Source organism: Modestobacter sp. SYSU DS0511, from assembly GCF_054050755.1.
Map to the genome: position 1 here is coordinate 1 of NZ_JBJGZY010000025.1, position 56,637 is coordinate 56,637.

At 74.3% G+C, this 56,637-nt stretch carries 55 protein-coding genes and 4 tRNA genes; 23 read left to right on the forward strand and 36 right to left on the reverse strand.

All coding sequences use genetic code 11. The features are described 5' to 3' along the window. Window positions 1–75 precede the first annotated feature (75 nt). Window positions 76–1,245 (reverse strand): zinc-dependent alcohol dehydrogenase, encoded by a 1,170-nt coding sequence (locus ACI783_RS13290; protein ID WP_457140877.1) that lies wholly within the window; start codon window positions 1,243–1,245, stop codon window positions 76–78. Then, the gene (locus tag ACI783_RS13295) at window positions 1,242–1,712 is read right to left on the reverse strand and encodes a hypothetical protein (protein ID WP_457140878.1); all 471 of its coding nucleotides are present in this window, start codon (window positions 1,710–1,712) and stop codon (window positions 1,242–1,244) included. The genes ACI783_RS13290 and ACI783_RS13295 overlap by 4 nt, the downstream gene beginning before the upstream one ends. Window positions 1,713–1,810: 98 nt before the next feature. Here ACI783_RS13295 and ACI783_RS13300 point away from each other — a divergent pair, with 98 nt between their 5' ends. Continuing rightward, complete coding sequence (locus ACI783_RS13300) at window positions 1,811–3,631, forward strand: acyl-CoA dehydrogenase (RefSeq protein ID WP_457140879.1); 1,821 nt, start codon at window positions 1,811–1,813, stop codon at window positions 3,629–3,631. 58 nt (window positions 3,632–3,689) lie between these two features. On the opposite strand, the gene ACI783_RS13305 is transcribed toward ACI783_RS13300, so the two are convergent. Beyond that, on the reverse strand, window positions 3,690–3,860 hold the full coding sequence (locus tag ACI783_RS13305; RefSeq protein WP_457140880.1) for a hypothetical protein: 171 nt from the start codon (window positions 3,858–3,860) through the stop codon (window positions 3,690–3,692). 305 nt (window positions 3,861–4,165) lie between these two features. Between ACI783_RS13305 and ACI783_RS13310 the strand changes: the two genes are divergently transcribed. Beyond that, window positions 4,166–5,212 (forward strand): YihY/virulence factor BrkB family protein, encoded by a 1,047-nt coding sequence (locus ACI783_RS13310; protein ID WP_457140881.1) that lies wholly within the window; start codon window positions 4,166–4,168, stop codon window positions 5,210–5,212. Window positions 5,213–5,267: 55 nt separating this feature from the next. Here ACI783_RS13310 and ACI783_RS13315 read toward each other — a convergent pair whose 3' ends face one another. The 3 genes from ACI783_RS13315 to ACI783_RS13325 all read right to left on the reverse strand — a co-directional run bounded on the left by ACI783_RS13315 (window position 5,268) and on the right by ACI783_RS13325 (window position 8,616). Continuing rightward, on the reverse strand, window positions 5,268–6,821 hold the full coding sequence (locus ACI783_RS13315) for a flagellin N-terminal helical domain-containing protein (RefSeq protein ID WP_457140882.1): 1,554 nt from the start codon (window positions 6,819–6,821) through the stop codon (window positions 5,268–5,270). A 273-nt stretch (window positions 6,822–7,094) separates the two neighbouring features. Next, a complete protein-coding gene (locus tag ACI783_RS13320) occupies window positions 7,095–7,835 on the reverse strand; it encodes an enoyl-CoA hydratase-related protein (RefSeq protein WP_457140883.1) in 741 nt (246 codons plus the stop codon). Window positions 7,836–7,908: 73 nt separating this feature from the next. Then, complete coding sequence (locus ACI783_RS13325; protein ID WP_457140884.1) at window positions 7,909–8,616, reverse strand: hemerythrin domain-containing protein; 708 nt, start codon at window positions 8,614–8,616, stop codon at window positions 7,909–7,911. A 226-nt stretch (window positions 8,617–8,842) separates the two neighbouring features. Here ACI783_RS13325 and ACI783_RS13330 point away from each other — a divergent pair, with 226 nt between their 5' ends. Further along, window positions 8,843–12,079: a glycosyl hydrolase 115 family protein gene (locus ACI783_RS13330; RefSeq protein WP_457140885.1), complete on the forward strand. Its 3,237-nt coding sequence runs from the start codon at window positions 8,843–8,845 to the stop codon at window positions 12,077–12,079. 61 nt (window positions 12,080–12,140) lie between these two features. Here the strand turns inward: ACI783_RS13330 and ACI783_RS13335 are convergent, their stop codons facing one another. Together ACI783_RS13335 and ACI783_RS13340 are read right to left on the reverse strand one after the other, a co-directional pair. Beyond that, complete coding sequence (locus tag ACI783_RS13335; protein ID WP_457140886.1) at window positions 12,141–12,977, reverse strand: hypothetical protein; 837 nt, start codon at window positions 12,975–12,977, stop codon at window positions 12,141–12,143. Next, on the reverse strand, window positions 12,974–13,243 hold the full coding sequence (locus tag ACI783_RS13340) for a hypothetical protein (RefSeq protein WP_457140887.1): 270 nt from the start codon (window positions 13,241–13,243) through the stop codon (window positions 12,974–12,976). The genes ACI783_RS13335 and ACI783_RS13340 overlap by 4 nt, the downstream gene beginning before the upstream one ends. A gap of 434 nt (window positions 13,244–13,677) precedes the next feature. Between ACI783_RS13340 and ACI783_RS13345 the strand changes: the two genes are divergently transcribed. Next, window positions 13,678–15,174, forward strand: coding sequence for a hypothetical protein (locus ACI783_RS13345; protein WP_457140888.1), 1,497 nt, complete (start codon window positions 13,678–13,680; stop codon window positions 15,172–15,174). A gap of 88 nt (window positions 15,175–15,262) precedes the next feature. Here ACI783_RS13345 and ACI783_RS13350 read toward each other — a convergent pair. The 4 genes from ACI783_RS13350 to ACI783_RS13365 form a co-directional block, all read right to left on the reverse strand. Further along, window positions 15,263–15,335 (reverse strand) — tRNA-Lys (locus ACI783_RS13350). Between the two features lie 321 nt (window positions 15,336–15,656). Next, a complete protein-coding gene (locus tag ACI783_RS13355; protein ID WP_457140889.1) occupies window positions 15,657–16,544 on the reverse strand; it encodes a Rieske 2Fe-2S domain-containing protein in 888 nt (295 codons plus the stop codon). A 10-nt stretch (window positions 16,545–16,554) separates the two neighbouring features. Beyond that, a complete protein-coding gene (locus ACI783_RS13360) occupies window positions 16,555–16,998 on the reverse strand; it encodes a VanZ family protein (protein ID WP_457140890.1) in 444 nt (147 codons plus the stop codon). After that, window positions 16,995–17,459, reverse strand: coding sequence for a hypothetical protein (locus tag ACI783_RS13365; protein WP_457140891.1), 465 nt, complete (start codon window positions 17,457–17,459; stop codon window positions 16,995–16,997). Before ACI783_RS13365 ends, ACI783_RS13360 begins: the two co-directional genes overlap by 4 nt. A gap of 190 nt (window positions 17,460–17,649) precedes the next feature. Here ACI783_RS13365 and ACI783_RS13370 point away from each other — a divergent pair, with 190 nt between their 5' ends. The 3 genes from ACI783_RS13370 (at window position 17,650) to ACI783_RS13380 (ending at window position 19,265) form a co-directional block, all read left to right on the forward strand. Further along, a complete protein-coding gene (locus ACI783_RS13370; protein ID WP_457140892.1) occupies window positions 17,650–18,180 on the forward strand; it encodes a GtrA family protein in 531 nt (176 codons plus the stop codon). Window positions 18,181–18,252: 72 nt separating this feature from the next. Continuing rightward, on the forward strand, window positions 18,253–18,855 hold the full coding sequence (wrbA, locus tag ACI783_RS13375; protein ID WP_457079721.1) for an NAD(P)H:quinone oxidoreductase: 603 nt from the start codon (window positions 18,253–18,255) through the stop codon (window positions 18,853–18,855). A 71-nt stretch (window positions 18,856–18,926) separates the two neighbouring features. Continuing rightward, the gene (locus ACI783_RS13380) at window positions 18,927–19,265 is read left to right on the forward strand and encodes a hypothetical protein (protein WP_457140893.1); all 339 of its coding nucleotides are present in this window, start codon (window positions 18,927–18,929) and stop codon (window positions 19,263–19,265) included. A gap of 21 nt (window positions 19,266–19,286) precedes the next feature. On the opposite strand, the gene ACI783_RS13385 is transcribed toward ACI783_RS13380, so the two are convergent. Then, a complete protein-coding gene (locus tag ACI783_RS13385; RefSeq protein ID WP_457140894.1) occupies window positions 19,287–19,925 on the reverse strand; it encodes an AMIN-like domain-containing (lipo)protein in 639 nt (212 codons plus the stop codon). A gap of 153 nt (window positions 19,926–20,078) precedes the next feature. Here ACI783_RS13385 and ACI783_RS13390 point away from each other — a divergent pair. From ACI783_RS13390 to ACI783_RS13420, 7 genes are all read left to right on the forward strand, one after another. After that, window positions 20,079–20,151: transfer RNA gene (locus ACI783_RS13390), tRNA-Glu, on the forward strand. A 72-nt stretch (window positions 20,152–20,223) separates the two neighbouring features. Further along, window positions 20,224–20,300, forward strand: a tRNA-Asp gene (locus ACI783_RS13395). A gap of 31 nt (window positions 20,301–20,331) precedes the next feature. Then, a tRNA-Phe gene (locus ACI783_RS13400) sits at window positions 20,332–20,405 on the forward strand. Between the two features lie 146 nt (window positions 20,406–20,551). After that, on the forward strand, window positions 20,552–21,565 hold the full coding sequence (locus ACI783_RS13405) for an aldo/keto reductase family protein (protein ID WP_457140895.1): 1,014 nt from the start codon (window positions 20,552–20,554) through the stop codon (window positions 21,563–21,565). A 36-nt stretch (window positions 21,566–21,601) separates the two neighbouring features. Further along, window positions 21,602–23,122: a mannitol dehydrogenase family protein gene (locus ACI783_RS13410; RefSeq protein ID WP_457140896.1), complete on the forward strand. Its 1,521-nt coding sequence runs from the start codon at window positions 21,602–21,604 to the stop codon at window positions 23,120–23,122. A 176-nt stretch (window positions 23,123–23,298) separates the two neighbouring features. After that, a complete protein-coding gene (locus ACI783_RS13415; RefSeq protein WP_457140897.1) occupies window positions 23,299–24,291 on the forward strand; it encodes a response regulator transcription factor in 993 nt (330 codons plus the stop codon). Between the two features lie 13 nt (window positions 24,292–24,304). Continuing rightward, window positions 24,305–25,828: a sensor histidine kinase gene (locus tag ACI783_RS13420; protein WP_457140898.1), complete on the forward strand. Its 1,524-nt coding sequence runs from the start codon at window positions 24,305–24,307 to the stop codon at window positions 25,826–25,828. Between the two features lie 20 nt (window positions 25,829–25,848). Here the strand turns inward: ACI783_RS13420 and ACI783_RS13425 are convergent, their stop codons facing one another. Next, complete coding sequence (locus ACI783_RS13425) at window positions 25,849–26,880, reverse strand: hypothetical protein (RefSeq protein WP_457140899.1); 1,032 nt, start codon at window positions 26,878–26,880, stop codon at window positions 25,849–25,851. 236 nt (window positions 26,881–27,116) lie between these two features. On the opposite strand from ACI783_RS13425, the gene ACI783_RS13430 reads away from it, so the two are divergent. After that, entirely contained in the window at window positions 27,117–28,544 is a 1,428-nt protein-coding gene (locus ACI783_RS13430) for a hypothetical protein (RefSeq protein WP_457140900.1), read from the forward strand. 2 nt (window positions 28,545–28,546) lie between these two features. Here the strand turns inward: ACI783_RS13430 and pcaC are convergent, their stop codons facing one another. The 5 genes from pcaC to pcaH are packed head-to-tail and all read right to left on the reverse strand — an operon-like array spanning window position 28,547 to window position 32,604. Then, window positions 28,547–28,954 carry a 4-carboxymuconolactone decarboxylase gene (gene pcaC, locus ACI783_RS13435; protein ID WP_457140901.1) on the reverse strand — a complete coding sequence of 136 codons (408 nt, stop codon included), beginning with the start codon at window positions 28,952–28,954 and terminating at the stop codon, window positions 28,547–28,549. Next, window positions 28,951–29,727, reverse strand: a complete 777-nt coding sequence (gene pcaD, locus ACI783_RS13440) for a 3-oxoadipate enol-lactonase (RefSeq protein ID WP_457140902.1) — start codon at window positions 29,725–29,727, stop codon at window positions 28,951–28,953. The genes pcaC and pcaD overlap by 4 nt, the downstream gene beginning before the upstream one ends. Continuing rightward, complete coding sequence (locus tag ACI783_RS13445) at window positions 29,724–31,085, reverse strand: lyase family protein (RefSeq protein WP_457140903.1); 1,362 nt, start codon at window positions 31,083–31,085, stop codon at window positions 29,724–29,726. The genes pcaD and ACI783_RS13445 overlap by 4 nt, the downstream gene beginning before the upstream one ends. Window positions 31,086–31,122: 37 nt before the next feature. Next, window positions 31,123–31,779: a protocatechuate 3,4-dioxygenase subunit alpha gene (gene pcaG / locus ACI783_RS13450; RefSeq protein WP_457140904.1), complete on the reverse strand. Its 657-nt coding sequence runs from the start codon at window positions 31,777–31,779 to the stop codon at window positions 31,123–31,125. Between the two features lie 57 nt (window positions 31,780–31,836). Beyond that, window positions 31,837–32,604, reverse strand: coding sequence for a protocatechuate 3,4-dioxygenase subunit beta (gene pcaH, locus ACI783_RS13455; RefSeq protein WP_457140905.1), 768 nt, complete (start codon window positions 32,602–32,604; stop codon window positions 31,837–31,839). 69 nt (window positions 32,605–32,673) lie between these two features. Here pcaH and ACI783_RS13460 point away from each other — a divergent pair, with 69 nt between their 5' ends. Next, window positions 32,674–33,450 carry an IclR family transcriptional regulator gene (locus tag ACI783_RS13460; protein WP_457140906.1) on the forward strand — a complete coding sequence of 259 codons (777 nt, stop codon included), beginning with the start codon at window positions 32,674–32,676 and terminating at the stop codon, window positions 33,448–33,450. A gap of 50 nt (window positions 33,451–33,500) precedes the next feature. Further along, window positions 33,501–34,670: a 4-hydroxybenzoate 3-monooxygenase gene (locus tag ACI783_RS13465; protein WP_457140907.1), complete on the forward strand. Its 1,170-nt coding sequence runs from the start codon at window positions 33,501–33,503 to the stop codon at window positions 34,668–34,670. A gap of 300 nt (window positions 34,671–34,970) precedes the next feature. On the opposite strand, the gene ACI783_RS13470 is transcribed toward ACI783_RS13465, so the two are convergent. Next, a complete protein-coding gene (locus ACI783_RS13470) occupies window positions 34,971–35,417 on the reverse strand; it encodes a hypothetical protein (protein ID WP_457140908.1) in 447 nt (148 codons plus the stop codon). Between ACI783_RS13470 and ACI783_RS13475 the strand changes: the two genes are divergently transcribed. From ACI783_RS13475 to ACI783_RS13485, 3 genes are all read left to right on the forward strand, one after another. Then, complete coding sequence (locus tag ACI783_RS13475) at window positions 35,406–35,633, forward strand: hypothetical protein (RefSeq protein WP_457140909.1); 228 nt, start codon at window positions 35,406–35,408, stop codon at window positions 35,631–35,633. The genes ACI783_RS13470 and ACI783_RS13475 overlap by 12 nt on opposite strands. A gap of 163 nt (window positions 35,634–35,796) precedes the next feature. Further along, window positions 35,797–36,006: a hypothetical protein gene (locus ACI783_RS13480; RefSeq protein WP_457079751.1), complete on the forward strand. Its 210-nt coding sequence runs from the start codon at window positions 35,797–35,799 to the stop codon at window positions 36,004–36,006. Window positions 36,007–36,101: 95 nt separating this feature from the next. Then, window positions 36,102–36,587: a hypothetical protein gene (locus ACI783_RS13485; RefSeq protein ID WP_457140910.1), complete on the forward strand. Its 486-nt coding sequence runs from the start codon at window positions 36,102–36,104 to the stop codon at window positions 36,585–36,587. Here ACI783_RS13485 and ACI783_RS13490 read toward each other — a convergent pair. The 6 genes from ACI783_RS13490 to ACI783_RS13515 all read right to left on the reverse strand — a co-directional run bounded on the left by ACI783_RS13490 (window position 36,568) and on the right by ACI783_RS13515 (window position 43,656). Further along, complete coding sequence (locus tag ACI783_RS13490) at window positions 36,568–38,241, reverse strand: GMC family oxidoreductase (RefSeq protein WP_457140911.1); 1,674 nt, start codon at window positions 38,239–38,241, stop codon at window positions 36,568–36,570. The genes ACI783_RS13485 and ACI783_RS13490 overlap by 20 nt on opposite strands. 36 nt (window positions 38,242–38,277) lie before the next feature. Next, window positions 38,278–39,147 carry an MBL fold metallo-hydrolase gene (locus tag ACI783_RS13495; protein ID WP_457140912.1) on the reverse strand — a complete coding sequence of 290 codons (870 nt, stop codon included), beginning with the start codon at window positions 39,145–39,147 and terminating at the stop codon, window positions 38,278–38,280. A gap of 23 nt (window positions 39,148–39,170) precedes the next feature. Beyond that, window positions 39,171–40,541: a M23 family metallopeptidase gene (locus tag ACI783_RS13500; RefSeq protein ID WP_457140913.1), complete on the reverse strand. Its 1,371-nt coding sequence runs from the start codon at window positions 40,539–40,541 to the stop codon at window positions 39,171–39,173. Between the two features lie 231 nt (window positions 40,542–40,772). Then, window positions 40,773–41,600, reverse strand: a complete 828-nt coding sequence (locus ACI783_RS13505) for an ATP-binding cassette domain-containing protein (RefSeq protein WP_457140914.1) — start codon at window positions 41,598–41,600, stop codon at window positions 40,773–40,775. Next, window positions 41,597–42,652 (reverse strand): ABC transporter permease, encoded by a 1,056-nt coding sequence (locus ACI783_RS13510; RefSeq protein WP_457140915.1) that lies wholly within the window; start codon window positions 42,650–42,652, stop codon window positions 41,597–41,599. The genes ACI783_RS13505 and ACI783_RS13510 overlap by 4 nt, the downstream gene beginning before the upstream one ends. Before the next feature lie 20 nt (window positions 42,653–42,672). After that, window positions 42,673–43,656, reverse strand: a complete 984-nt coding sequence (locus ACI783_RS13515) for a sugar ABC transporter substrate-binding protein (RefSeq protein WP_457140916.1) — start codon at window positions 43,654–43,656, stop codon at window positions 42,673–42,675. A gap of 267 nt (window positions 43,657–43,923) precedes the next feature. Between ACI783_RS13515 and ACI783_RS13520 the strand changes: the two genes are divergently transcribed. Both ACI783_RS13520 and ACI783_RS13525 read left to right on the forward strand, forming a co-directional pair. Next, complete coding sequence (locus ACI783_RS13520; RefSeq protein ID WP_457140917.1) at window positions 43,924–44,988, forward strand: Glu/Leu/Phe/Val family dehydrogenase; 1,065 nt, start codon at window positions 43,924–43,926, stop codon at window positions 44,986–44,988. Between the two features lie 200 nt (window positions 44,989–45,188). Beyond that, window positions 45,189–45,407: a DUF3073 domain-containing protein gene (locus tag ACI783_RS13525; RefSeq protein WP_457140918.1), complete on the forward strand. Its 219-nt coding sequence runs from the start codon at window positions 45,189–45,191 to the stop codon at window positions 45,405–45,407. 146 nt (window positions 45,408–45,553) lie between these two features. Here ACI783_RS13525 and purM read toward each other — a convergent pair whose 3' ends face one another. From purM to purS, 10 genes are all read right to left on the reverse strand, one after another. Next, window positions 45,554–46,615, reverse strand: coding sequence for a phosphoribosylformylglycinamidine cyclo-ligase (gene purM, locus ACI783_RS13530; protein WP_457140919.1), 1,062 nt, complete (start codon window positions 46,613–46,615; stop codon window positions 45,554–45,556). After that, window positions 46,612–48,171, reverse strand: a complete 1,560-nt coding sequence (gene purF / locus ACI783_RS13535) for an amidophosphoribosyltransferase (protein WP_457140920.1) — start codon at window positions 48,169–48,171, stop codon at window positions 46,612–46,614. Before purF ends, purM begins: the two co-directional genes overlap by 4 nt. A gap of 112 nt (window positions 48,172–48,283) precedes the next feature. Further along, complete coding sequence (locus ACI783_RS13540; protein WP_457140921.1) at window positions 48,284–48,892, reverse strand: MBL fold metallo-hydrolase; 609 nt, start codon at window positions 48,890–48,892, stop codon at window positions 48,284–48,286. After that, complete coding sequence (locus ACI783_RS13545; protein ID WP_457140922.1) at window positions 48,889–49,980, reverse strand: S-(hydroxymethyl)mycothiol dehydrogenase; 1,092 nt, start codon at window positions 49,978–49,980, stop codon at window positions 48,889–48,891. Before ACI783_RS13545 ends, ACI783_RS13540 begins: the two co-directional genes overlap by 4 nt. A gap of 126 nt (window positions 49,981–50,106) precedes the next feature. Beyond that, on the reverse strand, window positions 50,107–50,229 hold the full coding sequence (locus ACI783_RS13550) for an MFS transporter small subunit (RefSeq protein WP_457079779.1): 123 nt from the start codon (window positions 50,227–50,229) through the stop codon (window positions 50,107–50,109). Continuing rightward, window positions 50,226–51,641: an OFA family MFS transporter gene (locus ACI783_RS13555; RefSeq protein WP_457140923.1), complete on the reverse strand. Its 1,416-nt coding sequence runs from the start codon at window positions 51,639–51,641 to the stop codon at window positions 50,226–50,228. Before ACI783_RS13555 ends, ACI783_RS13550 begins: the two co-directional genes overlap by 4 nt. A gap of 229 nt (window positions 51,642–51,870) precedes the next feature. Next, the gene (locus tag ACI783_RS13560) at window positions 51,871–52,260 is read right to left on the reverse strand and encodes a sterol carrier family protein (protein ID WP_457140924.1); all 390 of its coding nucleotides are present in this window, start codon (window positions 52,258–52,260) and stop codon (window positions 51,871–51,873) included. 10 nt (window positions 52,261–52,270) lie between these two features. Continuing rightward, the gene (gene purL / locus ACI783_RS13565) at window positions 52,271–54,637 is read right to left on the reverse strand and encodes a phosphoribosylformylglycinamidine synthase subunit PurL (protein ID WP_457140925.1); all 2,367 of its coding nucleotides are present in this window, start codon (window positions 54,635–54,637) and stop codon (window positions 52,271–52,273) included. Then, on the reverse strand, window positions 54,634–55,308 hold the full coding sequence (gene purQ / locus ACI783_RS13570) for a phosphoribosylformylglycinamidine synthase subunit PurQ (protein ID WP_457140926.1): 675 nt from the start codon (window positions 55,306–55,308) through the stop codon (window positions 54,634–54,636). The genes purL and purQ overlap by 4 nt, the downstream gene beginning before the upstream one ends. A 42-nt stretch (window positions 55,309–55,350) precedes the next feature. Further along, entirely contained in the window at window positions 55,351–55,599 is a 249-nt protein-coding gene (gene purS, locus ACI783_RS13575) for a phosphoribosylformylglycinamidine synthase subunit PurS (RefSeq protein ID WP_457079789.1), read from the reverse strand. A gap of 207 nt (window positions 55,600–55,806) precedes the next feature. Between purS and ACI783_RS13580 the strand changes: the two genes are divergently transcribed. Continuing rightward, complete coding sequence (locus tag ACI783_RS13580; protein WP_457140927.1) at window positions 55,807–56,469, forward strand: flagellar brake protein; 663 nt, start codon at window positions 55,807–55,809, stop codon at window positions 56,467–56,469. Window positions 56,470–56,637: the final 168 nt, after the last annotated feature.

Consider the following 56,637-nt stretch of genomic DNA (forward strand, 5'->3'; position numbering starts at 1 on the left):
GGACACGCCGGTGATCGGCGTGTCCCGCGACGCGTTGCCCATGCTCGACCGGCGGCCGGTCCACCGCCTCGGGGGTCAGGGCTCGAAGACCGCCCGCACGCAGCCGTCGGTCTTGTCCTTGAACATCTGGTAGCCCCGGGGCGCCTCGCTCAGCGGCAGCACGTGGGTGGCCAGGTGCTCGGTGACCAGCTCGTCGCGGGCCATCCGCTCCAGCAGCTCGGAGATGTACCGCTGGGCGTGCACCTGGGCTCCGCGCAGGGTCAGGCCCTTGTTCATCACCGCGCCCATCGGGAACTTGTCCACCATCGCGGCGAAGACGCCGAGGCTGAACACCGACCCGCCCTTGCGGCAGGCCATGATCGCCTCGCGCAACGCGGTGGGCCGGTCGGTCTGCAGCCGCAGCTGCTGCTTGACCTGGTCGTAGACGCCCGGCGCACCGGGGCTGTGCGCCTCCATGCCGACGGCCTCGATGCAGACGTCCGGACCGCGGCCGCCGGTGCGCTCGCGCAGCTCCGCCAGGACGTCGGTGGTGGTGTAGTCGACCGCCTCGGCGCCCACGTTCTCGCGCACCTGGGCCAGCCGCTCGGGCACCCGGTCCAGGACGACGACCTGCTCGGCGCCCAGGAGCATCGCTGCCCGGGCGGCCATCTGGCCCACTCCGCCGGCGCCCCAGACGGCGACGACGTCCCCGGGCTTCGTGCCGGCCAGGTCGGCGCCCATCCAGCCGGTCGAGGCGGCGTCGGAGGCGAACAGCGCCCGGGTGTCGGAGACGCCCTCGGGGACGACGAAGGTGCCGACGTCGGCGTAGGGCACCCGCATGTACTCGGCGTGGCTGCCCGCGTAGCCACCCATCGCGTGGGAGTACCCGAAGCAGCCACCGGGGCTCTGGCCCCACAGCCCCTCGGTGATGCCCGGGTTCGCGTTGCCGTTGTCGCAGAGGGAGTACTGCTCCTGCTTGCAGTACCAGCAGTTGCCGCAGGCGGCGAACGGCGCGACGACGACCCGGTCGCCCACCTTCCGGTTCCGCACGGCGGGCCCGGCCTCGACGACCTCGCCGATGAACTCGTGGCCCAGCACGTCACCGGCGCGCATGAACGGGATGTAGCCGCCCACCAGGTGCAGGTCCGAGCCGCAGGTGACCGACTGGGTGATCTTCAGGATGACGTCGTGGTCGTTGAGCAGCTGCGGCTCGGGGACCTCCTCGACGGAGACCTCGTTCACCCCGGTCCAGGTCGCGGCCTTCACAGCACTCCCTCCTTGCCCGCGTCGCGGGTCATGCCGTCCAGGACGGCGCCCTGCGGCGTCTCCTTGCGGTGGCCGTGCGGCTGCGGTTCGACCCGCAGCACCTCGCCCACCTCGACCAGCTGCTTGGCCTCCCGCAGCGCCGCGCGGAGCTCGCCGATCTCGTCCTGCGTCACCGGGCCGCGGAAGCGGGCGGCCAGCTCGGCACCCCGGTCGCCCGGCGCCGGGGTCACCCGGACCTCCAGCCGGTCGCCGAAGGCCGCCAGCGGCGCCGGCGTCGTCGTCCGCAGCGCGTCGACGTCGGTCAGCACGGTGACCGCCCGCCAGCGCCGGGCCGCCGTCCGCGGGTCGTCGGTGACCGAGGTCTGACCGACCCCGGGCACCCGGAGGTGCTGCAGCTGCTTGAGCGCGCCGCTCCCGGCCCCACTGGCCAGGCCCGTCGCGCGGGTCACGATCTTGGACAGGTCCATGGCCCGGCTCGTACCCGACCGGCCTGCGCCGGACACCCGGCCTAGCCTGGCGGCGCGGGCCCCGGCCCACCCGACACCGCCGTCGCCAGGAGGAGCCCGTGCCCCCGTCGTCGATCCTCAGCGCCCGCGACCTGGAGTTCCTGCTGCACGAGTGGCTGCAGGTCGAGGTGCTGACGAAGCGCCCCCGCTACGCCGAGCACTCGCGGGAGACCTTCGACGCGGTGCTCGAGCTCGCCGCGGAGATCGCCACCGACCACTTCGTGCCGCACAACCGGGCCGCCGACGAGCACGAGCCGCACGTCGTCGACGGCCGGGTGCAGCTGATCCCGGAGGTCGCCGCGGCGTTGCGGGTGTTCGCCGACGCCGGGATGACCGCGGCGGCGCTGCCCGAGGAGCTGGGCGGGCTGCAGCTGCCGGCGGTGGTGAACCAGGCGGTGCACGCGTGGTTCCAGGCGGCGAACATCGGCACCTCGGCCTATCCGTTCCTCACCATGGCCAACGCGAACCTGCTGGTCGCGCACGGCACGCCCGAGCAGGTGCGCACCTTCGTGCCGCCGATGGCCGAGGGCCGCTGGTTCGGCACGATGGCGCTGTCGGAGCCGCAGGCCGGCTCGTCGCTGGCCGACATCACCACCCGCGCGGAGCCGCAGGACGACGGGAGCTACCGGCTGACCGGCACCAAGATGTGGATCTCGGCGGGCGACCACGAGCTCACCGAGAACATCGTCCACCTGGTGCTGGCCAAGGTGCCCGGCGGCCCGCCCGGCGTGAAGGGCATCTCGCTGTTCGTCGTGCCCAAGTTCCTCGTGCGCGAGGACGGCGGCCTCGGTGAGCGCAACGACGTCGTGCTGGCCGGGCTCAACCACAAGATGGGCTACCGCGGGACGACGAACACCCTGCTCAACTTCGGTGAGGGCGGGTACACCCCCGGCGGCCGCCCCGGTGCCGTGGGCTTCCTGGTCGGCGAGCAGCACCGCGGCCTGACCTACATGTTCCACATGATGAACGAGGCGCGGATCGGCGTCGGGATGGGCGCCACCGCGCTCGGCTACACGGGCTACCTGCACGCTCTCGACTACGCGCGCACCCGCACCCAGGGCCGCCCGCTGGCCGGGAAGAGGCGGGCGGGCGACGCCGGGGCTGCCCCGGTGCCGATCATCGAGCACCCCGACGTGCGGCGGATGCTGCTGGCGGCGAAGTCCTACGTGGAGGGCGGGCTGGCGCTGGGCCTGTACTGCGCGCGGCTCGTCGACGAGGAGCGGACGGCGGACACCGAGGAAGCGCGAGCCCGGGCCCACCTCCTGCTGGAGGTGCTCACCCCGATCGCGAAGAGCTGGCCCTCGCAGTGGTGCCTGGCCGCGGACGACCTGGCCGTCCAGGTGCTCGGCGGCGCCGGCTACACCCGGGACTTCCCGGTCGAGCAGTTCTACCGGGACAACCGGCTCAACCCGATCCACGAGGGCACCCACGGCATCCAGGCGCTGGACCTGCTGGGCCGCAAGGTGGTCGCCGACGGCGGCGCGGGCCTGGCTCTGCTGGCCGAGACCATCGCCGCCACCACCCTCCGGGCCCGGGAGACCACCTGGGCCGACCTCGCCGCCACCCTCGATGAACTGGTGCGGCGGATCGGCACGGTCACCGGTGTGCTGTGGGCCGACGGTGACCCGGAGCAGGCGCTCGCCAACGCGACGGTGTACCTGGAGGCGGTCGGGCACGTCGTCGTCGGCTGGCTGTGGCTGGAGCAGGCGCTGGCCGCTGAGGGGCGGGACGAGCAGGGCCGGGACGGCGCCTTCTACGCCGGCAAGCGGCAGGCAGCGCGGTTCTTCCAGCGCTGGGAGCTGCCGAAGGTCGGGCCGCAGCTGGCGTTGCTGGCCTCGCTCGACCGGACGGTGCTGGACACCCCGCCCGACTGGCTCTGAACGCGACGACGGCGGTCTCCCAGCTGGGAGACCGCCGTCGGGCGCGTACGGGGAGGGGCTACAGAGCCGCCGTGGCGCGAACGCCCTCGGGGGCCGCATGCCGGGCCCGCGGAGCGGACGCCGCCCGCTTCTCCGCCTCCCAGCGCGCCGTCGACTGGGTGCCCATCGCGATCACCAGAGCGGTCAGCACCAGGAAACCGACCAGGGTCACCGCCAGCCACAACACCATCTGTCTGCTCCACACTTCCTCTCGGGGACCGCCGGGGGGAGCCAGCGGTTGCCGTTCTGGGCGGATCGGTGCCCGTTCCGTCACCGGCGAACCGTCCACTGGGAGACTTGTTCGGCGATTCGATGTGATGCTCGTCGCTCTCCCCGGTGCGGCGCGGTCGGAGGCGGCCGTGTTCTCCGGGTGTTCACCCCTGGTCCACCCGTCGGGAACAGCCCTCACCGGAATGCGTCCTCCCACAGGCGTGACCGGCGCCCGGAGTGGGAACCGCAGGTCCGACACAGACCAGCGGCACACCGGAGGGCCTGATGGCCGGAGCACGAGCACGGGGCGCCCAGCAGGGCGCCCAGGGGGACACCTCCCCCGACGAACCGAACGCCGCCCGCGACACCGCGCCGGACGACGACAACATCACGCACGAGCGGGCCGACTTCGCGCCCACCGGCGCCGACCCCAAGCCCACCACCGGTGGCACGTTCAAGCGCACGCTGAAGGAGTTCAGCGAGGATGGCCTCACCGACTGGGCCGCCTCGCTCACCTACTACGGCGTGCTGGCGCTGTTCCCGGCGCTCACCGCACTCGCCTCCATCGTCGGGCTGCTCACCGACCCGGAGGAGCTCACCACCGCGCTCACCGAGGTCGTCCCCGACGACGCGGCCGAGACGCTGAACCCGGTGATCCAGCAGGTCGCGGGGAGTTCGACGGCGGCCGGCTTCGGTCTGGTCCTCGGTCTGGCCGGCGCCATCTGGTCGGCGTCGGGCTACGTCGGGGCCTTCACCCGGGCGGCCAACGTGGTCTACGAGACCCGCGAGGGCCGCAAGATCTGGAAGCTGAAGCCGCTGCAGCTGCTAGTCACCCTGATCGGCATCCTGTTCGCCGCGCTGATCCTGGCGATGCTGGTGCTCAGCGGCCCGGTGGTCGACGCGATCGGACAGGCCATCGGGCTGGGCGACACCGTGCTGACCGTCTGGACGTGGGCCAAGTGGCCGGTGATCCTGGTGCTGCTGGCGCTGATGATCGCCGTCCTCTACTACGCGACCCCGAACGCGAAGCTGCGCGGCTTCAAGTTCGTCAGCCCCGGCGCCGGCATCGCCATCCTGGTGGCGGTCGTCGCCTCCGCCGCCTTTGCCTTCTACGTGGCGAACTTCGGCAGCTACAACGCCACTTACGGGGCACTGGCCGGCGTGGTGATCTTCCTGATCTGGTTCTGGCTGATCAACCTGTCGCTGCTGTTCGGCATCGAGTTCGACGCCGAGGTGGAGCGGACCAAGGAGCTGAAGGCCGGCGTGCCGCGCGCGGAGAAGGAGATCCAGCTGGACGCCCGCTCCGAGCCGAAGCGCCAGCAGACCACCTGACCCTGCGCTCGACCGTCGGGCCCGGCCCCACGCGTGGAGCCGGACCCGACGCGTGTCAGCCGCCCAGCAGGGTCAGCACCCGGTCGGCGGTGGCGGTGGCCTGGGCGAGCATCGAGGTGCCGGCCTGGACGAGGATCTGGTGGCGCGCCAGCGCCGTCGCCTCCTGGGCCATGTCGGCGTCCACGATCCGGGACCGCGCCGCGGTGGTGTTCTCCAGCGCCACCGCGAGCCTGTCGATCGTGTGCTCGAGCCGGTTCTGCACCGCGCCGAGGTCGGCCCGTGCCGTGGCGACCAGCGCCAGCGCGTCGTCGATCTGATCGATCGGGTGGGGCGCCGGGGTGAACACCGGGGTCAGCGCGGCCAGCTCGGCCGGGGTCGCCGTGTCGGACGGCGTCGCGCCCCAGAAGGCGGTGCCCCGCCCCCCGGGATGGAACAGGACCTGGAACGCCTGCGGGTCCACGGTGAGCCCGGCCGCCCGCGCGGCCTCGTTCAGCTGCGCCAGCGCCTCGGCCTCGCCGATCTCGCCGTCACCGTCGGTGTCCACGTACACGACCGCCCCCAGCTCGACCGCCTGCCCGTCGGCGGAGACCCGGCCGCGCAGCTCCGGGAGCTCGACCGGGGGGTGGTCCCGGAAGAGCAGCAGTCCGGGGGACGGCGGAAACGAGTACCGGGCCGCCCAGGTCGTGACGCCGTCGGCCGGGGGTGTGCCCGCGACGACGAACTCCACCTCGGCGGCCCCCGCGGCCTCGGCGTCACTGGCCGGCTCCGGTCCGCGGAAGACCAGGTCGGTGCCGTCCAGGGCGAACGGGTCCGGGCGGTGCGTGATGCCCGCGGCCGCCGCCGCGGCGTTGAGCTGGTCGAGCGCCTCGACGGTGCTGACCCCCGGCACCGCGTCGGTGCTGGTGTAGGTGATCGAGGCGAGGTCGAGCTGGGCGGCGCCCAGCCGCACGGTGCCGCGCAGACCGGGGATGCCGCCCGGCGCGGTCGTGGCCCCGGCGATCCGGATCTCGCCCGCCGCCGGATCGACGACACGCCCGCGCGCCGGGATCACGGCGGGCGGCGACGTCTCGACGCTGGCGACGTTGAGCCCCTGCAGCCCGAGCCCGAGCGTGCCCAGCGCACGGTCGACGGTGATGTGGATGGTCTCCCCGACGTCGGCGCCGACCTGGAAGACCCCGTGGTAGCTGCCGTCGAGCAGGGGGGTGCCGGCGAAGGTCGTCGTCCCCGCGATCCGGGTCAGCTCCGCCTTGAGCTGGACGGCCTCCGTCTGGAGGTGGAGCTTGGCCGCCCGGTCCAGGCCACCGCCGTTCGCCGCCTGGACGGCGAGGTCACGCAGCCGCTGCAGGACCGAGGTGGTCGCGGCCAGCGCCCCCTCCGCCGTCTGCACGACGCTGATGGCGTCGCGGGTGTTGCGGAGCGCCTGCCCCATGCCGCCGATCCGCGCGCGCAGCCCCTCCGAGATGGCCAGACCCGCCGCGTCGTCGGCCGCCCGGTTGACCCGCAGCCCCGACGAGAGCCGCTCGATCGACCGCGTCGTGCCCCCGGCGCCGACGGCCAGGTGCCGGTGCGCCGACGCCGCGGGGAGGTTCGTCCGCACGCTGAGCGCCATGCGCCCCCTCCCCCCGGCTGGTGCTCCTGTGACCGCTGTGTCGATCCGCCTCGATCAACGGCAGCCGCGCGGGGGAGTTGACCCGAACAACGGGCGGGCTGGTGAGCCTGTCGTCAGCCGTGCACCCGGGGCCGACTCCGCGGCCCGGTCCGCGCCTCGCTCGTACCTCGCTGCGATGCTCCCGGGCCTGTCGTCAGCCGTGCACCCGGGGCCGACTCCGCGGCCCGGTCCGCTCCTCGCTCGTACCTCGCTGCGATGCTCCCGGTCCTGTCGTCAGCCGTGCACCCGGCGCATCGACCACATCTGGGCCGGCCGCTCGTACTGGCTGGCGGCCTCCCAGCCGAGCTGGGGCGGACCGGTCTCGGTCCGGAAGCTGGTCGCCGCCAGCCGGGCGAGTTCCGGGTCGCGGGCCACCCGGGCGGCGAGCTCGCGGGCCCGGTCCTCGACCGCGTCGTCGTCGTGGGTCTCCCACGCCAGTCCCAGCCGCACCGCGGCCGCGCCGTCGAGCTCCTCGCCGAACAGCGCCATCGCCGCCGCCGCCTCGCGCCCGACCAACCGGGACAGCAGCACGAAGTGCCCGCCGCCGGGGTGCATCCCGCGCTTGAGGAAGCCGCACAGCAGCCGGGCGTCCCGCGCGACGATCCGCAGGTCCGCGGCGAGCAGCAGGTTCATCCCCGCGCCCACCGCCGAGCCCCGGACGGCGGCGATGGTCGGGGCCTGCACCCGGCCGAGCCGCAGGAACGAGTCGTAGATGGCGCCCATGTCGGCGTAGGCCCCCGGTTCGGCCGGGTCCTGGCCCGCGGCGGTGAGCGTCTGCACGTCACCGCCCGCGCAGAAGGACCGGCCCACACCGCGCACCACCACCGCCCCGACCTCGGGGCGCGCGTCGGCCTCGTCGAAAGCGGCGATCAGCTCCCCCGCCATCGCCGGGGTCAGCGCGTTGCGGCGTTGCGGGGCGTTGAGCGTGACGACGGCGACGCCGTCGTCCACCTCGAGCAGGACCTCACCGGACATGCGGCTCCTCTGGCGGGGCCGGCGCCGGTGCCAGCCGTTCGCCCCGATCAGACCACGCCCGCCGGTCGCCGGGTCAGCGGGCGGTGGGCGGCCCGTCGCCGCGGCGGGCCAGCGGCACCCGCTCGACCCAGCCGGCCGCCGCGGCCAGTCCCCGGCTGACCGTCTCGCCGGCGGGGGTGAAGCGCTCCGGGGCGCGCTGCACGCCGGCGTCGACCAGGTCGCGGGTGCGGTCGAGCAGCGACAACGGCAGGCCGGAAACGGCGTTGCCCGGCGGACGGCGGGAGACGGTCGGGTGCGGCCGGGTCGGGGAGACCCGGCGGGCGACCTCCCACTGCAGCCCGAGCCGGCGCAGCGCCTTCGCGTCGAGGGCCTCCTGCAGACGGGGGAACATCACGTCCTCCTCGTCCCGGACGTCCTCGTTGAGCACCTCGACCAGCCGGGCGAGCGTCTCCGCCCGCCGCGGGTCGTCGTGGTCCAGCGTCTCCAGCCGGCTGACCAGCTCGTTGACCTCCTGGTGCTCCTCCTCGACCTGGCGGGTCAGCGCGTCGCCGTCGGGCAGGACCCGCCGGATGACCGGCCAGAGCACGGTCTCCTCGGCGAAGGCGTGGCTGAACACGAGCCGGTCGACCTTCCGCAGCACCTGCTCCTGCTCCCGGCCGGTCGTGCCGTCGAGCTCGGTGAGCAGCCGGCCCAGCTCCGCGTGGTCCTTGCGCTGACGGACGAGGACGCTCGTCGGGCCACCGAGTTCGGCGACGGTCTGATCGGCGATGGAGCGGGTCATGGACGGTCTCCCGTGGGTGCGTGCGGTGCCGTTTCTCGACCGGTCGGACATGCCCGACCGCGGGGCGCACTACACCTGCGGCGGTGCCGGAACTGATCCGGCTCCCAGCATTGCCACAGCTTCGCGACCTCCCTACCGTGACGGCGGACACAGGTTCCGGAACTTCTCGGAACGACGTGTCCGGGCAGCACTGCCCGCCCATCCGTCCCTCACCGTGGAGCCGGACATGAGCTCATCCGCCCTCCGTCTACGCCCGCCCTGCCGGCGCGGCGCCGGTCAGCCCGGGAGGTGGCGGCGCACCCCGCACCGCGCACTCCTGGTCGGCCTGGCGCTCGCCCTGACCGTGCCGGCCGGCGCCACCTCGGCGTCGGCGGCACCTCCCCCCGCCGGCGCACCCGGCCAGTCGGCCACCGTGCCGACGGACCCGGGCGCCTACCTCGCCTACGCCGGTGGCCCCGGCCGCTTCCCCCTCGCCGTCCCCGGCAAGGCCGCCACCCTGGTGGTCGACCCGGGTGAGTTCGAGGGCGTCCGGCGCGCCGTCGGCGACCTGGCCGAGGACATCGCCCAGGTCACCGGGCAGACGCCGGAGGTCGTCACCGGAGCTGTCCCCGCCGAGCGCGAGGTCGTCATCGTCGGGACGATCGGCCACAGCCCACTGGTCGACTCGCTCGTCGCCGCGGGGAAGGTCGACGTCTCCGGCGTCGCCGGGGAGTGGGAGACCTCGCTCCAGCAGGTCGTCGAGGACCCGATGCCCGGCGTCGAGCAGGCCCTGGTCATCGCCGGCAGCGACCAGCGCGGCACGATCTACGGCGCCTACGACGTCTCCCGCGGCATCGGCGTCTCGCCGTGGCAGTTCTGGAACGACGTCGTGCCCCGGCACCGCGAGACGGTGTACGTGCTGCCCGGCCGGCACACCCAGGGCACGCCGGACGTGAAGTACCGCGGCTTCTTCATCAACGACGAGAACCCGCAGCTCGGCCGCTGGGCACCCCGGTTCTTCGGCCCGGGCAAGGCGGAGGGCTTCCCGAACGGCTTCAACGCCGAGTTCTACGGCCAGGTCTTCGAGACCATGCTGCGACTGAAGGCCAACTACCTGTGGCCGGCGGTGTGGGGCCGCGCGTTCGCCGAGGACGACCCGGCCAACCACGAGACCGCCAGCCGCTACGGCGTGGTCATGGGCACCTCGCACGAGGCGCCGATGATGCGCGGCATCGAGGAGTGGAACCGGCACGCCGTCCCGGCCAAGCGCGACGCCGCCGGGAACATCGTCGAGCCGGGCTCGGACCCCTACGGCGGCACCGGCGAGTGGAGCTTCCGCCGCAACCGGGCCGCGATCGAGGCCTACTGGCGTGAGGGCATCCAGCGGATGGTCGACCAGGGCTTCGAGGGCGTCGTCACCATCGGCATGCGCGGCAACGGCGACGTCGCCCTGCCCGACGGCGAGGGCATCGACCTGATGCAGGAGATCATCGCCACCCAGCGGCGGATCATCGAGGAGGTCACCGGCAAGCCGGCGGACCAGACGCCGCAGGTGTGGACCCTCTACAAGGAGGTCCAGCGGTATTGGGACGAGGGGCTGCGCGCTCCCGAGGACGTCACGGTGATCATGACCGACGACAACTGGGGCAACATGCGCAAGCTGCCCCAGCCCTCCGACGCCCGCCCCGGCGGGTTCGGCCTCTACTACCACTTCGACTACGTGGGCGACGGCCGCAACTACAAGTGGGTCGACACCACCCCGCTGCCGAACCTGTGGGAGCAGCTGGAGCAGTCGGCCAGCGCCGGCATCTCCGACCTCTGGGTCACCAACGTCGGTGACCTGAAGGGCAACGAGGTGCCCACGCAGTTCTTCCTCGACTACGCCTGGGACACCCAGCGCTGGGGCCTGGACCAGCTGCACGAGTGGGAGCGGCGGTTCGCCACGGAGAACTTCGGGCCGACGTTCGCCGGGGACATCGCCGAGGTCCTCTATCAGTACGGGGTGCTGCAGTCCCGGCGGAAGCCGGAGCTGCTGAACCGGGCGATCAGCCTCGACGAGACCAAGGACCTGCGGACCGATCCCTCCGCGGTGCTGTACGACGACGAGGGCAACCCGTTCAGCCTCACCGCCTACCGGGAGATGGACCGGGTGACCGCCGACTGGCAGGAGCTCGCCGCGCAGGCCGAGCGACTGTCCAAGCGGGTGCTCCCCGCCCAGCGGGACACCTTCTTCCAGCTGGTCGGCTACCCGGTGCAGGCGACGGCCAACGTCTACGAGCTGCGCAACGCGCAGTTCACCAACCTGCTCTACGCGGAGCAGGGCCGGGCCGCCACCAACCGCCTGGCCGACGAGGCCGAGGCCCACTTCGCCGAGGACCAGGCGATGGCCGACCGCTACAACACCGAGATCGCCGACGGCAAGTGGGAGGGCTTCCAGACCCAGCCGCACATCGGCTACGGCGACGTCGAGCGCTACGGACCCAACGCCGGCTGGCAGCAGCCGGAGGAGAACCACGAGGCGCTGCCGGACGAGATCTACCCGGCGCTGCAGCGCATCGAGGTTCCGGCCGTCGCGGAGATGGGCGTGGCGATCGAGGGGTCGGAGCAGTCCTGGCCGGCGTCCTCGGAGCCGGCGGTGCTGCCGGTGTACAGCCGGTACGCCGGCACCCCGGCGCCCTACGTCGAGGTGTTCAACAAGGGCACCCAGGCCTTCGACTACTCGATCACGCCCGGTGTGCCGTGGGTGCACCTGGACAAGCCGCGCGGCCGGGTCACCGACCAGGTGCGGGCGGAGCTGATCGTGGAGTGGGGCCGGGCACCGCACGGCCGCACCGAGGTGCCGCTGACGATCACCGGTCCGGACGGCGCGCAGGTCGTCGTCACCGCGGTGATCGAGAAGCCCGACGTGCGTGGCGCGCAGGGCTTCGTCGAGGGCGGCGGGTACGTATCGATGAACGCGGAGCACTACAGCCGCGCCGTCGAGACCAACGGCGTCACCTGGACGACGATCCCGGACATCGGCCGGGACAGCGACGGGGTGAAGCCCTACCCGCTCCGCACGCCGCGGCAGACCCCGGGTGGCGACAGCCCGCACCTGGCGTACGAGATGCACCTGACCACCACCGGCCCGGTGGACGTGACGGCGTACCTCTCCCCGCGCAACGACGTGCTGCCGCCCGAGGGGCTGCAGTACGCGATCTCGATCGACGACGCGCCGCCGCAGGTGGTCGACATCATCGCCGAGACCGGTGCGAACGACACCAGCATGAACCGGCAGTGGCAGCGCAACACCTCCGACAACGTCAACCGGACGACGACGCAGCACGTGATCGAGACCCCGGGTCACCACGTGCTCAAGTTCTGGATGGTCGACCCGACGGTGGTGCTGCAGAAGCTGGTGGTGGACACCGGCGGTGAGCTGCCGAGCTACCTTGGCCCGCCGGAGAGCCTGTGGGCCAGCAAGGGGCGCATCGCTCCTCGCTGAGCCAGCAGCGTGACCGGGCAGCCCGGGTCGGCACCTCGCCGGCCCGGGCTGTCCGCCGTCCTCAGGCGGTGACCAGCACGCAGCCCGCGGCGCCGAACGGCTCGACGGCGAAGCCGAGCGACTCCAGGCACCCGGCGACGGCCAGGTTCATCGTGGCCTGGACCGCGGTCGACGCCTCCGCGCCGTGCACCTGGTCCCGGCTCATCCGGTCGTGCTGGTGCCAGCTGACCAGGACCCCCGGACGCCCCGGCTCGGGGGTGAGGCAGACCCCGCCGGCGGCGCCCTCACCCGCGCAGTCGTGCAGCGGCAGGCCGGCCTCGACCAGGGCGGAGGCGATCTCCACCACCAGGGTCACCAGCTCGTCCTCGTCGGCCAGGGGGCTGTCCCACTCCGCGGGCAGCCGGTCGAGCTGGGTGCCCAGCTCGCCCAGCCACGCCTGCTCCCCGGGCAGCGGCCGACGCACCAGCCGGCCGTCCGTGCGCAGCACCCCGTGCACCGCCTGCGCCGACCCGGCGCGCCCGGCGGCCATCGCCGCCCAGTCGGCGTCGATCCGGTCGGGGAACGGCCCGGCCAGGACCGCCTCCCCGGACCGGCCGGCCGACTGCTCCACCAGCCACCATGCCGTCGGCGCGGCCGGGGCGCCGGCCCGTGCACCGGCCGGGTGCGCGCTGACGCGGGCGGTCGCGCTCTCCCGCTGCTGCTCGGCCCCCGACCCCGCCTGCGCCGGGACGGCCCCGACGGCGGCCGGGACGGTCTCGGCCTCCGGCACCCGCCGCTGCCCCTGGACCTGGTTGCGCTCGAACTCGTAGCGGGCCGTGGAGCTGGTGGCCAGCGCGACGACCAGCGCGGCGAGGAGGAGGAAGCCGCCGACGGCGACGACCGGCCAGAGGAGGGTCACCGGGCACCGTCCACCGGGACGCGCACCGGACGGTCGAACCACGCCGCGGCGGTGCCGGGAGCCGCGCCCCAGTCGGCCGCACGCCGCGACCAGTACCGGACCAGCTCACGCAGCCGCACCCCGAACCCGCGGAGGCTCTCCACCGGCGACGGCTCGGGCTCGTCCGCCTCCGCCACGGTGAACAGCTCCAGGAGGGCAGCCAGGTCGGTCTCGACGTCCGCCGGGCGGGGCGACGTCCTGGTGGGCAGGTCGACGAACGTGGTCACGCGGGGGCTCCTCGGTGCTGGACGCCGCGGCTGGGGAAGTGCCGCGGACATGCCGAAAGGTAGGGCTCACGGGGCCTGCTGCGGCGTGCTCGGCGAGGTCTTCGACAGCGCCGTCACCGGATCGTTGTGCAGGGCACCTCACAGGTCGCCGACCGCTCGCCAGGGCCACCTTGTCGACATGCGGCACGCCACCGACCTGGCCTTTCGTCGGTCACCGACCGTTCGCGGGCCGGATGACGCCCAGGCCCGGCGTGGCGTCGGCCCACCGCCGCGAGAGGAGCCGGCGCCGATCGGTCGCACCTCGTGGAACACCAGCGGCCCGTCAGGCGTCCGGCTGGTGAACGTTCCCGCTCGGTCGCCGGTTGAACGCCCTTGTGACCCAGTACGCCACATCTGGCCCACCTGTCACACGCCCGGTCGTGAGACCTTGAGGAATGCCCGAAAGCACCACCGAGCAGCTCGAGCCGGACTTCTTCGACGTCCAGCGGCAGTCGCCGGTCACCGCCGACACCGTCCGGCGCGAGATAGCCGAGCCGGACTCGCCCGTGCTGGTGGACTTCGACCACACGCTCTTCGCCGCCAACAGCACCGAGCTCTTCATCTCGCGCTGCCGGCCGTCCCTGGTCGTCGCCGTCATCGACCTGCTGGTGCGGGGGCGCGTGCCGTGGCGGTTGCTGCCCGGGCGCAGCGGCTACCGCATCCGGGATTACGTCTGCGTCGTCCTGATCGTCGTCCTGACTCCCTGGAACCTGCTCCGGTGGCGGAGGGAGGCACCGGCTCTCTTCGCGCAGCACCGCGCCACCGGGATCGACGCCTTCTTCACCGACGTCGACCGGTCGCGGCTCACGATCATCTCCTTCGGCATGGCGTTCGTGATCCGGGGGCTGCTGAGAGGGAGCGAATACGAGTCCGCCGCCCTGCTGGCGACGCCGCTGCTCGCCCGGCCTTCCTGGTTCGCCGGGGGCAAGACGACGAAGGCGGTCGGGAGTGTCGGCGAGGGCGGGGTCGCCCGTGCCGTCTTCGTCTCCGACTCACTCGACGACGCCGACCTGCTGGGGGCGTGCCGTTCGGGCTTCCTCGTGCCGCAGCAGGGTGACCGGATGTCCGCCCGCGAGCGCCTCTACATCCCGCTGCGCTACACCGTCCGGGTCAAGTCCTCGCCCTGGTACACGCTGGACCGCCTGCTGCTGGTGGACGCCCTGGTCATCGCCATCGCCATCGCCTACGACGTGGACAGCCTGCTCCACTTCCTGGTGATCGTGCCGCTGCTGCTGCTGTCGGTGATGTCGGTGTACGAGATCGGCTACTTCGAGAACGACATGCACGCCTCGAGGTTCGAGGAGCGTCCGACCCTCAAGCCGGGCGTGGCGCGGTTCCGGGAGTACCCGATGGGGTTCCAGGCCTGGGTCTGGGCCGCCGCCTTCGCAGCGGCCGGCCTGGGCGCTGCCGTCCTCCTCGACGAGCTCGGCACCGACGAGCTCCTCACCGCCGGCATCGCGTGGGCGCTCCTGCTGCTCACGGTGCGCGCGGTGTTCTTCGTCTACAACCGGCTGCGGCCCGAGATGCGGATCTTCGCCTACCCGGTGCTGCAGGCGCTGAGGTTCGGTGGGGTCTTCCTGGTCTTCGTCCCGAGCATCCTCGGGGTGGCCCTGGTGCTGAGCCAGATCATGGCGATGTGGGCGACCTACGTCGTCTACCGGCTCGGCGGGCGCAAGGAGGCCCTGAACCGTGACCTGTTCGGTACGGCGGTCTTCCTGGTCGCTGCCGGCCTGCTGGGCGTGACGGACGTCGTGCACGGTGGGGTGCTCGACGAGGAAGCCGGCCGCGAGTCGGCGAACCGGCTGTGCTTCGTCGCTGCCGTGCTGTGGTCGCTGGCCAGGATCAGCAAGGCCCCGGTGATGCGCCGGGCCAGGGCCGGGTTCGCCTCCTGACGCTGCGCAACGCGCGGGCCCGGAGAGCGCCCGTTCAGCGTCGGGGTGACCCCCGGTCGCCCACCCACCCGGGAACTGCACCGCCAGGTGGGCCCCGTGGGGATCGAACCCACAACCCGCGGATTAAAAGTCCGCTGCTCTGCCAGTTGAGCTAGAGGCCCGGGACGCGGAACGAGTCCCGGGCCGAGGATAGAGACACCGCCGGCGGGGCCCACCGTTGCGCACCCGCCGTCAGTCTCTCCACGGCGGACCGACGGCCGGCGCACAACCGCGAGGCGGCGACCGGCGCGGGCCTCAGAAGATCGCCATGAACAGCAGCACGAGGATCGCGGTCACCACGAGGCTGACCAGCAGGGAGCCCAGGCAGCCGAGGCGGTTGGAGAAGAAGAAGAACATCCACCGCCGATGCCCACGAGCGCCGGTCAGCACACCCGGCCGAGCAGTTCCTGCAGCCGCAGCTCGTCCTCGTCAGCCGCGGGCGGTCACTTCTGCACGTGCCGCTGCGGCAGCCGGGCGAAGGCGCGCCCGGCCTCGTAGCGGACCTCCATCTTCTCCTGGGCCACTGCCGACGGGCCGCGGCGCGGCTGCCCGTTGTCCAGGTCGAACGCGGAGCCGTGCCACGGGCACACCAGGCAGGTGCTGCCGTGCACCTCCTCCAGCTCCCCCTCGGCCAGCGGGCCGCCCACGTGCGCACACGCGCCGACGAAGGCGTCGACCCGCGGTCCGCGCCGGACGGCGGCGATCGGCACCGGCGTGCCCTGGCCCTCGCCGGTGCGCAGCGTGGGGCGCCCCTCGGGGAGGTCGTCGAGCGGGCCGAGGTCGATCCAGTCGGTGGTCATCTGCCGGGCGGTCGCCGTCGAGTGGTTCGCCCCGGCCGCCTGCGCGTAGGACATGTGCCCGCCGATCCCGGCCGACCCGCTCGCCAGGCCCAGTCCGCTGTAGGCCAGCGCCCGGCCGAGCCCACCTCGCCCCTTCGCCCGGGCGACCAGCGAGCCGACGTAGAGGCCCAGGGCCGCCACGTTCGCCACCGCGTGCACCGCACCCAGGCGCCGCACGTCGTCGTCCTGCTCGGACCAGTCGGCCGCACCGGCCATCGCGGCCGGCACGCTGGCGGCGACCCCGGTGCCGATCAGCACGGTGGCGGCCGGCCGGGTCGGCGGCGCCAGGTCGAGGATCCCGGCGGAGGCCCAGGTGCCGACCGGCACCATGGCCAGGATCGGGTGCAACGGATGGCCCAGCCAGCTGCCGTGCAGCAGGTCCTTGAGGCCCTGCGGTCGCAGCAGGCCGTTGATCGCCTTGCGGGCGGCCTCCAGCTGCTCGTCGAACTTCGACACCTCGGACAGGCGGTCCAGCACACCCAGCAGGCTCATGCGCCCTCCCCTACCCGGCAGGGCCGGCCGGAATCCGGGAGTCGGCGAGTGCGGCGAGGAGGCCCGCGGCGAGCAGGCCCGCCACCACCGCCCCCGCCGCGTTGAGGGCGGCGTCCACCGGGGAGACCACCCGCCCCAGCGGCAGCTGCCACTGCAGCAGCTCGATCGCGGCTCCGGCGGCGACCGCCACCGTGCCCAGCCGTGCCGGCGGCCGCAGCGCCGGCCAGCGGAGCACCGCCAGCACGGCCGCCGGTGCCAGCAGCAGCAGGTTCCCGACCAGCTGGACCGCGACCCCCGGGCGCTCGGCCGCCGTGGCGTACCAGCGCAGCTCGGCCACCGGGTCCGCCCAGGCGGTCACCCCCGCGGCCGCCGGGGTCAGCGTCACGAGGGCGACCAGCAGCAACACGCCGGCCAGGCCGAGCTCCAGGCCCCGGCGGGTGCCCGCCGTCGTCACCGGAAGGCCGCCCAGTCGACCCCTTCCGCCACCACCGCCACCGCGGCGGCACCGACTGCGTCGACCTCCCCGGCCAGCGCGGGCAGCGCCTCGACCCCGGCCGTCGTCCGCAGCCGCGTGGCCAGCCGGTCCGCGGCCTGCCGCAACCGGGCGGACGCCGGGCCGTCGACCTCAGGGGGCGGCGCCAGCACGTACTCCTGCCCGAGCTCGGCGCAGAGCCCGGGCAGGCGGGCGAGCAGTCCGGCGCTGGCGGCGGCGGTCCGCCACGCCACCCCGGGCACCAGCTCCGGGCGGCAGGTGCCGGTGGCCTCGGCCCAGCGCAGGAGGGCCACCACCTCTGCCCAGAGGACGTCCGACACCACCTCGGTCGCGGCCCCGGCGGACGGGGGACGGTGGGCGCGGACCAGCACCCCGGACAGCGTGGGATCGAACAACCAGGAACGACGCTCCGGATCACGCATGGACCGACGCTGGCGTGGGCACCTGACGAGCGCCTGGCGCGCACCTGACAACTGGCTGGCAGCTCGACGGGTGACCGACCTCACGGGAAGTTGCCCAACGCACCGGGAATTCACAGGCGTCACACGGGTTCCATGCCCGAGCATGGTCCTGACCACGTCCAGGCCCTGCACCGCCCTCGAGAGGAATCCCGTGACCTGCCCGTCCCTGCTGCGGCGCTCCGCCATCAGCGGCGCCCACGAGGGGCACCTGCTGGTCACGGCCGGCCGACGGCGGGCCACCGCCCTGCTGCGTGTAGCCGCGGTCCGGCTGCGCCAGGACGACGCCGTCGCCCAGTTCGCCCGCTTCGTGGTGGTCGGCGGCCTGTCCAGCGCGCTCTACGCCGCCGTCTTCGTGGGCCTCGGCCCCCTGGGCGACCAGCCCGCCAACCTCTCCGGTGCGATCGCCTCCACGCTGCTGGCCAACGAGCTGCACCGGCGGCTGACCTTCCACGCCGACGGCCGCGTCTCCTGGTTCACCGCGCAGTGGGAGGGTGGCGGGCTGGCCAGCATCGGACTGGTCGCCACCTCCCTCGCCCTGGCGGGGGTGCACGCCCTGGTCGGCGACATCGGCACCGGCCCGCAGCTGTGCCTGATCGCGGCGGTCACCGGGCTCATCGGGCTGATCCGGTTCGTCGCCCTGCGCAGCTGGGTCTTCTCCGCCGCGGGCGAACGGCAGGAGTAGCCGCACCGGCCCTCGGGTAGCGGGGCCACCGCTGGTTGAACCCGCAACCACGCCCGACCCGAGGAGTCCACCGTGGCGAAGATCGCCGTCGTCTACTACTCGTCCACCGGCAACACCCACCAGCTGGCCGCCGCGCTCGCCGAGGGCGCCGCCGACGCGGGAGCCGAGGTCCGCCTGCGCCGGGTGCCGGAGCTCGCCCCCGCCGAGGCCATCGCCTCCAACCCCCTGTGGCAGGCGCACGTCGACACGACCGCGGGCGAGGTCGAGGAGGCCACCCCGGCCGACATGGAGTGGGCGGACGGCTACGCGCTGGGCACACCCACCCGCTTCGGCACGCCCGCTGCGCAGATGAAGCAGTTCATCGACACCCTGGGTGGCCTCTGGTTCACCGGGAAGCTCGCCAACAAGGGCGCCACGGCGTTCACCAGCGCGCAGAACGTGCACGGCGGCAACGAGTCGACGATCCTGACGCTGTTCAACGTCTTCTCCCACTTCGGGGCGGTGATCGTGCCCCCCGGGTACACCGACCCGCTCCTGTTCGCCGCCGGCGGCAACCCGTACGGCGTCTCGAACGCCTCCGGTGGCCAGTCCGCCACCGCCACCGAGGCCGAGCTCGCCGCCGCCCGCTACCAGGGGCGCCGCCTGGCCGAGGTGACCGCCAAGCTCGTCGCCTGAGCCCCCGCGCCGACCCGCCGGAGCCCGAGCGGTCACCCCGCTCGGGCTCCGGCGCGCCCTACGCTCCGGGCATGCCGACCCAGCCCGCCCGCCGCACCCGGTCCACCGCCGCGACGCTCGCCGCCGGAGCGCTGCTGCTGGCCCCGCTCACCGCCTGCAGCTTCAGCTCGGAGAACGTCTCCTGCGCCGACAACCGGTGCACGGTCACCCTGTCCGGCGAGGGCGCCACCGCCACGGTGCTCGGCACCGACATCAACTTCGGCGGCGTGCAGGACGGCCAGGCCACCCTCTCGGTGGGCGACACCTCCGTCTCCTGCGGGGAGGGCGACACCGTGTCGGCCGGGCCGCTCGAGCTCGCCTGCACGTCGGTGGACAGCGACTCGGTCGAGCTGACCGCCTCGCTGGGCTGAGCCCGGCTCAGGGCGCTCGGCTCAGGGCGCCTTCGCCACGTCGACCACCAGCCGCGCCGGGTCGCTCAGCGCCGACGCCCGGAACGGCAGCCGGTCGGACACGCCGATCCAGGCCAGCGACTGCCCCTCGAAGGTCCCGTCGTAGACGACGCCCTCGACCGGCCCGGTGCCGCTGCCCACCGGGCCGCGGGCCAGCTCCTCGGCCCCGGTGTCGTAGGGGTAGCTCGTGCCGGTGAGGACCACCTGGAGGTACGCCTCGCCGGGGACGTCGACCGGCGCGCCCTTCCCCTGCGACGTCGGCTGGTCCACGTACTCGACCTGCCAGCCCGGGGTGCCGGTGCCGGCGAGCTCGAACACCACCCTCTCGAAGCCCTCGTGGTCACCGATCCGCACCGACGTCGCGGTCAGCCCCTCGGCACCGGCCGGGTCACCGCTGGCGGCGGCCGTGCCGGTGGGCACGTCGACGGGCTCGGCGCCCTCGCCCGGGGTGGCAGCGGGGCTCGTCGCGGTCGCGGTGGGGGCCGGGGCGCCGGAGCTCGTCCCGCCGGAGGCGGCGGTGTCGGTGTCGGTCGGCTCCCCCTGGCCGCACCCGGCGATGAGCAGGGTGGCGGTCAGCAGGACGACGGAGCTGGCCCCACGGGACGACCGGCGGATGCGCACACCGCGATGCTGGCACGCCGGGGACCTGCGCCGGAGCCGCCACGCGGTCCGGCCGGACAGCCGCCGGCAGAGGGCCCGCCACCCCCGCCCGACCCCCCGGTGGGAGGCGCTTCCAGGGGCATGTATGGTTCTCCATGCCTCCGGCGCTGATGAGCCCTCATCGTCTAGCGGTCCAGGACGCCGCCCTTTCAAGGCGGTAGCACGGGTTCGAACCCCGTTGGGGGCACGCAGGACCGAGCCGGGCGACCGGCACGGAGCACCACGGCACGGCACGCACCAGAGAACAGCACGATCGCAAGGCCCTGTAGCGCAGTTGGTTAGCGCGCCGCCCTGTCACGGCGGAGGTCGCGGGTTCGAGTCCCGTCAGGGTCGCCATCCGGCGCCCGGCACCAGCCGGGTCCGGTGGGGGCAGGTAGCTCAGTCGGTACGAGCGCTCGCCTGAAAAGCGAGAGGTCGGCGGTTCGACCCCGCCCCTGCCCACCCAGCCCCGACCACCAGTCCGTGTGACCGGTGCGTCCTCGCAGCGGGCCGTGCATCGAGGTCCACGTCCGCCAGATCGCCGGTCGACAGCAGCTCGAGGCACCTGCCCGAGGCGCCTTGCCGCTGGGGCACTACGGTCGGTCAGCGTGGAATTCCGCCGCCTGGGCCGCTCAGGCCTGAACGTCTCGCAGATCGCCTTCGGCAACTGGCTGACCCACGGCAGCCAGGTGGAGGAGGATGCCGCGCTCGCCTGCGTGCACGCGGCCCTCGACGCCGGGATCACCACCTTCGACACCGCCGACGTCTACGCGGGCACGGCCGCCGAGTCCGTCCTCGGTCGCGCGCTGTCCGGTCAGCGCCGAGAAGGCCTGGAGATCGCGACGAAGGTGTACTGGCCGACCGGCCCGGGCGCCAACGACCGCGGCCTGTCCCGCAAGCACGTCATCGAGAGCTGCCACGCGTCCCTGCGCCGGCTGCAGACGGACCACATCGACCTCTACCAGGCCCACCGCTACGACCCGACGGTGCCGCTGGAGGAGACGATGACCGCCTTCGCCGACCTGGTGCGGGCCGGCAAGGTGCTCTACCTCGGCGTCTCCGAGTGGCGCGCCGATCAGATCGCGGCCGCCGCTGCCCTCGCGAGGGACCTGAACGTGCAGCTGGTCAGCAACCAGCCGCAGTACTCGATGCTCTGGCGGGTCATCGATGCGGAGGTCGTGCCGACCTGCGCCGAGGAGGGCCTGTCCCAGATCGTCTGGTCGCCGCTGGCCCAGGGGGTCCTGACCGGCAAGTACCGGCCCGGTGAGCAGCCCCCCGCCGGCAGTCGGGCCAGCCACTCGGCCGTCGGCTTCCAGGTGCAGGGCTTCCTGGCCGACGACGTCCTCACCCGGGTGCAGCAGCTGCGCCCCCTCGCCGATGACCTGGGCCTGACCATGGCGCAGTTCGCGCTGGCCTGGGTGCTGCAGAACCCCAACGTCGCCGCCGCGATCATCGGCGCCAGCCGGCCCGAGCAGGTGCACGACAACGTCAAGGCAGCAGGGGTCCGGCTCGACGGCGAGGTCATGGCCCGCGTCGACGAGATCCTCGGCGAGGTCGTCGAACGCGATCCCCGGAGGGTCTTCCTCCCTGCGGACAAGGCGGCGAGGGGCCCGGCCACCTGAGGGGGTTACCACCTTGACCGGGGGTAGGACGTGACGGTGACCTCCACCTCCCCTGCGGCAGGCGCGGCGGTGCCCCTGACCGCCCGCACGGTCCCAGCGCTCGGCAGCACGCTCCCCACCCCCGCCTACGACCGCAGCCAGGTCAGCACCGGCATCGTGCACGTCGGGGTGGGAGGGTTCCACCGGGCGCACCAGGCCATGTACCTGGACCGCCTGATGAACACCGGTGCGGCGCTGGACTGGGGCATCTGCGGGGTGGGCGTGCTGCCCGAAGACGTTCGGATGCGGGACGCCCTGTCCGCTCAGGACGGGCTGTACACCCTCGTCGTCAAGCACGCTGACGGCTCGGTCGAGCCGAGGGTCGTCGGCTCCCTGGTCGAGTACCTCTTCGCCCCCGACGACCCGGAGGCCGTGGTGGAGAAGATGGCCGCGCCCGCCACGCGGATCGTCTCCCTGACCATCACCGAGCGCGCCTACCGCATCGACCCGATGAGCGGCCGCTTCATCGCCACCGACCCGTCCATCCAGGCGGATCTGGGTGGCCAGGGTCCGCCGATCACGGTCTTCGGGCTGGTGACCGAAGCCCTCGCCCGCCGCCGCGCCCGCGGGGTCGCACCGTTCACGGTGCTGTCCTGCGACAACCTGCAGGGCAACGGCGGGCTGGCCCGCCGGGCGTTCACCGCGTTCGCCGGGATGCGCGACCCTGGACTGGCCGACTGGATCGCCCAGGAGGTGTCGTTCCCCGACTGCATGGTCGACCGGATCACCCCGGTCACCACGCCGGCGGACGCGACACAGGTCGAGCAGGACCTCGGGGTCGCCGACGCCTGGCCCGTCGTGTGCGAGCCGTTCGCCCAGTGGGTGATCGAGGACCGGTTCCCGTCCGGCCGTCCACCGCTGGAGGCGGTGGGCGCGCAGTTCGTCGACGACGTGGCGCCCTACGAGTCGATGAAGCTGCGGCTGCTCAACGGGAGTCACCAGGCGCTGGCCTACTTCGCGCACCTGGCCGGCCACCGATTCGTGCACGAGGCCTGCCAGGACCCGCTGTGGGCCCGGTTCCTGCGCGATTACATGGACCGTGAGGTGACCCCCACGCTGGATCCGGTCCCAGGGGTCGACCTGGACGCCTACAAGACCACGCTGATCGAACGGTTCGGCAACGGCGAGGTGGGCGACACGGTGGCGCGGCTGTGCGCGCAGAGCTCGGCTCTCATCCCGAAGTTCGTCCTCCCGGTGGTGCGGGCGCAGCTCGCCCGAGGAGGTGAGGTCCACCGGGCGGCGGCCGTCGTGGCCAGCTGGGCACGCTTCGCGGAAGGGGTGGACGACGGGGGCGCACCGATCCAGCTGGTCGACCGGAACGCCCACCTCCTGCAGGCCAACGCCCGACGCCAGCGGGAGGAGCCGCTGGCCTTCCTGGCCGAGCGGAGCATCTTCGGGGACCTGGTGGACGACGAGCGGTTCGCCGTCCCGTACGCGCGGGCGCTCGAGTCGCTGCAGCGGGACGGCGCCCGGGCGACGCTCCAGCGACTCTCCGCCCGGAGCGCGACGCTGGCGTAGCGTCACCGTCCGGAGTCGAACGCGTCGCGACCACCGGGCTCCCCGGCCTTCATCGACGCCACGCTGAGCGGCACGGTGCCTGCCGGGAGCGGCTCCGTGGACGGCAACACCGTGGGCGGGGCGACGCAGGCCTCGTTGCGCGGACCGACGCACGCTGGCAGCGGAGACGTCCCACCGTGGGGGCGATCGTCGATGCCGGCACCGGCCAGCCGGTCGAGCCCCCGTACTTCCTGGGCGCCGGGTTCGTCCACGACGGGTCGCCGTTCGACGCAGCGGTGCCGCTGATCGAGCGGAACTGGCGCGGGCTGCGGACGAAGGGACCACCGACGTCGGCCGCCGTCAGCGGTACTCGTGACCGGGGCGTTGCCAGCCAGTTCCTGGCCCGATCACAGCGACTTCGCAGGATCGCCCGTCATGGTTCGACCATGACGACGAGCACCCCCTCGGCCCCCAGCTCCCGGGCCCAGCTGACCCGCCCCGACGGCAGCGCCCTGCGGGTGCTGGTCGTCGACGACGAGCCCTCCATCTGCGAGCTGCTGTCGATGGCGCTGCGGTACGAGGGCTGGGACGTGCGCACCGCGGCCGACGGCGCCGAAGCGGTCCGCACCGCCCGCGACTTCCGGCCCGACGCGGTCGTCCTGGACGTGATGCTGCCGGACATGGACGGCCTGGAGGTGCTGCGCCGGCTGCGCGCGGACACCCCGCTGGTGCCGGTCGTGTTCCTCACCGCCAAGGACGCGCTGGAGGACCGGATCGCCGGCCTCACCGCCGGTGGGGACGACTACGTCACCAAGCCGTTCAGCCTGGAGGAGGTCGCCGCCCGGCTGCGCGGCCTGCTGCGCCGCACCAGCCGCGTCGTCGCCGACGACGGCCTGCTGGTGGTCGGCGACCTCACGCTGGACGAGGAGAGCCACGAGGTCACCCGCGGCGGCGACGACATCCGGCTCACCGCCACCGAGTTCGAGCTGCTGCGCTACCTCATGCGCAACCCGAAGCGGGTGCTGTCCAAGGCGCAGATCCTCGACCGGGTGTGGCAGTACGACTTCGGCGGCCAGGGCAACATCGTCGAGCTCTACATCTCCTACCTGCGCCGCAAGATCGACGCCGGCCGGACGCCGATGATCCACACGCTCCGTGGCGCCGGGTACGTGATCAAGCCCGCTGCCTGACACGCTGGCGCCGGTGAACCCCGGCCCCTCCCGTCGCTCGCGCCGTGCGCTGCGCACCCGGCTGCTGATCGCGTTCGTCATCCCGCTGGTCGGTGTCCTCGTGCTGGTCGGCGTGGTCTCGGTGACCGCGCTGCGGTCGGAGCTGATCAGCCAGGTCGACGGCCGGCTCGAGGCGACCACCGACCGGTCCCGGGACTACGCGGACCCGCTAGGCGACGGGCCGCGGCCCCGGCCGGCCGAGGCGGACGTCGACCCCTGCGACGCACCGGGCGGGCCGGGCTTCCTGGGCGCCCGGGGCCAGGGTGAGGGCACCCTGGGCGCCACGATCGTCGAGGGCGAGTGCACCGTCTCCGGCGTGATCGGGCCGACCGGCCGCACCCTGGCGCTGACCAGCGCCCAGGAGGGCGTGCTGGCCGCGCTGCCAGCCGACGGCGAGCCGGTCACCCGCGACCTGGGCGGCGACCTCGGCGACTACCGGCTGGTGGCCACCGAGATGCCGGACGGCGACGTCCTCGTCTCCGGCCTGCCGCTGGGCGGCGTCGCCGACGCGGTGCGCAACCTGGTGACCGTGGAACTCCTGGCCGGCCTGGTCGCCCTGCTCGCCGCCGCCGGTACCGCCGTGCTGGTCATCCGCCGCACCTTGCGGCCGCTGGACCGGGTGGCCGCCACCGCGACCCGGGTGGCCGAGCTGCCGCTGGCCAGCGGCGAGGTGCGGCTGGCCGAGCGGGTACCCCCGCAGGACACCGACCCCGGCACCGAGGTCGGCCAGGTCGGGACCGCGCTGAACCGGCTGCTGGACCACGTCGAGGGCTCGCTGGCCGCCCGCCAGGCGTCGGAGACCCAGGTGCGGCAGTTCGTGGCCGACGCCAGCCACGAGCTGAGGACGCCGCTGGCCTCCATCCGCGGCTACGCCGAGCTGGTGCGCCGTCAGGGCGGCGAGGTGCCGGCCGACGTCGGGCACGCGATGCGCCGGGTGGAGTCCGAGGCGGTGCGGATGACCGAGCTGGTCGAGGAGCTGCTGCTGCTGGCCCGGCTCGACGCCGATGCCGAGGCCGGGCGGGAGCTGGCCACCGAGGAGGTCGACCTGACCGCGCTGCTGGTCGACGTGGTCACCGATGCGCACGTGGCCGGCCCGGCGCACCGCTGGCAGCTGGACCTGCCCGACGACCCGGTGCTGGTGCCGGGCGACGCCGCCCGGCTGCACCAGGTGGTGGCCAACCTGCTCGCCAACGTGCGCGCGCACACCCCGGAGGGGACGACGGCGACCACCCGGCTGCACACCGAGGGCGGCTGGGCGGTGCTGCGCGTGGCCGACGACGGGCCGGGGGTCCCCGCCGCGCTCCAGGCGCACGCCTTCGAGCGGTTCGCCCGCGGGGACGCGTCCCGCTCGCGCGCCGCCGGCAGCACCGGCCTGGGGCTGGCGATCGTCCAGGCCGTGGTGACCGCCCACGGTGGCACGGTGGGGCTGGAGAGCGCACCGGGCGCCACCGAGATCACGGTGCGGCTGCCCGGCGCGACCACGGCGCCGGCGGCCTGAGCGGGCTCGGACCGGCAGCCTCAGACCGGCAGCGCGTCTGCGGCGACCTGCGCGTAGACCTGGGCGTGCAGCCGACGCACCGCCTCCGCCTGCTCGGTGCGCCACTGCCGGTCGACCCGGGCCGGTGCGGGCCGGGTCAGCGCGGCGACGACCGCGGAGTTCAGCGCGGCGGCGTCCAGCCCCGCGCGGGGCTCGTTGCCGTACACGACGACGTCGGACCACTGCTGGGTGTGGTAGCCCCCGCCGGGGACGACAGCGCGGGTGCCGGCGTCCCGGCACAGCTCCACCCAGCTGTCGTGCGTGCCCGACCGCCGGGGCAGCACCGACACGTGCAGCTCCTGCAGGTGGCGCACCCACCCGGCGGGGTCCTCGGCCCAGCTGGACCGCAGCTCCAGCTCCCCCGCCGCGGCCAGCGCGGCGAGCTCCGGCAGCCGGGCGGCGACGTCGACGTCGGGGTGCACGTCGACCCGCAGCCGCCCGCCGCCGGAGACGGCCCCGGACAGGGCGGCCCGCACCAGCTCCACCGGTTCGGCGACCTCCGGCTCGAGCCGGCCCAGGTGCACGCCGACCAGCCGGGTCTCCCGGCCGACGTCGGGGGTGGGCGCGGCCAGCGACGGGTGGGCGACCACGATCGCGGTCCGGGCGAACCGGTCGGCGATCTCGTCGGCCGCACCGGGGGTCAGCGTGAGCACCACCTCGGCGGTGGTCAGCAGCGTGCGCAGGTGCGCCTGGTGGCGCCCCGGGGTGGTCCCGGCCGGAGGTCGCAGGTCGTGCACGGTGACCAGCAGCGGCACCCCGGCCCGCCGCACGGCCGCGGTCCAGCGGTCCATCTCGGGGATCGTGAGGTGCTCGTAGCCGGCGTGCAGGTGCAGCACGTCCACCTCCCCGGCGTGCGCGTCGAGGTGGTCGGGGTCCAGCCACGGGCTCGGGGTGGTGTCCGGGCCGACCGGCACGACGGAGGCGGGCAGGACGGCCGCGACGTACGGGCTGCGGGCGGGGACGCTCGCCACCCGCACGGCGGGCGCGCTCGATCCAGCGGGCACTGCGGTCACGCGGACGTACGCCTCCTGCGGTCGTGCACGGCGACAGGAGGGGTCCGGCGCTCCTCGACGGTCGGTGCGGTGTTGCTCAGCCTGCCCGATCCGACTACCCCGCGTGCTCGGAGACCAACCAACAGCTCACCCCTGCGGGGGATCCGGTGACCGCGCGGCTGGCTGCGCAGCGGGCCTGGGATCGGCTAGGTTCCGCGCACTCCCCCGCGGCGGGGGGCGACCCGGGAGGCACACGCGTGGACGAGCACGGCGGAGCGGCCGCGACGTCCGCGCCCTCGGCCGATCCCGTGGCGGATCCCGCGCGTCGGCGCCGGCGGACGGACCCGCGGCTGGTGGTCGCGGGCCTGCTGGTCGTGCTGCTGGCGATCGGCGCCGTGGTCATGCTCGTGCTCCGCGGCCACCCGCTCACCGTCGACGGCCGCTACGTCACCGACCCGCCGGCGGTCCTCGCCGACGCCGACCGCCGGTTCGCCGACTACGTCGACCAGCGCACCGGTGCCCGCGGCCCGGACACCCGCTGCTGGTTCCAGCTGATCGACCCGGACGGCACCGAGGTCGCCCGTGAACTGCTGTGCGGCCCGGCGCTCTTCGTCGGCGGCAACCCCGGCCGCAGCTGGCTGCGGTTCCCGCTGACCGTGACCGCGGCCGGCGGCGACGTCCGGCTGCGCACCGCCGGCCTGCCGGCCGACCCCGAACCGCAGGCCGTGGACGACGCCGACCTGCTGTTCCGCCCCGACGGGAGCCGGCCGCCGTCCGGCACCGCCGGGCTGCGGGTGCCCGAGGTGCCGCGCGCCGAGCCGGGGTTCACCGCCGTCGGTCCGTTCCCCGCGCTGCCCTGGACGGCACCCGTGGGGCCGGCCCGGCTCTCCGGCCCCGCGGCCGCGGTCACGGTGACCGGGCTGGCCACGCCGGACGTCGTGGGCACCGGGGACGCCGCCCGCCGGCCCGCCGACGGCCAGCGGTTCCTGGCCGTGCGTTACACGGTCGACCCGGGCGAGGGCCGGTCGACCGCACCGCCCGCGCTGAGCTACCAGGTGCCGGGCGCTGCGCCGGTGCCGGTCGCCCCGGCGCTGGTGGCACCCGGCAGCACGGTGGAGGCCGTGGTCGCCGTCCCCGTGGACGCGACGCAGGCCGACCTGGTGGTCCTCGACGACGGCGTCGAGCAGCGGCTGTCGCTGCTGGACGGCTCACCCGGCCCGGGGAACGTGCAGGTGCTGGCGCGCACCAACCGGACGGCGGAGGTGGGCGCCAGCCGGCAGGTCGACGCCGACTTCAGCGCCCCCGGCCGGGTGACCGCGTCCTTCCCGGTGACCGTGCGGCTGGACGCGGCGACGCTGCAGTGGTTCGCCGGCCCCGACGGGTCGGCGCAGCCCACCGACCCGTCCCGTGCGCACCTGGTGCTCGACGTGACCATGGCGCTGCCCGAGGGGGATCCGGGCGCCGTCCCGGTCGAGCTGCTCACCCTGGTGCTGCCCGACGGCACCCGGCGGCCCGGCATCGACCTCAGCCGGGCCGCCGACCGGGTGCTGGCCGCCTTCGACGTCCCGGCGGGCTTCACCGACGGCGAGGTCGTCGTCCGCGGCCGGGCCACCTTCCCCGACGGGCTGACCGCCGACCTGGGCGCCGGTGAGGCGCGGTTCCCCGTCGCGATCCCGGCGGGCTGAGCTCACTCCTGCGCGCGCAGCTCCGCGAGGATCGGCTTGGCGACGGCGAGGGCGTGGTTCGCCGCGGGGACGCCGGCGTAGACCGCGGTGTGCAGGCAGACCTCGGCGATCTCATCGTCGGTCAGCCCGTTGTGCACCGCCGCCTTCACGTGCAGCGCGAACTCGTCCCAGTGCCGCAGCGCAGCCGTGATCGCCAGGGTGAGCATGCTGCGCTCCCGGCGCGCCAGCCCCGGCCGCTGCCACAGGTCGCCCCAGGCCACCCGGGTGATGAAGTCCTGGAAGTCGGCGGTGAGCGGGGTGACGGCGGCGACCGCGCGGTCGACGTGCGCGTCGCCGAGCACCTCCCGGCGCACCCGCATGCCGGCGGCGCGGCGCTGCTCGTCGGTCTCCAGCGGACCCTGCTCGGTCACAGCGTGCCTCCCGTGGCGTGTGCGATCAGCGCGTCGGACACCTGGGCGACCTGCTCGAGGTTGGCCAGGTGGGCGGCCGGGCTCAGGCTCAGCAGCTTGGCGCCGGGCACCCCGGCGGCGATGACCTGCTGGTGCTCCGGCGGCACCGCGAGGTCGTCGGCACCGGAGACCACCAGCGTCGGCGCGGTGATCCGGCCCAGGTCCGGGCGCTGGTCCATCCGCGCGATCGCGGCGCAGCAACCGGCGTAGCCCTCGTCGTCGGCGGCGGCCACCATCGCCTGCAGCCGGGCCACCAGGTCGGGGTGGGCGGCGGCGTACGCCGGGGTGAGCCATCGGCTGACCACCGGCTCGGCGATCGCCTGCGTGCCGTGGGCGCGCACGGTGCGGGCCCGGTCCTCCCAGCTCCTGGCGTTGCCGGTGTACGCCGAGCTGCACAGCACCGCGAGGGTCAGCAGCCGCTGCGGCTCGCGGACCGCCAGCCGCAGCCCGGTCATCCCCCCGATCGACACCCCCGCGACGTGCGCCCGCTCCACCCCGAGCCGGTCCAGCAGCGCGACGACGTCGTCGGCGAGGTCGTCGATCGTCGCGTCGCCAGGCACCGACGGCGACCGGCCGTGGCCGCGGGTGTCGTAGCGGACCACCCGGAACCGCTCGGTCAGCGCCGGCACCTGCGGGTCCCACATGGACAGGTCCGACCCCAGCGAGTTGGACAGCAGCATCACCGGGGCGTCGGCCGGGCCCTCCACGACGGCGTGCACCTCGACGGCGGTCACGGAACTCCTCCCTGCCCGGCGGCGTCCGCCTGGGTCGCGATGGTGTGCGCGGCGAGGGCGGCGTCGACCTGGGCGCCGGCCTCCCCCACGTCCGGTGTCGTGTCGGCCACCAGCGCGGCGCCGTCGACGTCGGCCCGCTCGAGCACGACGTCGGCCAGCGGCCGCCCCTGCTCGGCGGCGGTGCGGACGGCGGCTGCCGCGGCGTCGTGCGCGGGCCCGGCGCCCAGCGTGGGGCTGAGCGCCTCGGCCAGCGCGCCGGCCAGCAGCGGGTCGGTGGCGGCGGTGACGGTCGCGGCCATCCGCCCGGTGTCCAGGCGGAGGCTGGCCAGGCTCTCGGCGAGCCAGGACGCCGCCGAGCCGATGGTGCCCAGCAGGTCGGTCAGGGTGGGCCACTCGGCGTGCCAGGTGCCCGCGCCCCGCTCGTGCTCCTGCTCCATGGCGGCGAAGAGGGTGGCCACCAGCCCGGGCGCCCGCCGCGCGCAGGCCCGCGCGGAGATCGCGGCCACCGGGTTGTTCTTGTGCGGCATCGCCGACGAGCCGCCGCGGCCCTCGGCGACCTCGGCGGCCTCGGCCACCTCGGTCTGCGCCAGCAGGACGACGTCGACGGCGACGGTGGCCACCACGCCGGCGGCCGCCCCGAGCACCCCGGCGACGTCGGCGATCGGCAGCCGGACGGTGAACCAGGGCACGTCGGTGGTCTGCAGCCCCAGCTCCTCGGCCAGCGCGGCGCGCAGGTCGACCCCCGACCCGCTGCTGGCCGCGAGGGTGCCGACCGCCCCGCCGTACTGCACCGGCAGCCCGGCCAGCACCGCCGCGATCCGGGTGCGCACGCCCTCGACCCCGGCCAGCCAGCCGGCCGCCTTGAGCCCCACCGTGGTGGGCAGCGCCTGCTGCAGCAGGGTGCGGCCGATCAGCACGTCGTCGCGGTGGTCGGTGGCCAGCCGGGCGCAGACCCCGGCTGCGGCGGCCAGGTCGGCGTCGATCAGCTGCAGCCCGCGCCGCGCCAGCAGCACCGCCGCGGTGTCGACGACGTCCTGGCTGGTGGCGCCGACGTGCACCGCGCGCGCCGCGTGCGGGCCCACGGCGTCCTGCAGCGCCCGGACCAGCGGCGGCACCGGGTTGCCCGCGTCCCCGGCGCGGGCGGCGACGCGGGCCAGGTCGAGCCGACCCGGGTCGGCGCACACCCGCCCGACCTCCTCGGCCGCGGTCTCCGCGACCAGCCCGACCCGGGCCGCGGCACGGGCCAACGCCGCCTCCACCTCCAGCAGGGCGACCAGCCAGGCGTCGCCGGCGCCGGCGTTCACCGGGCCGCGGGCGAAGGTGGCCGCGAGCAGCCCGGGCACGGGGAGTCCTGTCACCGGGCCATCCTGGCGGGTGCGCGGTCGCCGCGGTCGGTCACACCGCGAAGAAGACGGTCTCGTCTTCTCCCTGCAGGTGGATGTCGAGGACGTAGCCGTCGTCGGCGGGGGTGGCGATCAGCGTCGCTCGGGAGGCGTCGTCGGGCAGGCTGGCCAGCACGGCGTCCTCGGCGTTGGCCGCGGCCTCGTCGGCGAAGTAGATCCGGGTGACCACCCGGTCCAGCAGGCCGCGGGCGAACACCGAGACGTCGACGTGCGGCGCCTGCAGGCCACCCGCGCCGTCGGGCACCCGGCCGGGCTTGAGCGTGCAGATCGCGTACTGCCCGCCGTCCCGGGTCTGGGACCGGCCGAAGCCGCGGAAGCCGGGGTGCTCCACCGCGCCGCGCGGGTCGTCGGGGTGCGCGAACCGCCCGCCGGGGTCGGCCTGCCAGGTCTCGACCATCGCGTCGGGCACGACGTCGCCGTTGCCGTCGAACACCCGGCCGCGCAGCCAGATCGCACCGGGGGTTCCCTCGGCGACGGCGAAGGGGCCGTCGGGCCAGGTCAGCCCGATGGCCAGGTAGGGGCCGACGGTCGCACTGGGCGTGGTGCCGAACCGCAGCGGCTCGTCGAGGAAGCCCGAGCCCCGTCGTCCCGACCGGGGCTGGCTGATCTCGGTGCTGTCCGGCACGTCCAGCGGGTCAGACAGCGTCACGCCACACCTCCTGCGCGACTCCGCGCCTCGTTCCGCTCCTCGCTCGCTCGGCTGTCGTCACGCCACATCTCCATCGTCGTCGGTCTCGAACGGCGTCTGGTCGGTGCCGCGCAGGACGATGTCCCACTCGAAGGCCAGCGCCCAGTCCGGCTGGGTGCGCTCCAGGTCGAACCGGCTGATCGCGCGGTGCCGGGCCGACGGCGGGATCGCCTGGAAGATCGGGTCCTGCCCGAACAGCGGGTCGTCCGGGAAGTACATCTGGGTGACCAGTCGCTGGGTGAACGCCCGGCCGAACAGGCTGAAGTGGATGTGCGCCGGCCGCCACGCGTTGTGGTGGTTGCCCCACGGGTAGGCGCCGGGCTTGATGGTGGTGAACTCGTACCGGCCCAGGCTGTCGGTCATCACCCGACCCAGCCCGTCGAAGTGCGGGTCCAGCGGCGCCGGCCAGTTGTCGACGACGTGCCGGTAGCGGCCGGCGGCGTTGGCCTGCCAGACCTCCACGAGCGCGTCGGGCACCGGGCGGCCGTCGCTGTCGAGCACCCGGCCGAACACGATGATCCGCTGCCCCTGCGCCTCCCCGCCCAGCCGCACCGTGAGGTCGGCGTCGGCGGCGGTCACCCGGTCCTCGCCCAGCACCGGGCCGGTCACCTCGGTGAGCCGGTGCGGCAGGTCGATCGGCGTGCGCAGCGGTGCCCGCAGCCCGGTGCTCTTGTACCCGGGGTAGGCCACCGGCGTGCGCTGCCCATCGGGTTCACGCAGGTAACGCGGCAGGATGAGGGCGCTGTCCTCCGCGGGCCGCGGCGCCCGCGATGTGGTCCCGGTCATGCCGGGAACGTACGGCGCGGGGCTAGGCTCCGACAGCCCTGACTTCCACTGAGCAGAACGGATCGCGCCGTGGCCGGAGGTGCAGCCGCACCCGGGCGGTCGGTGACCTCCCGGGCGCTCGGCGTGCTCGACGCGTTCGACAGCGGCCACCCGCGGCTCACCCTCTCGGAGGTCGCCGCCCGTTCGGGCACGCCGCTGACCACCACCCACCGCCTGCTCGGCGAGCTGGTGGAGTGGGGCGCGCTGGTCCGCCGCCCGGACGGCCGCTACGAGATCGGCCGCAAGCTCTGGGACCTGGGCCTGCTGGCCCCGGTGCAGCTGGAGCTGCGGCAGGTGGCCGCCCCGTTCCTGCTCGACGTGCACACCGCCACCCGCGACACCGTGCACCTCGCCGTCCGGGAGGGCCTGCGCGCGCTCTACGTCGAGCGGATCTCCGGGCGCGAGTCGGTGCCGGTCGTCAGCACCGTGGGCAGCCGGCTGCCGCTGCACGCCACCGGCGTCGGCAAGGTGCTGCTGGCCTGCGCGCCCGACGAGGTCGTCGAGCGGGTGCTGCAGGAGCTCAGCCGGGAGACCCGGTACACCGTCGTCGACCCCGGGGCGGTGACCCGGGAGCTGGGCGAGGTCCGCCGGCGCGGCTGGTCCCGCACGACCGAGGAGATGTCGCTGGGCACCGCGTCGGTCGCCGTGCCGGTCACCGTCGAGCGAGCCGCCGGACCGGTCGTCGTCGCCGCCCTGGGCATCGTCGTCCCCACCCACCGCCGCGACCTCGCCCGGTTGACCCCGGTGCTGCAGGTCGCCGCCCGGGGCATCGGGCGGGCGCTGGCCCGGACGGCCGAGTTCCGCTGACCGGAAGAGCAGGTTCGGCCCGGGCGGGCGGCCCGGGTCACACTCGCCGCATGCGCACCCAGGTGGGGATCATCGGAGCCGGGCCGGCGGGGCTGCTGCTGTCCCGGCTGCTGCAGCTGCAGGGCATCGACACCGTGGTGCTGGAGAACCGCTCGCGGACCTACGTCGAGGCCCGCATCCGCGCCGGGATCCTCGAGGAGCACACGGTGCAGACGCTCGTCGACGCCGGGGTGGGCGACCGGCTGCAGCGCGAGGGCCTGCCGCACGACGGCATCCACCTGCAGTTCCCCGGCACCCGCCACCACCTCGACTTCCCCGGGCTGTGCGGCCGCCGGGTGTGGGTCTACGGGCAGACCGAGGTCACCAAGGACCTGATCAGTGCCCAGCTGGACGGCGGGCCGCCGCTGCTGTTCGAGGTGTCCGACGTCGTCCCCGAGGACGTCGACGGCGACGCCCCGCGGATCCGCTTCACCGACGCCTCGGGCACGCCGCAGGTGCTCGAGTGCGACGTCGTCGTCGGCGCCGACGGCTTCCACGGCGTCTCCCGCCCGGTGGTCACCGCCGGCACGGCCGGCCGCACCTGGGAGCGCACCTACCCCTACGCCTGGCTGGGCATCCTGGCCGACGTCGCGCCCAGCGAGGACGAGCTGGTCTACGCCTGGCACCCCGACGGCTTCGCCCTGCTGTCCATGCGCTCACCGTCGGTCTCCCGGCTGTACCTGCAGGTCGATCCCACCGAGAAGATCGAGGACTGGTCCGACGACCGGATCTGGGACGGGCTGTCGAGGCGGTTCGCGCTCGACGGCTGGGAGCTGCAGACCGGCCCGGTCACCGAGAAGTCGATCCTGCCGATGCGCTCGTTCGTCAGCGCGCCGATGCGCCGCGGCCGGCTGTTCCTCGCCGGCGACGCCGCGCACATCGTGCCGCCCACCGGCGCCAAGGGGCTCAACCTCGCCGTCGCCGACGTCACCCTGCTGGCCCAGGCCCTGGTGCGGCTGCTCGCCGAGGGCCGGACCGACCTGGTCGACAGCTACTCCGACCGCGCCCTGGCCCGGGTCTGGCGCTGCACGCACTTCTCGTGGTGGATGACCTCGATGCTGCACCGCTCCGGCGACGACTTCGACGCCGAGCTGCAGCTGTCCCAGCTGCGGCGGGTGTGCTCGTCGGAGGCCGCGGCCCGCGAGCTGGCGGAGAACTACACCGGCCTCCCCGTCGACTGAGGCGCCACTGACCCCGCTTTCCGCGCCGAAAGCGGTTCAGGCGGGGACGGCGGCGGGTTCGGGGGCGGCGTCGAGCACCGGCCCGGTGATCAGCGCCCCCACCGACGCCGGAGACGACGGCGTAGACCGCCAGCGCCCCCAGCCGGACCAGTCCGCGTGCCCGGGTGAGCGGCCGGGAGCCGGCGCTCACCCCGATGATCGAGGCCACCAGGTACCCACCGACCACCCAGCCCACCGCGAGGTAGAAGGCGGTGAGCCCGCGGGCGTCCCCGTCAGCGGCGGGCACCACGTCCTCGGTGGTCAGGGAGCGCTGCTGCGCCGCATCGGCGGCGGTGAGCACCTCGGTGAGCGCCTCGGTGAGCGCCTCGGTGAGCGCACCCCCTCGGCGCCGGCGACCAGCAGGGTGTCCCCGGTGCCGGAACCGAGCAGCAGCACCCCGTCCACCTCCCGGTCGCGCAGCAGCAGCCGGGCCTCGTCCTCACCCGCAACGGCGCGCGCGTCGACCGGGTCGCCGTCCAGACCGTCGAGCCGGGTGACCACCGACTCCGCCGTGCCGGCGGGCGCACCCCCGGGGGCGACGACCGCCAGCGGGACCTCCCGCGGGGCGGGTGCGTGGAACGCGCCCACGTAGCTGAGCACGAAGCCCAGCTGCAGGAGCAGCACACCCACCACCAGGACCGCCGCGCGCCGGGTGCCCCCCGGCAGCAGCTCCCGGCGCGGCGCCTGGTGCTGACCGTGCGTGCTCATCCGGACCTGTGCAGCCGGGTGCCCGCGGTGGTGGACCGCTTCCTGGCCGCCCACCCGGTGCACACCGGCTGGGACGCCGCGTCGCTCACCGTCGTCGTCCTCGCGCTGACCCACGGGCTCGCCGTGGAGGGCCTCCCCGACCCGGAGGCGGTGGACGACGGACTGCTCACCCGGGTGCTGGCCGACCTCGTCGACCCTGCACCCCCGACCCGGTGACGGATCCACGGGCCCCTGGCAGACTCTGACCAGCCTGATCGTCCAGTTCGAGTCGACAGATCGATCGAATTGGCAGAGTGACCACAGTCTTTCGCCGATCTTCGACGACTTCTGCCCCGGCGAGGCTCTGACGCGGACCGGTTCGCACCACTAACTTCCAGTCATGCTCTCGACGCTCTTCACCATCGCCGGCGTGCTCGTGGGGCTGCTCGTGCTGCTCACCCTGATCGTGCGGCTCAGTGCCCGGCCGGAGACCCGTGGCCGGACGACCACGTCCCGCGCGCCGGGCTGGGTCGTCGACGCCGGCCAGCCGCACCCCGACGCCTGGTCGCCGCTGTCCCAGACGAGCACCCAGATCCGCGCCGTCCGCTGACCGGCGGGCACCACCCGCGCCGGCCCTCCTTCCGCGCCGCCGCACCCGCACCGGGTCCGGCGGCGCCGGTGTCCCGGCTCCCGGCGAGCCGTATCGTGGCCGCCGGCGACGCGCACCCCAGCAGCCTGGAGGACCCGATGGGAGCCCGGACCACCCGCGGGGCACGACGCCGCGCGTCCGCCGCCGCGGCGGCCGCGGCACTGGCCCTGCTGCCGGGCTGCTCGGGCGAGGACGCCGCCGAGGGCGCCGGGAGCACCAGCGCCGCCGCCACCACGGGCGCCCCCGGGTCGTTCGCGCTGCCCTCCGGCTGGCCGGCGGAGAGCGTGCCGGTGCCGCCGGGGGGCTCGACCGAGGACACCTCCACCGCCCCGGACTCCCCGGCCTTCGTCGTCTTCGACGTCGGTGTGGAGGAGGCGATGGCCTTCTACCGCGAGACGCTCCCCGCCGAGGGCTGGCAGCTGCTCTCCGACACCGCCGACCCCGCGACGCTGACCGCCGAGCGACGGGGTGTGCAGGTGCTCGTGCTCGGCTCCACCGACCCCGAGGTGGTCAGCGTGGTGGTCAGCCGGCCGGAGGGCTGAGCACCGCCGGGCCGCCGGTCATCAGCTCGGCGGCCCGCTCGCCGAGCATCACCGCGGTCGCGGCCGGGCCACGGGAGGTCACCCGCGGCATCACCGACGTGTCCACCACCCGCAGGCCATGCACCCCACGGACCCGCAACTGCTGGTCGACGACCGCTCCGGGGTCGCCCTCCGGCCCCATCCGGGCGGTGCCGGCGAGGTGGATCGCGGTCGCCAGGTGCCGGCGGGCCCAGCGGTCCAGCTCCCGGTCGTCGGCCAGCACGTCGTCCGGCAGGCCGGTCCGTCCAGCCACGAGCGGCGCGAAGGCCGCCGTCGACAGCAGCTCGGCGGCCAGCCGCACCACCTCGCGCATGCGACGCCGGTCGGACTCCGCGGTGAGGTAGCGGTGCTCGATCCGTGGCTGCACCGTCGGGTCGTCGCTGACCAGGCTGAGCCGGCCGCGGCTGTCCTCCTGCTGCAGCGCGACGGCGAGGAACAGGTCCTCCCGCCGCCGGGCCTGGTCCAGCACCCGGTGCAGGGACGCGCCGCGCAACGCCCGCAGCGTGGCTCCCGGCCGCTTCAGCGCCTCGGCGACCGGCGAGCCGGGGGCGCGGTCCAGCAGCACCCGGCTGAACGGCTTCAGCCAGGGCATCACCTCGAGGTCGCCGGGGGTCGGTGAGCCCGCCGACGTCGTGTGCAGCGCGCTGGACAGCGGCAGCAGGCCCCGCGGCGCAGGCAGCCGCTGCCGGGGCTGCCAGGTGACGTAGAGGTCCGGGTGGTCGGTGAAGTCCGCCCCCACCCCCGGGGCGTGCACCCGCACGGCCACGCCGGCCGCCCGCAGCTGGTCGGCCGGGCCGATGCCCGAGAGCATCAGCAGCTGCGGGGTGGCCACCGCGCCGGCGGCGAGCACCACCTCCCCGGCGTGCACTGCGCCGCGCTCGGTCTGCACCCCGATCGCCCGGTCGCCGGAGAACAGCACCCGGGTCACCCGGGTGTCGCCCCGCACGGTGAGCAGCGGCGAGCCGCGCCGCGGGGAGAGGTAGGCCATCGCGGTGTTCACCCGGACGCCGCCGGCGGCGTTGACCGGCAGCGGCCCGTGTCCGGGCGCGCCGTCGGCGTTCTTGTCCAGCTCGGCCGGGAAGCCGAGTTCCGTGCACGCGGCGGTGAACGCCTCGGCGACCGGGTGCCGGGAGACCACCCGGCGCACCGGCATCGGGCCGCTGTCGCCGTGTGCGGGTGAGCCGGGGTGGTCGGCGTCGGTCTCCGAGCGCCGGAAGGCCGGAAGCACCGCGTCGTAGGACCACAGGTCGTTGCCGTCGGCGGCCCAGCCGTCGAAGTCGGCCCGGGTGCCGCGGACGAAGTAGGTGCCGTTCACGGCGCTGGACCCCCCCAGCACCCGGCCGCGGACCACCGGGTAGCTGACGTCCTCGGCCAGCTGCGCGGTGTAGGTCCAGTTGGCGGGGTGCCCGGGGGTGACCGCCCCCAGGACGGCCGCGTCGCGCAGGGCCGGTGGGAAGTCGGCCGGCTGCGGGTGGTCGGCGCCGGCCTCCAGGACCAGCACGCGTCGGCCGGCATCGACCAGGCGGGCCGCCAGCGCGCACCCGGCCGATCCGGCGCCCACGACCACGACGTCCCAGCCGTCGACGTCCCGGTCGCGGTGCACTGTCCCCGTCACCCCGCCGACGCTAGGCGACGCCGCCCCCCAACCCCCTCAGGTCAGGCGCACCGCGTCGTCCCCCGCGGGCTCGACGCGCCCCTCGGCCCGCAGCTTGGCCAGCGTGGCCCGGGTCGACTGGGTCGCGGCCGGCCACACCGCGCGGGGCACGGCCGCGTAGACCTGCGCCACGAGCTCGGCGACCGACCGCGGGCCCTCGGCCAGCGCGGCCAGCAGCTGATCCTCCCGGTGGGCGCGGTGCGCCAGGTAGTACGCCAGGACGGCACCGGGGTCCACGGTCAGCTCCGGCCCGTGCCCGCAGTACAGCGCCGCCGGGCCGAGGTCGTGCAGCCGGCGCAGCGACATGAGGTAGGCCAGCACGTCACCCTCGGGGTGGGTGACCACCGACGTGCCCCGGCCCAGCACGGCGTCGCCCACCAGCACGGCGCCGGAGTCCAGCCGGAAGGCCAGGTGATCGGCTGTGTGCCCCGGCGTGGGCACCACCCGCAGGGTCGTGCCGGCCAGCCGCAGCCGCTCCCCCGGCGCCAGCACCCGTCCGCGGGGCCCGGCCACCTCCGGCGTCGCGGCCGCCACCGGAGCGTCGAAGTGCCGCCCCCACGGCTGCGCTGCCTCGGCGTGGTCACCGTGGTGGTGGGTGACCAGCACCGCCACCACCCGGGTGCCCCGGGCCACCAGGGCCTGCTGCACCGCGGCCAGGTGGGCGGGGTCGTCGGGTCCCGGGTCGACCACGACCACCTGTCCGCTGCCCGGCTCGCCCACCAGGTACGTGTTGGTGCCGTCCAGCGTCATCGGCGACGGGTTGGGGGCGAGCACCCGGGTCACCAGCGGCTCGAGGTGCGCGGTGCGGGGCAGCTCCCCGGGCGCGGGCAGCCCCCACCCCGCCCTGGGGTCCGGCAGGGTGGTCACCCGGGCACGCTAACCGGCGCCGGTCAGCAGCCGGAGATCGCGATGCCCCGGGCGCGCAACCAGGGCACCGGGTCGACCTGGCCGCTGTAGAGCGACCCGCCGGGGTGCACCTCGAAGTGCAGGTGGGGCCCGGTCGACTGGCCCCGGTTGCCCACCTCGGCGATCTGCTCGCCGACCTGCACCCGGTCACCGGCGGAGACGAAGAACTGGTTCACGTGGCCGTAGACGGTGACCGCGCCGTCGTCCCCGCGGATGTAGACCGCCAGCCCGAACCCGGTGGCGGGTCCGGCCCGGACGACCCGGCCGGTGGTCGCGGCGTAGATCGGCGTCCCGATCGGCGCGGCGATGTCCACCCCGAAGTGGGTCACCCCCCAGCGGGCCCCGTAGCAGCTGCTGGTCCGGCCACTGACCGGGCGCACGTACCCGTGGCCACCGGTGTCGCTGCCCGCGTTGCTGCCTGCGCTGCTGCCTGCGTTGCTGCCTGCGTTGCTGCCTGCGTTTCTGCCGGAGACGACCGCCGCCCGGGCCGCCGCCGCCTCGGCCTCAGCGGCCGCCCGGGCGCGGGCCGCGGCCTCCTCCTCGGCGCGCTTCTGCGCCTGCCACACCTCGAAGGCGTTGCGCTCCCCCTGCAGCTGCAGCAACCGCACCTGGGCGTCCTGCAGCTGCTGGTCCAGCGCGGCCTTCTGCGCCTCGATCTGGCCGACGGCGCTCTCCTGGGCAGCGAGCTGGGCCTCGGCCTCGGCCCTGGCCGCGGCGGCCTGCTGCTCCGCCGCAGCCGCCTCGTCGCGGGTGGTGCGGGCGGCGGCCTCGGCGGCCGCCTGCTGCTGCTCGGCGGTCTGCAGCGCACCGAGCACGTCGAGCTGGTGGTCGGCGACGTACTGCAGGGTCGCGGCCTTGCGCACCAGCTCGCCGGGGCCCTCGACGTCCAGCAGCGCCGCCGCGCTGGTCAGGGAGCTGCCGTTCATGTACGTGTCGCGGGAGAACTCCGCGATCCGTCCCCGCGCCTCGGTCACCGCGGCGACGGCGGCCGCCAGGTCCCGCATCGCCTGGTCGGCTGCCGCCTGGGCGAGCTGGCGCGACTCCTCCGCGGCCAGGTACGCGGTGCCGGCCGCCTCGGCCAGCAACTGCACGCGCTCCAGCTCCGACTCCGCCGCGGCGACCAGGCCGGCGATCCGGCCGACCTCGGCGGCCGCCTGGTCCTGGGCCGACTGGGCCTGGCCGAGCTGCTCGTCCGTGGGGTTCACCGGCTCGGCGACCGCCGGGCCTGCGCCGGCCGCCAGCAGGCCACCGGTCACGGCCAGGACGAGCAGCCGGGCCCGGACGCCGCTGGCCGGGCGGCGCCGCGGAGGTGCCGACGGGGACGCACGGTGGAGGCGCAGCTGGACCTGCGGCATGGTCGCTCCCTGGGGAAGAGGGATGGACGTCGGGCTCAGCGAGGCTCGCACCGACACCATCCGTCACAAAGGCAACACGCGGCGCAGTTGTCACCGCCCGCCAAGAACGCAGGGTGAGCAACCGTCAGCGTCGAGTTGTCGACCTGGCGCCTCGTGCCGGGATCCAGCACACCACGGGACCGGATCTCGCGCCGCCCCCGGGCGTGTCCCTCCCCGCCCCCGGGCGGCCGGTCAGCCGCGCGACGGACGCTGCAGCTCCTCCGCGAGCTGGGTGAGCTCGTCACCGCCGGCCATCATCGTGGTCAGCTGCTCGGGGCTGACCTCGCCCTTGGCGAAGTCGCCCATGCTGCGACCGCGGTTGAGCAGCAGGAACCGGTCACCCACCGGATGGGCGTGGTGCGGGTTGTGGGTGATGAAGACCACGCCGAGGCCGCGGTCGCGCGCCTGGGCGATGTAGCGCAGCACGACGCCGGCCTGCTTGACCCCCAGGGCCGACGTCGGCTCGTCGAGGATCAGCACCCGTGCACCGAAGTGCACGGCCCGGGCGATCGCCACCGACTGGCGCTCACCGCCGGAGAGGGTGCCCACCGGCTGCTCCGGGTCGCGGATGTCGATGCCCATCGCGGCCAGCTCGCGCCGGGTCACGTGCCTGGCCGTCGCCCGGTCGAAGCGGCGGAACGGCCCCCATCCGACCGTGGGCTCCGAACCGAGGAAGAAGTTCCGCCAGATCGACATCAGCGGGATCATCGCCAGGTCCTGGTAGACCGTGGCGATGCCGGCGTCCAGCGCGTCCCGCGGCGCCCCGAAGGCCACCGGTCGCCCGTCGAGCAACAGCTCGCCGCGGGTCGGCCGGTGCACCCCGGACAGGATCTTGATCAGCGTGGACTTGCCCGCCCCGTTGTCACCGAGGACGCAGGTCACCTCACCGGCCCACACGGTGGTGGAGATGCCGTCGAGCGCGATCACCGAGCCGTAGTCCTTGCCGATGCCACGCAGCTCGACCAGGGGCGTGCCGTCGGCCGGGCGCTCCCCGGCGCCGGTGCTCGTCGCCGTGCTCACCTCCGGGCCGCCTCGGCGTAGCGGCGCACCAATCGGTTGCTGAGCACGGCCAGCAGCAGCATCGCGCCGAGGAAGAAGTAGAACCAGTCGGCGTCCCAGTTCAGGTAGACGATCCCCTGCTGGGTCATGCCGAAGACCAGGGCGCCCAGCGCCGCCCCGATCGCGGAGCCGTACCCGCCGGTGAGCAGGCAGCCGCCGATGACCGCCGCCACGATGTAGATCAGCTCCTGCCCGGTGCCGGTGTTGGCCTGCACCGAGGTCAGCCGGACGGCGGTGATCGTGCCGACCAGCCAGCCCGCGCCGGCGGTGGTCATGAACAGCGTGATGGTGGTCCGCCGGGCGGGCACGCCCACGTTCCGGCTGGCGACGTCGTCCCCGCCGGTGGCGAACACCCAGTTGCCGAAGCGGGTGCGCAGCAGCACCCAGCTGGCCACTGCGGTGACGCCCAGCCACCACAGCACCGCCACCCGGAACGGCTGGCCGAAGACGTCGATGGTGGAGGCGAACACCAGCTCGGCCAGGTGGTAGCCGGGGGCGTCGGCCAGCCCCCGGACGATGACCGTGCCGGTGAACAGCTTGGTGAGCCCCAGGTTGAGGCCCTGGAGCATCAGGAAGGTGCCCAGCGTGATGATGAAGCTGGGCAGGCCGGTGCGGGTCACCAGCCAGCCGTTGAGGAAGCCGATCGCCAGGGCCACCACCAGGGCGGCGCCGATCGCGACCCAGATGTTCTGGTCGAGCTGCACCGCCACGATGCCGACGGTCAGCGCGCTGGTGCCGGTCATCACCCCGGCGGACAGGTCGAAGTGCCCGCCGATCATCAGCAGCGCGACCGCCACGGCCATGATGCCCAGCGTCGAGGCGACGTCGAGCCAGTTGGCGACGCCGCTCAGCGACCGGAACACACCCGACTGCGACGCGAAGAAGGCGAAGATCACCACCGCGCCGATCAGCGACCCGAGCTCCGGCTTGACCAGCAGCCGCCGCCCCCAGCCGACCGCGGCGACGCGCTCGTCGACGCGCGGCGACGCGTCCGCCGGCGCCTCCTGCGCCACCCCTCCAGCCCCGTCCCGGCTCAGCGCGTGCCCTCCGCGGCGAGGTCGGCGATCGCGTCGACGTTGGTCGAGTCGACGATGCCCGGGCCGGTGAGCACCGGCTGCCCGCCACCGACGGTGTTCAGGTTGTCCGCGTAGAGCTTGAGCATCACGACCGGCAGGTAGCCCTGCTCGTACTGCTGCTGGTCGACGGCGAAGGCGATCGAGCCGTCCTGGATCGCCTCGATCACGTCGCCGTTGAGGTCGAAGGTGGCGATCTCGGCGTCCGAGGAGGCGTCGGACGCGGCCGACGCGGCAACCGAGGCGACGGCGGAGTTGAGCGTGAGCACGGCGTCGATCGACGGGTCGCTCTGCAGCTGCGAGGTGATCGTCGACTGCGCGGCCTGCAGGTCGTTGATGTCGACCTGCAGCAGGCGGACGTCGCGCCCCAGGCCCTCCGACGCCCCGGCACACCGCTGCTCCAGGCCGATGTTGCCCGCCTCGTGGATCACGCACAGCACGTTCTGCGCGCCGTCGGCGGCCAGCCGCTCCCCGGCGCCCCGGCCGGCGATGACCTCGTCCTGGCCCACGTGGCCGATCGCGCCGAACTCCTCCGACCGGTCCGCGCCGGAGTTGATCGTGACCACCGGGATGCCGGCGTCGACGGCGGCGCTGACGGAGTCCTCGAGCGCGTCGGGGTTGGCCATCGAGACGACGAGGCCGTCGACCCCCTGGTTGACCGCGGCCTCGATGAGCTGGGACTGGCGCTGGGGGTCGCCGTCGCTCTGGTAGTCGACGCCGATGCCGAGGTCGTCCCCGGCGGCCTCGGCCCCCTTCTGGACCACGTCCCAGAACGCGTCACCTGCGGAACCGTGCGTCACCACCGCGAAGCTGAGGTCGCCGTCCGCACCGGAGGCGGCACCTCCGGAGCCGTCCGCCCCACCGCCGGAGTTCTCGGTGGAGCAGGCAGCGAGCACCAGGGGTGCGGCCAGCGCGAGCGCCAGCAGCCGCATGGGTCGGGCCATGTGCCAGTTCCTCAAAGTCGTCGCTCCTGTGTCACGGCGCAGCGCTGCTCCGCTGGTTGCTCCCCGGCCGGCCCTGGACTCGGGCGGTCCGGGACGAAGTGTGCGGCACCGGGGGAACCGGCGCCCGTCATCAACCGTTGATCATGCCTCCACCTGCCGTCGGACGCGCCGCCGACCTCCCCGCCGAGACCAGGTCGTTGCCGAGCGCGACGACGCGGCCACGGCGACCCGGACCGGGGAGGGGACGGCGCGCCTAGGCTCCTCGCCGTGGACGTTCTCGGTTCCGGTCACGAACAGGTCGTCTTCTGCTCCGACCCCGGGTCGGGGCTCCGGGCGGTGATCGCCGTGCACTCCACGGCGCTGGGCCCGGCCCTCGGCGGCACCCGCTTCTTCCCGTACCCCTCCGAGGAGGCTGCGGTCACCGACGCGCTGGCCCTCTCGACGGCGATGGCCTACAAGAACAGCCTCGCCGGGCTGGACCTCGGCGGTGGCAAGGCGGTGATCATCGGCGATCCGCGCACCGACAAGACCGAGGCGCTGCTGCGCGCCTACGGGCGGTTCGTGGAGAGCCTCGGCGGGCGGTACCTCACCGCCTGCGACGTCGGCACCTACAACGCCGACCTCGACGTCGTCGCCCGGGAGACCCGGTTCGCCCACGGCCGGTCGGAGGCCTTCGGCGGCTGCGGGGACTCCTCGGTGCTCACCGCCTTCGGCGTCTTCCAGGGCATGCGCGCCGCCGCCCAGCACCGCTGGGGCGCCCCGACGCTGGCCGGCCGCACCGTCGCGGTGGCCGGGGTGGGCAAGGTGGGCTCGCACCTGGTCGACCGGCTGGTCGCCGACGGCGCGTCGGTCGTGGTCACGGACGTCGACCCGGCCGCGGTCGCCCGCGTGCGCAGCCGGCACCCGGAGGTCACCGCGGTCGCCGACACCGCCACGCTGGTGCGCACCCCGCACGACGTCTACGCCCCGTGCGCCCTCGGTGGCGCGCTGGACGACGAGACCGTCGCCGCCCTGCCCGCCGAGATCGTCTGCGGCGGCGCGAACAACCAGCTGGCCCACGAGGGCACGCCGGGGCTGCTGGCCGACCGCGGCATCCTCTACGCCCCCGACTACCTGGTGAACGCCGGCGGGGTGATCCAGGTGGAGGACGAGCGGCACGGCTTCTCCTTCGCCCGGGCCGAGGCGAAGACGACGACGATCTTCGACGTCGCCCTGCGGGTGTTCGCCGCCGCGGACGCCGACGGGGTCTCCCCCGCGGTCGCCGCCGACCGACTCGCCGAGGAGCGGATGAGGTCGGTGGGCCGGCTGGCGACGATCCGGCTGCCCCGCTGACCCGCCGTCCGGGGCCGCTCGGCGGGTGATCCCGGTCACCGGACCCCTCCAGATGAGGGGGCCGGGGATGCCGACGTGTGCCCGTGACCCATCCGTGTCGTAAGCTCGGCCCAGGACACAGTCACTCAGTCGGGGTCGCCACACGGGCCGTCCAGCCCTGTGCTGGGCGACCCGAACTCCGTCACGAGGGGGTCGAGCCAATGGGGCGCGGCCGAGCGAAGGCCAAGCAGACACGCGTGGCCCGTGAGCTCAAGTACAGCTCACCCAACACCGACCTCACAGCCCTCCAGCGCGAACTCGCTGGTCAGCCGTCGTCCTTCCCCAGCCGGGGGCCCAAGGACGACGACGATGAGGACGAGAGCTACGCCGACCGCTGGGCGTCGGACGACGAGGACGACGACTGGGCAGCCAGTCGTTGACCCGCTGACCCGACGGCTCCAGCAGCCGTTCGAACGCGAGGACACCGCCGGACCCCCGGGACCGGCGGTGTCCTCGCACGTCCCCCGGCCCCCCTGCAGGGTCCCGCTGCGAGCTCGCGAGCAGTGGGGGGCAGGGGGGTCCTTCTTCAGCGGTAGTCGCCGCGGAGGGTGACCTCGGGGGCCGTCGTCGGGGACGCGGCCTGGGTCACCGTGCCGGCGACCCAGGACGGGACGCCACGCGCGCTGAGCAGGGCGACCGCCCGGTCGGCGTGCTCCGCGGCGACGGCGGCGACCATGCCCACCCCGCAGTTGAACGCCCGCTCGGACTCCGCGCGGGGGACGCCGTGCTCCTCGAGCAGCCGCACCGCAGCGGGCAGGGCCCAGGTGTCGCGGTCCAGCTCGGCGGCCAGCCCGTCGGGCAGCACCCGCACGGTGTTGCCGGCCAGCCCGCCACCGGTGATGTGCGCGTAGGCGTGCACGGTCTCCACGCCCAGCTCCTCGACCAGCGCCAGGCAGTCCCGGGCGTAGATGCGGGTCGGCTCCAGCAGCACGTCACCCAGCGGGCGGTCCAGCCCGGCCGGGGTGGCGGTGAGGTCGAGCCCGGCGCGGTCGACCACCCGGCGCACCAGCGAGTACCCGTTGGAGTGGAAGCCCGAGGAGGCCATCGCGATCACCGCGTCGCCGGCCCGGACCCGCTCCGGGCCGAGCACCGCGTCGGCCTCGACCACGCCGACCGCGGTGGCGGCCAGGTCGTACTCGTCGGCCTCCATCAGGTCGCCGTGCTCAGCGGTCTCCCCGCCGACCAGCGCGGCTCCGGCCTGCTGGCAGCCGGTGGCGATGCCGGTGACGATCGCGGCGATCCGCTCGGGGACGACCCGGCCGCAGGCGACGTAGTCCTGCAGGAAGAGCGGCTCCGCGCCGCAGGCGACCAGGTCGTCGACGACCATCGCGACCAGGTCGATGCCGACGGTGTCGTGCCGGTCGAGCTGACGGGCCAGTGCGATCTTGGTGCCGACGCCGTCGGTGGAGGAGGCCAGCAGCGGCTTGCGGTACTTCGCGGTGTCCAGCGCGAACAGCCCGGCAAACCCACCGAGCCCGCCGACCACCTCGGGGCGGTTGGTCCGCTCGACGGCCGCGCGCATCAGCGTGACCGCGCGCTCGCCGGCGTCGATGTCGACGCCGGAGGCGGCGTAGGTGAACTCGCTCACGGCCGGGCCAGTGCCTCGTCCGCGCCGCCGGACACGGCGGGGCTGCCGGCCTGCTGACCGTTCCAGCCCGACACGGCGGGCGCGCCGTCGGCCAGCGTGCGCCGGCCGATGCCCTCGAGCACGTGCTTGCCGAGCACCTCCGGCTCGCCCAGCGGGATCGGGTACTCGCCGGTGAAGCAGGCGGTGCACAGCCGGTTGGCCGGCTGCTCGGTGGCGGCGATCAGGCCCTGCTCGGAGACGTAGCCCAGCGAGTCGGCGTTGATCGAGGCGCGCACGCCGTCGACGTCCAGGCCGTTGGCGACCAGCTCGGCACGGCTGGCGAAGTCGATGCCGTAGAAGCACGGCCACTTCACCGGCGGGGAGGAGATCCGCACGTGCACCTCGACGGCGCCGGCCTCCCGCAGCATCCGGATCAGCGCGCGCTGGGTGTTCCCGCGCACGATCGAGTCGTCGACGACGACCAGCCGCTTGCCGCGGATGACGTCGCGCAGCGGGTTGAGCTTCAGCCGGATGCCGAGCTGACGGATCGTCTGGCTGGGCTGGATGAAGGTGCGCCCGACGTAGGAGTTCTTCACCAGGCCCACGCCGTAGGGGATGCCCGAGGCCTCGGCGTAACCGACCGCAGCCGGGGTGCCCGACTCCGGCACCGGGATCACCAGGTCGGCGTCGACCGGGTGCTCCTTGGCGAGCCGTCGGCCCACCTCGACCCGGGCCGCGTGCACGCCCCGGCCGGAGATCGTGGTGTCCGGCCGCGCGAGGTACACGTACTCGAAGACGCACCCCTTGGGCTGGGCGACGGCGAAGTGCTGGCTGCGCAGCCCGTCCTCGTCGATGGCGATCAGCTCGCCCGGCTCGACCTCGCGCACGAAGGAGGCGCCGCAGATGTCCAGGGCCGCGGTCTCGCTCGCCACCACCCAGCCGCGCTCCAGCCGGCCGAGCACCAGCGGGCGCACGCCCTGCGGGTCGCGGGCGGCGTAGAGGGTGTGCTCGTCCATGAAGGTGAAGCTGAACGCGCCGCGCAGGCGGGGCAGCACCTCCATCGCCGCGGCCTCCACCGACGTGTCCGGCTTCGCGGCGATCAGCGAGGTGACCAGGTCCGAGTCGTTGGTCGCCACGAACGCCCCGGCCACGCCCTCGTCGGCCGCGGCGCTGGCGAGCTCGGCGGTGTTGACCAGGTTGCCGTTGTGGCACAGCGCCAGCCCGGTGCCGGCCTCCGTGGTGCGGAACGTCGGCTGGGCGTTCTCCCAGGTCGACGCACCGGTGGTCGAGTACCGCGCGTGGCCGACGGCGATGTGACCGCGGAGACTGCCCAGCGTCGGCTCGTCGAAGACCTGGCTCACCAGGCCCAGGTCCTTGTAGACCACGACCGAGGAGCCGTCGGACACCGCGATGCCGGCCGCCTCCTGACCGCGGTGCTGGAGGGCGTAGAGACCGAAGTAGGTCAGCTTCGCGACCTCCTCCCCCGGGGCCCAGACGCCGAAGACGCCACAGGCGTCCTGGGGACCGGGGGAATGGGGGTCGAGGTCGTGCGTCAGCCGTCCGTCACCGCGAGGCACCCGTCGAGCGTACCGGGGTCGGGGGCCCGGCCGCGTCCCGCCCGGGTGGGGTGCCTCACCCACCCGGGCGGGACGACGTCGTCCGGAACGCCCCGCGCAGCCGGGACGACGATCAGGAGATGTTGCCGACCTCGGCGTTGATCGTGGTGTCGTCGCCGTGCCCGGTGTGCACCACGGTGTCGCCGTGCAGGCTCATCAGCCGCGACCGGATCGAGGTCAGGATCGTCGGCTTGTCGCTGAACGAGCGGCCGGTGGCTCCCGGGCCCCCGCAGAACAGGGTGTCGCCGGTGAAGACGGCCCGCAGGTCCGGGGCGTGCAGGCAGGTGCTCCCCGGGGAGTGCCCGGGGGTGTGCAGCGCCTCCAGGGTGGTGCCGGCCACCCGGAACCGGGCGTGGTCGGCCAGCTCGCCGTCGGGGGCGCTGTCGGGGTGCACGACGTCCCACAGCATCCGGTCGGCCGGGTGGAACCAGATGGGCGCGTCGACGGCCGCCCGCAGGTCGACCGCCGCCGTGATGTGGTCGTTGTGCCCGTGGGTCAGCACGATGGCCCGGACCTTCCGCCCGCCGACCACCTCGACGATCGGCTCGACCCGGTGCGGGGCGTCGATGACGAGCACCTCGTCGTCGTCGCCCACCAGCCAGACGTTGTTGTCGACGTCGAAGTCCTGCCCGTCGAGGCTGAACACCCCGCTGACGACTGCCTTCTCGATGCGGGGGGTCACTTGTCCAGCACCACCACGGAGCGCAGCACGTCGCCGTGGTGCATCTTCTCGAAGGCCTGCTCCACGTCGCCCAGCCCGATGGTCTCGGTGACGAAGTCGTCGAGCGGGAAGCGGCCCTGCAGGTACAGGTCGACCAGCATCGGGAAGTCCCGGCTCGGCAGGCAGTCGCCGTACCAGGACGACTTGAGCGCCCCGCCGCGGCCGAAGACCTCCAGCAGCGGGAGGGTGATCTCCATGTCCGGGCGCGGGACGCCCACCAGCACCACCCGGCCGGCCAGGTCGCGGGAGTAGAAGGCCTGCTCGAACACCGCCGGGTGGCCGACCGCGTCGACGGTCACGTCGGCGCCGAAGCCCCCGGTCAGGGACTTGATCGCCTCGACGGGGTCGGTCTCCTTCGAGTTGACCGCGTGGGTGGCGCCGAGCTTCCTCGCCCACTCCAGCTTCCGGTCGTCGATGTCGACGGCGATGATCGTCGTGGCACCGGCCAGCTTCGCCCCGGCGATCGCGGCGTCCCCGACGCCGCCGCAGCCGAAGACGGCCACGCTCTCCCCGCGCTGGACGGCGGCGGTGTTGATCGCCGCGCCGACGCCCGCCATCACGCCGCAGCCGAGCAGCCCGGCCGAGGTGGCCGGCGCCTGCGGGTCGACCTTGGTGCACTGCCCGGAGTGGACCAGCGTCTTCTCGGCGAAGGCCCCGATGCCCAGCGCGGCGGACAGCTCGGTGCCGTCGGCCAGCGTCATCTTCTGCGCGGCGTTGTGGGTGTTGAAGCAGTACTGCAGCTGGCCCTTGCGGCAGGCGCGGCACTCCCCGCAGACCGCCCGCCAGTTGAGCACCACGTAGTCGCCGACGGCGACGTTGGTGACGCCCTCGCCCACGGCGGAGACGACGCCGGCGGCCTCGTGGCCCAGCAGGAAGGGGAACTCGTCGTTGATGCCGCCCTCGCGGTAGTGCAGGTCGGTGTGGCAGACCCCGCAGGCCTGCACGTCCACGACCGCCTCGCCCGGACCCGGGTCGGGCACGATGATCGTCTCGATGGTGACCGGAGCACCCTTGCTGCGGGCGACGACGCCCTGGACCTCGTACGACATGTCCCGGAGCCTAGGTCGAGGCGCGTGCATGCGCTGACCCGCATGCCGCTCAGCGGTGGCCCGGACAGCACAGCGCCCCTCCTGCCACGTGGCAGGAGGGGCGCTGCAACTGGGTGGTGCGGTGGCTCAGCCGGTGAACAGCGCGCTGGCCGTGCGGATCGTCTGCACCAGCCCGTACACCAGCGGGAGGCCCACCAGGGCCCACGCGAAGGCCACGAGACCGGTCGGCGTGCTGCTCTTCTCGCTCATCGGGTGGCGCTCCGTTCGGGGTTGGCGCGGGCGGTGGCGGGGGTGGTGGCGTGCGGCTCGTGCCACTTCGCCGCCACCGGCTTGACCAGCAGGTTGGCGATGAAGCCGACCGCCAGCAGGCCGACCATGATGAACAGCGCCGGCCGGTAGTCACCGGCGTTGAGCTGCCCCGGGGTGCCCTGCATGTCCAGGACGCCGTTGACGATCAGCGGGCCGGCGACGCCGGCAGCTGCCCAGGCGGTCAGCAGCCGGCCGTGGATGGCGCCGACCTGGTACGTGCCGAAGAGGTCACGCAGGTAGGCCGGGACGGTCGCGAAGCCACCGCCGTAGAAGCTGATGATGATCGCCGCGAGCGCGACGAACAGCCAGACGGCGCTGCTGCCGACGGTGGCCAGGAGGACGTAGAGCACCAGGCCGACACCGAGGTAGACCATGTAGATCCCCTTGCGGCCGATGTAGTCCGACGTGGACGACCACACGAACCGGCCGGCCATGTTGAACAGCGACAGCAGCCCGACGAACCCGCCGGCCGCGGCGGCGGCGACCGCGGAGGTCTGACCCTCGCGGAAGAAGTCCTGGATCATCGGCGCGGCCTGCTCGAGGATGCCGATGCCGGCGGTCACGTTGCAGAACAGCACGGTCCACAGCAGCCAGAACTGCGGGGTCTTGATCGCGTTGCCGGCCGAGACGCTCTCGGTGGTGACCAGCGCCTTCTGCTTGACCGTGGACGGGTCGAAGCCGGCGGGCTTCCAGTCGTCGGCGGGGACGCGGACGATGAAGGCGCCGAACATCATGAAGACCAGGTAGAGCAGGCCCAGGGTGAGGAACAGACCCGCGACGGCGTTGCCGCTCGGGGTCGTGCCCGCAGTGCCGTCGTAGGCCGGGTCGTACCAGTTCATCAGCTGGCGGGACAGCGGCGAGGCGATGAGCGCACCACCACCGAAGCCCATGATCGCCATGCCGGTGGCCAGGCCCGGGCGGTCCGGGAACCACTTGATCAGGGTGGACACCGGCGAGATGTAGCCGATGCCCAGGCCGATGCCGCCGATGACGCCGTAGCCGAGGTAGAGCAGCCACAGCTGCTCGGTGGCGATGCCCAGGGAGCCGACGAGGAAGCCGGTGACCCAGAAGCAGGCCGAGGTGAACATCGCGGCGCGGGGGCCGTTGCGGTCCACCCAGGTGCCGAAGAGGGCGGCCGAGAGGCCCAGCATCACGATCGCGATCGAGAAGACGATGCCGATCGCGGTCAGGGTGGAGTCGAAGTGCGAGACCAGCGCCGCCTTGTAGACGCTGGTCGCGTACGCCTGGCCGATGCACAGGTGCACGGCGAGAGCCGCTGGCGGGATGAGCCATCGGTTGAAGCCCGGCTTCGCAACGATGCGCTCCCGGGCCAGGAAGCTGGGTACTGCCACGGAGACCTCCGAGGTGACGGAACGGCGCGGCCGGTCGGACGAGCCAGCCGCGCGAGTCACTTCCCTGTGAGCTCCGTCGCGACCGGAGGGACGGTACGACGCCGGGCGACCGTTCGCCTCTCGCGGTACCCGAAGTGGGGACGGCGTGTCTCATCACGATTTCGCAGGTCGCGCCGCACGTCGTGGACGTGTCGACCGCCGGGGGCGGCGACCCGCGGCGGTCAGGCGCTCAGCCGGTGCGCAGCGGGGGCAGCGGCAGGTGCGCCGAGAGGTCGGCGCGGTTGCCGCTGGCGTCGACCCGGCCCCCGGCGAGCGCGTCGGCCCAGGACAGCGCCCCGGTGGCCAGCCGCAGCCAGGTCCCCGGGTCGGTCTCCACGACGTTGGGCGGGGTGCCCCGGGTGTGCCGGGGCCCCGGGATGCACTGCACGGCCACGAACGGGGGCACCCGCACCTCCACCGACCGGCCCGGCACCTGCTGGGCCAGCCAGCGCGCCGAGGTCTTCACCGCCGCGCCCAGCACCGCCCGCGCGGGCTGGTCGGCCTCCCCGGCCAGCCACGGGCGGACGGCGTCGACCGCGGCGCGCAGCTCCTCGGCCGGGATCGGCTGCTGCGCGGCCATCAGGCCGCCATCAGCTGGTCGGGACGGTGCCCGCGGGGATCGAGCCGACGGCGACCTCCGGGCTCCCGAAGAGAGCCGGCAGCGTTCCGCTCCAGGCCTCCCGCAGCTCGGCCAGCGGCAGCTCCAGCAGCCCGTCCAGCACCAGCGCGTCGCCCCCGGTGGTGCCCAGCTCGGTCACCGCGACGCCGGCGGCCTCCGCAGCCGCGCGGACCGTCGCCGGGTCGGTCGTGGTGACGACGACGCGGGCCACCGACTCGCTGAACAGCGCCGCCGTCGGGTCGCCGGTCAGCGTGAGCCGGGCCCCGGTGCCGTAGCGCAGCGCCGACTCGGTCAGCGCCTGCGCCAGGCCGCCGTCGGCGAGGTCGTGCGCGGAGCTGACCGCGCCCTCGGCCGACAGCCGCACCAGCAGCTCCCCGAGGGTGCGCTCGGCGGCGAGGTCGAGCCGCGGGGGCCGGCCACCGAGGTGCCCGTGCACGACCGACGCCCATGCCGAGCCGCCGAACTCCGGCCGGGTCTCCCCCAGCAGCAGCACCGTCTCGTCCGGGGCCCGCCAGCCGGTGGGCACCCGGCGGGTGACGTCGGCGTGCACGCCCAGCACGCCGATCACCGGCGTCGGGTTGATCGCGACCTCACCGGTCTGGTTGTAGAGGCTCACGTTGCCGCCGGTGACCGGCAGCCCGAGCTCGCGGCAGCCGTCGGCCAGACCGCGGACGGCCTCGGCGAACTGCCACATCACCTCGGGGTTCTCCGGCGAGCCGAAGTTCAGGCAGTTGGTCACCGCCAGCGGCGTGGCACCCGAGACGGCGACGTTGCGGTACGCCTCGGCCAGGTTCAGCTGCGCCCCGGTGTAGGGGTCCAGCCGGGCGTAGCGGGCGTTGCCGTCCAGGGCGAGCGCGATGCCGCGGTTGCTGCCCTCGTCGATCCGGACGACGCCGGCGTCCTCGGGCTGGGCGAGCACCGTGTTGCCGCGCACGTAACGGTCGTACTGCTCGGTGACCCAGGTCTTGTCCGCGCCGTCCGGGCTGGAGACCACGGCCAGCCAGTCGGCCCGCAGGTCGGCCGAGGACGACGGCGGGGCGTCCGCCTGCAGCGCGTCCAGGTCGGCCGGGCGGGCCATCGGCCGCTCGTACACCGGGCCCTCGTGGGCGACGGTGCGCGGCGGGACGTCGACGATCCGCTCGCCGTGCCAGTCGATGACCAGCCGGTCGCCGTCGGTGACCTCACCGATGACGGTGGCCAGCACCTCCCACTTGCGGCAGACGTCGAGGAACGCCTCGACCTTGTCCGGCTCGACGATCGCGCACATCCGCTCCTGCGACTCGCTCATCAGGATCTCGGCCGGCGTGAGCGTGCTGTCGCGCAGCGGGACGGCGTCCAGGTCGATGTGCATGCCGCCGGTGCCGGCGCTGGCCAGCTCGCTGGTGGCGCAGGAGATGCCAGCGCCGCCGAGGTCCTGGATGCCGGTGACCAGGTCGTCGCGGAAGATCTCCAGGCAGGCCTCGATGAGCAGCTTCTCGGTGAACGGGTCGCCCACCTGGACCGCGGGGCGCTTGGCCGGGCCCCCAGAGCCGTCCGAACCAGCGTCGAAGGTCTCGCTGGCCAGCACGGACACCCCGCCGATGCCGTCGCCGCCGGTGCGGGCGCCGAACAGGATCACCTTGTTGCCGACGCCCTCGGCCTTGGCCAGCCGGACGTCCTCGTGCTTCATGACGCCGACGCACAGTGCGTTGACCAGCGGGTTGCCCGCATAGCAGTCGTCGAACAGCAGCTCGCCGCCGATGTTGGGCAGGCCCAGGCAGTTGCCGTAGCCGCCCACCCCGGCGACGACGCCGGGCAGCACCCGGGCGGTGTCCGGGGCGTCGGCGCGGCCGAACCGCAACGAGTCCATGACCGCGACCGGCCGGGCGCCCATGGTCAGGATGTCGCGCACGATGCCGCCGACCCCGGTCGCCGCACCCTGGTAGGGCTCCACGTAGCTGGGGTGGTTGTGCGACTCGACCTTGAAGGTGACCGCGTAGCCCTCGCCCACGTCGACGACACCCGCGTTCTCGCCGATGCCGACCAGCAGCGCGTCGCTCGGCGGCAGGTCACCGAACCGGCGCAGGTGCACCTTGGAGGACTTGTAGGAGCAGTGCTCGCTCCACATGACCGAGTACATGGCGAGCTCTGCGGTGGTGGGGCGGCGGCCCAGGATGTCCCGGATCCGCTGGTACTCCTCCGCGCGCAGGCCCAGCTCGGCGAAGGGCTGCTCGTCCTCCGGCGTCGCGGCGGCCAGGTCGACGGTGTCCAGCCGGCCGGCCAGCCGGCCCGGGCCGGTGTCCAGCTCCGAGAGCCCGGCGGTGGCGCTGGCCTGCCCCGCGGTCACGTCGGCGCTCATGCGGCCACCACCAGTGCGGTCAGCACGCTGGTGAAGAAGCCGAGCCCGTCGACCGACGGTCCGGTGAGGTCCTCGACCGCGTGCTCGGGGTGCGGCATGAGCCCGACGACGCGGCCGTCCTCGCTGCACACCCCGGCGATGTCCCGGGAGCTGCCGTTCGGGTTGCCGTCGACGTAGCGGACCACCACGCGACCCTCGCCCTCGAGCCGGTCCAGGTCGGCCGGCGCCGCGACGTAGCGGCCCTCGCCGTTCTTCACCGGGACGACGATCCGCTGGCCCGCCGAGAACGACGAGGTCCACGCGGTGTCGGTGCGCTCGACCAGCAGCCCCTGGTCGCGGTTGCGGAAGTGCAGGTGGCCGTTGCGGGTGAGCGCGCCGGGCAGCAGCCCCGCCTCGCACAGCACCTGGAAGCCGTTGCAGATGCCCAGCACCGGCAGGCCCTGCCGGGCCGCGGCCACGACGTCCTGCATCAGCGGCGACCGGGCGGCGATGGCACCGGCGCGCAGGTAGTCGCCGTAGGAGAAGCCGCCGGGCAGGACGACGGCGTCGACGCCGGCCAGCTCGTGGTCGGCGTGCCAGAGGGAGACGGGCTCGGCACCGGCGAGCCGGACCGCGCGTGCGGCGTCGACGTCGTCCAGGGAGCCCGGGAAGGTGATGACACCGATGCGCACTGTTCTTCTCTCCGTCGTGGTGCGGCCTGGACGACGTCCGGCCTAGTCGGTGGTGCGAGCAGGGAGGTGCAGCTCGACGTCCTCGATGACGGGGTTGGCCAGCAGCGTCTCGGCGATCTCGCGGAGCTCCGCCTCGTCGGGGTCGCCGTCGACCTCCAGGACGAAGTGCTTGCCCTGACGGACACTGCGGACACCGGAGTGCCCGAGCCGCCCGAGGGCGCCGAGCACGGCCTGCCCCTGCGGATCGGAGATCTCTGGCTTCAGGACGACGTCGACGACCACCTCGGGCACGTCGAGAAGGGTACCGGCTGCCCGGCGCGGGCCGGCAGGAGCGCGGACGGCGGCCTGGACCGGCCCGGGCGGGGGGGTCCCCCGAACGGGTGGCGCCGTCCGCCCGTTGCCCTCACCACCTGCGGTTCCGCGCCGATGATGACCTCGACGAGACCGCCGTCCGGCGGTCCCCGGACGGATGCGACGAGCTGGAGGCACGGACCGATGGTGGCGGGCACCCCGAACGTCGACTTCCCGGCCGATGCCACCGCCCTCAGCGTCCTGCCGCTGGGCCGGGACGAGGCGCTGACCAGCCGGGTCCGGCGGACCAGCGACACGCTGCTCTACGTGAGCCACCCGCGCGACCCCCGCGGCGAGGGCGCCGAGTTCGTGCCCCAGGACATGCTGGAGCTGTCCTGGCAGGCCGACGACGGCCTCCGGTCGATCCCCACCGAGGCCGTCGGGGTCGCCGACGACGGGCTCTGGAAGCTCAAGATCACCGGCCCGGCCAGCCGGCTGCAGCGCCGCGACGCCGTACGCGCCCCCATCGGGCTGCCGGTGTCGCTCGCCTGGGACAGGACGGTGCTCACCGGCAGCACCGTCGACCTCAGCGAGGGCGGCGTGCTCGCCGTCTTCCGGGGCTACGCCGACCTCGGGGTCGGCACGCCGTTCCCCAAGCGCGGCCAGACGATGACCCTGCGCCTGGACCTGTGGTCCGACGAGCTGATCACCGAGGTCCGGATGGTCCGCCGCCGGCCCCGGCAGGACCAGCTGCACGAGTTCTCGCTCGCCTTCGTCGGCCTGCCCGAGTCCGCCGCGGACCTCATCCGCTCGCACGTCTTCACCGCGCTGCGCAACGCGCGCACCCGCGGGATCTCCGCGATCTACTGAGCCCGGTCCGCCGAGCTTCCCACGTTTGGGCCGCAGCGCGCGGGGTAGAGCCGCCCCGGCCCGGCTGGCCGGGCCGTCGATGTGGAACGGCGCCGAGGTGGCCGCGCCCCGAGCGCGGGTCGTCCTCCGGACGAGGCGGCTTCCGCTGGTGCACCAGCGCTCCCGGTC

Excerpts from the sequence above, each read along its gene's own strand:
- ACI783_RS13470 (WP_457140908.1), bottom strand. The coding sequence starts at position 35,417 with ATGAGCACGCACGGTCAGCACCAGGCGCCGCGCCGGGAGCTGCTGCCG.
- ACI783_RS13525 (WP_457140918.1), top strand. The coding sequence starts at position 45,189 with ATGGGGCGCGGCCGAGCGAAGGCCAAGCAGACACGCGTGGCCCGTGAG.
- pcaH (WP_457140905.1), bottom strand. The coding sequence starts at position 32,604 with ATGACCGGGACCACATCGCGGGCGCCGCGGCCCGCGGAGGACAGCGCC.
- ACI783_RS13295 (WP_457140878.1), bottom strand. The coding sequence starts at position 1,712 with ATGGACCTGTCCAAGATCGTGACCCGCGCGACGGGCCTGGCCAGTGGG.
- ACI783_RS13305 (WP_457140880.1), bottom strand. The coding sequence starts at position 3,860 with ATGGTGTTGTGGCTGGCGGTGACCCTGGTCGGTTTCCTGGTGCTGACC.
- ACI783_RS13345 (WP_457140888.1), top strand. The coding sequence starts at position 13,678 with ATGCCCGAAAGCACCACCGAGCAGCTCGAGCCGGACTTCTTCGACGTC.
- ACI783_RS13465 (WP_457140907.1), top strand. The coding sequence starts at position 33,501 with ATGCGCACCCAGGTGGGGATCATCGGAGCCGGGCCGGCGGGGCTGCTG.
- ACI783_RS13560 (WP_457140924.1), bottom strand. The coding sequence starts at position 52,260 with ATGGCCGCGCAGCAGCCGATCCCGGCCGAGGAGCTGCGCGCCGCGGTC.
- ACI783_RS13325 (WP_457140884.1), bottom strand. The coding sequence starts at position 8,616 with ATGACCCGCTCCATCGCCGATCAGACCGTCGCCGAACTCGGTGGCCCG.
- ACI783_RS13545 (WP_457140922.1), bottom strand. The coding sequence starts at position 49,980 with ATGTCGTACGAGGTCCAGGGCGTCGTCGCCCGCAGCAAGGGTGCTCCG.
- ACI783_RS13315 (WP_457140882.1), bottom strand. The coding sequence starts at position 6,821 with ATGGCGCTCAGCGTGCGGACGAACCTCCCCGCGGCGTCGGCGCACCGG.
- ACI783_RS13380 (WP_457140893.1), top strand. The coding sequence starts at position 18,927 with ATGCCGACCCAGCCCGCCCGCCGCACCCGGTCCACCGCCGCGACGCTC.
- ACI783_RS13310 (WP_457140881.1), top strand. The coding sequence starts at position 4,166 with ATGGCCGGAGCACGAGCACGGGGCGCCCAGCAGGGCGCCCAGGGGGAC.
- ACI783_RS13365 (WP_457140891.1), bottom strand. The coding sequence starts at position 17,459 with ATGCGTGATCCGGAGCGTCGTTCCTGGTTGTTCGATCCCACGCTGTCC.
- ACI783_RS13500 (WP_457140913.1), bottom strand. The coding sequence starts at position 40,541 with ATGCCGCAGGTCCAGCTGCGCCTCCACCGTGCGTCCCCGTCGGCACCT.
- ACI783_RS13480 (WP_457079751.1), top strand. The coding sequence starts at position 35,797 with ATGCTCTCGACGCTCTTCACCATCGCCGGCGTGCTCGTGGGGCTGCTC.
- purL (WP_457140925.1), bottom strand. The coding sequence starts at position 54,637 with ATGAGCGCCGACGTGACCGCGGGGCAGGCCAGCGCCACCGCCGGGCTC.
- ACI783_RS13515 (WP_457140916.1), bottom strand. The coding sequence starts at position 43,656 with ATGGCCCGACCCATGCGGCTGCTGGCGCTCGCGCTGGCCGCACCCCTG.
- ACI783_RS13355 (WP_457140889.1), bottom strand. The coding sequence starts at position 16,544 with ATGAGCCTGCTGGGTGTGCTGGACCGCCTGTCCGAGGTGTCGAAGTTC.
- ACI783_RS13550 (WP_457079779.1), bottom strand. The coding sequence starts at position 50,229 with ATGAGCGAGAAGAGCAGCACGCCGACCGGTCTCGTGGCCTTCGCGTGG.
- ACI783_RS13330 (WP_457140885.1), top strand. The coding sequence starts at position 8,843 with ATGAGCTCATCCGCCCTCCGTCTACGCCCGCCCTGCCGGCGCGGCGCC.
- ACI783_RS13320 (WP_457140883.1), bottom strand. The coding sequence starts at position 7,835 with ATGTCCGGTGAGGTCCTGCTCGAGGTGGACGACGGCGTCGCCGTCGTC.